Origin of the sequence: Nocardia sp. NPDC051990 (assembly GCF_040680755.1) — a bacterium.
Classification (GTDB): Bacteria; Actinomycetota; Actinomycetes; order Mycobacteriales; family Mycobacteriaceae; genus Nocardia.
Map to the genome: position 1 here is coordinate 1 of NZ_JBFAXH010000030.1, position 48,037 is coordinate 48,037.

Sequence of the window (48,037 nt, forward strand, 5' to 3'; positions counted from 1 at the left end):
CTGCCACTGGCGCCGCCACCACCAACACCACGCCCGACAACTCCGCTATCGACCAAAGCGATTATGAAACAACGAAATACAACTGTCGTGCTAGCCGCCACGGGCGGCACCGACCAGACGGCAGCGCCGCGTTCACTCGCGACGCCAGCTCGGTCAGTTGCCCGCGGACAGCCCTGTCCTCGATGGTCACATCGGTCGCGGCAGCCAGCCCGAGTTGGCGGTAGAGGGAGGCAGCAGCTTCCTGGAAATCTCTCCATTTCGGCGCGACGCCCAGTGTCGCCCACGACGGATCTGGACTTCATGCACGCCCGACTCCGCCCAGGATGGCCCACCGTGAGGCGGGAAGATGTTGCGCAGCAGATGGATCACGCAGATTTGCACCACAGTCTGCGCCCACACGGTGTTGATCGCCTCGGGCAGGCCCTCGAGACCGTCGCAGACCGCGATGCACACGCCGGCCACACCGCGGTTTCTTGATCCTGGTCAGCACTTGCGGCCAATACTTGGTCCCTTCGCCGCCGTCGACTGTCCACAACCCCAGGATGTCGCGCTCACCCGCGGCGAATGCCATCAGGGGTGTTGTCGGATCGGTGTTGGTGATAGGTCGAAGCAGCCACCGCTCCAAGAGATCCGGCTCCGTCAACGCGCGCCACACTGTGTCCGATGGTTGCGGGAATAAGCTACCGAGCTCGGCCGCAGCGGGATTCGACTGAGGATCAGCAATCACCGGTACACCATCGCGACCAGGTCACCGGAACCGCACTGCGTCCGTGCGTGACGCACTCGACGACACCGGCTGGCAGGAGCTCACCGCACAGCTGGCGCCGCTCTTGCGCGCGGCCTACCCACGCCAGCTGGACGGCACCACCTGGCTGCCGTTCCGAAGGGTTTTCGCCGTGGCACACAAGAACCGGCTGAACCTATTCAGGCAGTGCCCGGCACGACGAACATGAAGCTCTTCTCCTCGACGCGCTGCTTGATCCGCCAGCGGCCATCGACGCGGGCGAAGATGTCGTGATACCAGAGCCCGCACAGCATCAGACTCTGCTGACCTTCGCCGGTCGAGACCAGCATCGGGTTGTGGCACATGGTGCGCCCGGTGGCGCTGTCCCCGTCGACCTTGATCGACGAATTGCTGATCAGATGTTGGAACGCAGGGAAGTTCGGCATCACGGTGGCAAGGAACTTCTTGGTGGATTCGAGATCACCGGCCGCGCCACCCATGGCCGAATAGTCGATATATGCATCCGCGGTGAAGATCTCGTCGAGCAGATCCCACTGATGGGTGTCGACCGCATGGGAGTACCGGACCATGAGGTCCTCGATCTCCAGGCGGTCGGAAATCTCCTGCAGGGACAGCATGGTGCCTCCGAATTGCTGACACATCGTTCCGGCGGTGCGCGGAACTGTGGTCAGGGTAGCGGTTGGCCGCGCACGGATGCGGCAAACGGAATATCAGTGATGCACGGCATCACGCACCCATCCGTCCGCGTCCTGCAGCAGCGCGTGGGCCTTCGATGCGTCGACTCCGGCCAGGCGCATGACGATGGCGGTTTTCACGTGGCCGTCCGCCGCGTCCAGTAATGCCGCGGCGGTGGCCGGATCGGCTCCGGTCGCCTCAGCGATGATGCGGCGTGCGCGGTCGACGAGTTTGGCATTGGTGGGCCGTACATCCACCATCAGGTTCCCGTAGACCTTGCCCGCCCGCACCATGGCGGCGGTGGAGAGCATATTGCACACCATCTTCTGTGCGGTGCCCGCTTTCAACCGGGTGGAGCCGGTCAAAACCTCAGGGCCCGTGTCGATTTCGATGCCGACATCGGCGAATGTGCTGGCTTCCGCATTGCGGTTGCAGGAAATGGCGACCGTCGCGGCACCGATCGAGCGGCCATGTCGCAGCGCACCGATGGCATAGGGGGTTCGGCCACTGGCGGCCAGGGCGACGATCACATCGTCGCTGGTGAGCGCGATGGCGGACAGATCAGCGGCGGCCAGCGCTGGGTCGTCCTCGGCACCTTCGACGGCCCGCAGGAAGGCATTGGGTCCGCCCGCGATTATGCCGAGGACTTCGCCGGGGTCGGTGCCGAAGGTCGGCGGGCATTCGACCGCGTCGAGCACACCGAGTCGGCCGCTGGTGCCGGCTCCGACGTAGATCAGTCGACCGCCACGCCGCCGTGCCGCGACGATCAGCTCGACGGCTTGCGATATCTCCGGAATCGCCTGCGCCACAGCGGAAGCCACGCGGCTGTCTTCCGCGTTCATGGTGCGCAACAGCTCATCGATCGGCATCGAATCCAGCGCGGTGGTGCGTGGATTCGACGCTTCGGTGGTCAGCGAACCGATTTCGGTCACCGCGACACCGGGTACTTCATTCGGCCTCCTTGGTTCGACGATCGGCTACCACCTCATAGGTGCGCCGCAGGGCCCTGGCCGCCGACGGCGTGCGTTGCAGGACGCCGACATATAGTGCATCGACGATGAGGAGCTGACTCATGCGACTCGCCATTGCTGCGGAGCGGAATCCGTCCTCGCGTCCCGCCACGAGCACCGTATGCGCGGCGGCATTCGCGAGTCCGGATCGTGCCCCGGCCGTCACGGCGACGGTGGTCACGCCCGCTTCGGCGGCCCGGAGCACGGCTTCGACGACCGCCACGGTTTCACCCGAATGCGAGAACGCGACGGTAACATCACCGGCCTGGAGCAGGCTGGCCTGGACCACCGCGTCATCCTCGGATATGCATGCGCCGCACCACATTCCGATGCGGGTGAACTTCTGCGCCATATCCATCGCGACGAGTCCGGAGGCGCCGATGCCGACCAAGTGCACTCGCCGCGCGCCAACCAGTGCGTCCACGACCGCCTCCATGGTCGCCGGATCGGCGAGTTCGGAGGTCGCCATCATGCCCTCGGTTTCGAAGGCGGTGAGTTTGTGCAGCACCTTCGAGAGCGCATCGTCGGCATCGATATCGGTGGCGAATACCGGCGCGCCCTCCTCGCCGCCGACCGCGGCCATGGCGAGTCGCAGCTGCGGATAACCTTCGTAGCCGAGGGTTTTCGCTAGCCGCACCACCGCGGAGGTGCTGGTCGCCGACCGCTCGGCGAGCTGGCTCACCGTGAGCTGTGCGGCGGCGGCCGGATCGTCCCATATCACATGTGCGACGCGCAGTGCGGTCGGGGTGAGTCGTGGCAGCGCGGCCAGCAGGCGAGTGCGTACGTCTTCGGACTCGGGCATGGTTCAGCCCGCCAACGTGAGTCGTCGGGGCATCGTGGTCGGCGCATCGGGCAGCGCGAAACCGGCTGCACCCGGGGTGATGGAACCGAGTATCGCCGCGCGACTCGCTCCGGTGCAGGCGGGATGGCTGCCCGCGAGGCCGTGTGCGGTCAGGAAGCCGAGCACGGCGAAAGCGGTCGCCTCTTTCGCTGCCGACGGTAGGCCGAGTTCGTCGGATGTGCGCAATCTCGTGGGGCCCAGATATGCGCCGAGCATTGCCATCAGGGTGGGATTGCGTGTTCCGCCGCCCGACGCGATGACCTCGGTCGGGCGCATCGGCGCGAGGGCGTCGGCGATGGTACGGGCGGTCAGCGCGGTCACGGTGGCGAGAATATCGTCGGCGGCGGGTGTCCGGCCGTCCAACACACGCTCCAGGTAGCTGCGGTTGAACAGCTCCTTCCCAGTCGTCTTGGGTGCCGGTGCGCGGTAATAGTCCTCCGCGAGAAGGGTTTCCAGCATATCGGCGTCGATCTTCCCGCGGGCGGCCCGTGCTCCGGAGCGGTCGAAACGCTCGGTGCCGCCGGTGCACAATTCGACAGCCGCATCGATGAGGGCGTTGCCGGGGCCGGTATCGAAGGCGACCGGTCTGTCGCCGGTGACCGTGACATTCGCGATCCCACCGATATTCAGCGTCGCCGCGCGTTCGCGATGTCCTGCCAGCCACAACAAGTCGAACAGTCCCACGAGCGGTGCACCCTGCCCACCTGCGGCGATATCGCGCGAACGAAAATCGCTGACGACGGGCAATCCGGTGCGTTCGGCGATCCATGCGGGCTGTCCCAACTGCAGCGTGCCTTTCACCGCTCCCTCCCGCACCCAGTGGTAGACGGTCTGTCCGTGTGAGGCCACGAGATCGGCTGCGCCACTGAAGAACTCACGCTGTGCCGCAGCTGCGGCATCGGCAAAGGCTTGGCCGATTGCGGTATCCAGACGGCACACGGTCGCCATATCGATGGCACCAGGTGGCAAGGCAGCGATGAGTTCGGACCGTAGTTCATCGGGATAGACCCGACTGAGCTGTCCGACGAGTCGCACCTGAATCGTGTTGTCCCGCAATACAATATCCGCGCCGACAGCATCGATCGCATCGTGCGAGGTCCCCGACATCAACCCGATGACGCGCACTACGCCACCGCCGCAATATGTTCCGGCTCATCCGGCGCCGGCGCCGGATGGAACAGGCTGGCGATGCCACCGACGATCAGCGTGACAAGCACGCCGATCGGCACCAACCACTGTGCCGCTATACCCTTTTCGACGACCTTCCCCGCAACGGTCACATCGATCTTGATCACCCGCACCACGAATGTCATCACGATCACCGTGGCAATGAAGGCAACGATCGCGTCGAACTGGTTGGCGCGCGCGACCAGTCGCCCGAGCAGGAACGCACCGAGCAGTGCACCATAGGTGTACCCCGCGATGGTGAGCGCCGTCAGGTACACATTGCCCGTCGTCGCACTGAACCCCATGGCGAACAGCGCCATCAGCGCCGCCCACACCAGTGTCATCACCCGCGCCAGCCGCAGCAGCGTGTGATCGGCCAGCGTGCGTCGGGAGAAGCTGCGGATGATGTCGGCGACCGTCGAATTGGCCATGGAATTCAGCGCCGAGGACAGTGAACCCATTGCTGCGCCGAGGATTCCGGCGACCAGCAACCCGGAGACCACTACTGGCAGTCCATGCAGAATGAAGTTGGGGTACAGGCTGTCCGCGCTGGCCAATCCGAGTTCCTTGGCCGACTTGCCGCCGTTGTAGGACCACAACAGCACACCGACCAGGGAGAACGCAGCGAATTGGATGGCCACGAAGATACCCGAACCGATTATCGCCTTCTGACTGTCGCGTAGCGACCGCGTCGCCAGAATGCGCTGCACGATCAGCTGATCCGAGCCGTGCGAGGCCATCGCGAAGATCGCGCCACCGATGATCGCGGTCGGGAGGGCAAAGGTACTGGTGAGAATGTGCGCGAGACCGAAATCGGTATCGAAGACGCGGAACTTGCCCGCATGCAACGCATCCGACCAGCCGGCAGCGCCGACGTGGCCGGTGAGCACGCAGATCGCGACAAGCGCACCGGTGAGGTAGAGGCCCATCTGCAGCGCATCGGTCCAGATCACCGCCTTGATGCCGCCCAGGTACGTGTACACGACGGTGACCAGCGTCAGTACCACGATGATCGCGTCGTAGCCGAAGTCGAGCCCGAATTCGCTGAGCAGCAACTTGATCGGAATGGCGGAGGCGAATAGTCGCACGCCCTCGGCGAGCAGTCGGGTGAATACGAAGGTCACCGCGGCCACGCCCTGCAGATAGCGACCGAAGCGCAACTCGAGGTACTGATATGCGCTGACGAACCCGCCGCGCTTGTAGAGCGGTATCAGCACGATCGCGACGACCGTGCGCCCGATGATGTAGCCGATGGCCAGCTCGACATTTCCGAAGGCCTGATCGGTGTACGCTCCGCCCGGAATCGAGATCACGGTGAGCACACTGGTTTCGGTGGCCACCACCGAGAAACACACCGTCCACCAGGGCATTCGGCCCTCACCAACGAAATAGTCGCTGCTGGACTTCTGTTTTCCGGACAGCCGCAGGCCGATCCACGCGACGGTGACGAGATAGATGACGATGACGGCGAGATTGAGTGCGTTCAACGCAGCTCCCCGGGTGACGCGGCGGACTGAGAGTGCAACTAAGTGTCATGGGCCATTAAGAGTCTGTCAATAAGTGTCAGAGATTCGGGTGACCAGTGCTTCGAGTGCGGTGGCCGGGTCGAGGGCAAGCAGCGCCGCACCGTCGATCGGATCGCCGAGCGGGTCGCGGCGGTCGATCGCGTGCCCGATCTGATGGTCGAGCGGGTCCAGCAGAGGTGCACCGAGCTTGGCGAGGCCGCCGGTGATCGCGTAGGGGACCGGTGGGCGGATACCGGATCGTTCGATCGCGGCGAGGACAGTGCGGGCCAGTGCGCGTGCGGCGGCTGTCATGATCGCGGCCGCGGTATCGTCGACGGCTGCGGCAACGACGGGCGCGAAGTCGGCGGCGACCAGGGCCGGGTTATCCTGCTCGCCAAGGTATTTCGGCAGCGCGTCCAGGTCGACGCCGTAGTGTTCGCGGACCTTGTCGACCAGGATGGTGCGTGGACCCCGGCCGTCATGGGCGCGGAGTGCGGCGCGCAGACCTTCTAGGCCGATCCAGCCGCCGCTGCCCTCATCGCCGAGTTGCGGTCCCCAACCGTCGACTCGGGTGAACCGGCCGGCGTCGTCGACCGCGGTCGCGACAGCCCCGGTTCCGATCGCCAGCACGACTCCGGGCGAGCCACCCAGTGCCCCGGCATGTGCGGTGACAGCATCGGACGTCACGGCGACCGCGGTTGCGCCGGGGACCTCGGCCAGCCGGCGGGCGAGTGCAGCGGCCGCGTCCGGTGCCGATGCGGCGCCCGCCGCGCCCACCGAGAGCGTGAACGTTGTTGGTAGCGCGGCGATCTGATCGGTCACGACGCGGATCGCACGCTCCGCCGCAGTGACACCCGTGGCGTGCGCGAGCCCCGGTGCACCCGGTGCTTCCGCATAGCCCACCTGGTTTCCATCCATGCGCAGCGAACCGCGACAGCCGGTCTTGCCGAGATCGATCGCGAGGATATGGTTGGTCATGGGAACATCTTTACCGTCGGTAGACTGGAGTTATGGACGTTCCGTCAAAGCTATTGGCATGACCGAGCGTAAACCTCTCGGTGTCACCTTCGAATCGTGGATCGACAAACAGGTCCGCGAAGCCACCGAACGCGGCGAATTCGGAGAATCTCCGTGGCGCGGGCAAACCGATCCCGAACTCCGTCGACGACGAGAACTGGTGGTTGAAGACAACCGATATCTAGCGGAGGCCGACGACGACACGGCACGCTAGTCGCTGGGACGAGAATGGGTCCCGGTCCGAGAATTGGTTCCGATGGTAATGCGGAGGTTCGGTGCGACTGAATGCGAAGGTAGCGCGAGAACGGTTCCTGGCAGAACCGGTAGCCCGACTGGCCAGCACATCGACCGACCTGCGTCCGCATATTGTGCCGATCGTTTTCGCGGTCGCCGATGACACCATCTACACCGCCGTCGATGCCAAGCCGAAGACGACAACCGCCTTGCGCCGCTTGGCGAATATCGCCGCGAACCCCGCTGTGGCCGTGCTCGCCGATCGCTACAGCGACGACTGGACGCACCTGTGGTGGGCCAGGGCCGACGGCAGCGCGCGAATCGCCGATGACGTCGAAGCTCAGCAGGCCCTGGACCTGCTGACCGCGCGCTATCCGAAATACCGCAGCCAGCCGCCGCCGGGGCCCGTGCTCGCTATCGACGTCACCCGCTGGTCAGGATGGTCCGCGAGCTGACCCACGATTACCGAACGCGCGGTGTGGATCTCGCCGTATATCGGCTGCACCGATGGTGCGGGTCGTGAAATCATGGGATCACCAGTCGAAAGGGGACACAGATGGGGCAGCTGGCGGGCAGGGTGGCAGTGATCACCGGTGGCGCTCGCGGTCAAGGGCGTTCGCATGCGCTGACTTTGGCCGCCGAAGGTGCCGATATCGTGCTGTGCGATATCGCCGAGTCGATCGGCAGCGTGCCGTATCCGCTGAGTTCCGAAGACGATCTCGCCGAGACCGTCAAGCTTGTCGAGGAGACTGGGCGGCGTTGCGTCGCGGTGCAGGCCGATGTGCGCAGCCGCGCAGCGATGGACGGGCTCGCCGAGCGGGCCATCGCCGAGTTCGGCCGGATCGACATCCTGCTCGCCAACGCGGGAATCGCCTCCGGCGCGGCTATCGCCGAGATGGACGAGCAGGTGTGGCAGGACATGATCGATGTCAACCTCACTGGTGTCTTCCACAGCTTCCGCGCCGTGCTGCCGCATATGATCGAACGCCGGTGGGGCAGAATCGTTGCCACCTCGTCCATTGTCGGACGCTTGGGGGCGGCGAACTCCGGTCACTACGCGGCGGCGAAATGGGGCGTCATCGGTTTGGTCAAATCGCTTGCGCACGAAGTAATTCCGCACGGCATCACTGTCAATGCGGTGCTACCGGCCGGTGTGCGCACCGATATGATCATGAATCCGGCAATGTATTCGGCCATGGTGCCCGATATCGAAAATCCCACCCTCGAGGATGTGGAGGCGATGTTCGCCGCGGGTCCGCCGAATGGCGATCTCATTGCACCACAAGAGGTTTCCCAAGCCATCCTGCTTCTCGTCGGCGAATCCGGGCGACACTTCAACGGCGAGACCATCACCATCTCCGGCGGTATGAGCGCGGGCACCACCTGAGGCTCGAACCCGCCCTGAGGACCGCCCGTACAAACGGTGCGGCGACGACGAGCACCCCGATAACCAGCAGGGCCGCAATAACATTCGCTATACGCCAACCGTTCGAGGCGCAGTAGCGGCGCGATAGCCGATGCGCATCCGCCACCGATGCCACCCACGCTATTTCCGCACCGCCGCCCCCGACTCCGCCGAAGTACTCATCCGGCTCCCGCCACCGGTAAAGGGATGAGCACCCCTCGGCGCAGGATGGGGCCAAGGGGGTGGCGTCAGGTCGCGGCACAAACGATGGCCTATGCGTGGGCGGGCCATGCGGCGCGTACGAACATCCGATGAACTGCCACCTGGACTGCGTAGGATCACGGGCATGCGACTATCCACACGTAACCAACTCGATGGAACAGTCGTCTCGGTCACCCGCGGCGAAGCGATGGCCGTCGTGCGCGTCCGGCTGACCGGCGGCGACGAAATCACCTCCTCCATTACCCGCGCCGCGGCCGATGACCTGCAACTCAGCGACGGTTCCCGGGTCACGGTCCTCATCAAATCAACCGAAGTCGCCCTCGGCGTCGACTAGCCCGTCAGTTTTGTGGGCGGGCGATGATGAGTCGGCAGTCGGTGGCGTGGAGGACGGTCTGGCTGACCGAGCCGAGCAGGAGCTCAGGACCGGTGCGCGAGGTAGTCGCGTTCGGTTTGAGCGAGGCGATCCGCCCAGGCCCGCGCACGCTCCAGTTCGCCCGCGGTGAGCGGACCGAGAATACCGTCGACGAGGAAGTCGGTCGGTGCGTCGATCAGCTCATAGCCCAAGCGCCGCAACCGTTTTCCGGCACCGCGGGCGGCCGATCCGGGAAGCCAGGACGGTTTCGCGGCCTTGGTCGCGAAGGCCGCGGCCCGGGAGCCCGGCGGCACCGGTAGCGCCGCATCCAGCCATTCCCGCATGCCGATATCGACCGAGACCGGCGCCTCCGTCCGGGCCGCCGCGTCGCGGCGCGTGCGTGCCCGGCTCATGCCGAGGGCGTGGGTCGGAGCGCCGACCACGAGCAGATCCACGGCCGGCTCGGGACGCTGGGCGGCTGCCGCCACATCCAACACCTCGACCTCGCCGTATGCACTCAGTTCGGCCGCGACGGCCTTGGCGATCGCGGCGGTGTTGCCGAACATGGACTCGTAGACGATCCGGACCCGCATGGTGGTCTCCTCCGCTGGGAACGTTCTCGACCTCGACGCTACGACCGGACAGTGCCCTCGCACAGTGCCGAACCGACGCTTGCCGAGGGACCTTCGGCCACGCGATCTCGGCCATGCCCGTCACAAATCGGCGCGTCTGCGGCAATTCGTCGACTGCGATCGGATTCGGTGACGCGGACGTGAAGCTGTGCCGAGCATCAACAGCGCGGATCGTCCGTTCGATTCCAATACGATCGAGATCACCCTTTCGCGCCGTCCGAGCTATCGGTCAGCGATCATGCCGAGACACCGCGCGAACGCCGCCCCAGCGAATACCGTAACGATCGATTCGGCGAGCACACCATCGTCTGTCGTCGTACTGTCTGATTACGGAAGGTGTAGATCAGCGAATATCCGGACATCGCGTCCGAGAGGAGCATGACCGCCACACGTCGAATCGCATATTCGAGCCCATCTCCGCGGTTTCGCCGGAGCTGGGCATGCTTATCCCCACGACAGCCGCACCGATCGACGTTGGCACGTGTACCAGGCATGAGATCCGGAGTCCGGACAACAGGATGAATGGCAAACGAACGCTTTCGTTACCGGAGGTGGATGATGGCCAGGAAGTTCGAGGGGGAGGTCGCGCTCGATATCCGTGATTCGGTGCCCGACTGGGGGCCTTATGTGGAACCGACAGCGCCGCGCGGCGCGCCGAATGTGCTGTATCTGGTGTGGGACGATATCGGGATCGGAACCTGGGATTGTTACGGCGGTCTGGTCGAGATGCCGAATATGAAGCGCATCGCCGATAGTGGTGTGCAGTTCACGCAGTTCCACACGACCGCCCTGTGTTCACCCACTCGTGCCGCCCTGATGACCGGCCGGAATGCGACCTCGGTCGGTATGGCGACCATCGAGGAGTTCACCGACGGATTCCCGAGTATGTGTGGTCGCATACCGGCCGAAACCGCCCTGTGCTCGGAGGTGCTCGCCGAACGCGGGTGGAATACGTACGCGGTCGGCAAATGGCATATGACACCACTGGAAGAGGAAAATCTGGCGGCGTCCAAGCGGCATTGGCCACTGGGGCGCGGGTTCGAGCGGTTCTACGGTTTCCTGGGCGGCGAGACGGACCAGTGGTATCCGAATCTGGTATATGACAATCACCCGATCTCGCAGCCGTATGCACCGGAAGACGGATATCACCTGTCGAAGGATCTGGCCAACAAGGCGATCGAGTTCATCCGCGACTCGAAAGTGGTCGCCCCCGACAAGCCATGGTTCACCTACTTGTGCCCGGGATGCGGGCATGCGCCGCACCATGTGCCACAGGAATGGACCGACAAGTACCGCGGCCGGTTCGACATGGGCTATGAGAAGTATCGCGAGATCGTGCTGGAGAACCAGAAGCGCATGGGTCTGATGCCGGAGAACACCGAGCTGTCGCCCATGAACCCGTATGTGAATGTCACCAGTGCCGACGGCAAGCCGTGGCCGATGCTGGACACGGTGCGAGCGTGGGATTCGCTGTCGGAGGACGAAAAGCGGCTGTTCCGACGGCAGGCGGAGGTGTTCGCCGGTTTCCTGTCCTACACCGACGCACAGATCGGCCGACTGCTGGACTACCTGGAAGAAAGCGGCCAACTGGACAACACCATCATCGTCACCTTCTCCGACAACGGTGCCAGCGGCGAGGGCGGTCCGAACGGTACCCCCAACGAGATGAAGTTCTTCAACGGCTACCTCGACACGATCGAGGACAGCATGGCCAAGCTCGACGAGCTGGGTTCACCGACCACCTACAACCACTACAGCGTTGGGTGGGCGATGGCGTTCAATACCCCGTACAAGCTGTACAAGCGGTATGCCTCGCACGAAGGCGGCATCGCCGACCCGTGCCTGATGTCGTGGCCCGCCGGGATAGCGGCCCGCGGCGAGGTGCGCCACCAATACCTCAACGTCTGCGATATCACCCCGACCGTCTACGACCTGCTCGGCATCACACCCCCGGAGACGGTGAAGAACGTGGCGCAGCGCCCCTTGGAAGGGGTTAATTTCCGGGCCCTGTTCGATGACGCGAATGCGGAGGTCGGCAAGCACACGCAGTTCTATTCGATGCTCGGCACGCGCGGGATCTGGCATCGCGGGTGGTTCGCCGACACCATTCACGCGGCATGTCCGTCCGGTTGGGGACATTTCGACCAGGACCGCTGGGAACTGTTCCATATCGAGCAGGACCGCAGCCAGGTGCACGACCTCGCCGAAGTGCACCCCGAGAAACTGGAAGAGCTGAAGGCGCTGTGGTTCTCGGAAGCCGAGAAATACAACGGCTTGCCGCTCAACGATCTCGACTTCATCTCTGCCATGACCCGCTACCGCCCGACGTACGGCGCGAAGCGCGACAGTGCTGTCTACTATCCGGGCATCGCGGAAGTGGGCCCCGGTGCGGCACTGGAGATTCAGGGACGGTCGTTCGCGCTGCTCGCGGAGACGACGATCGACAGCGCCGATGCCGAGGGTGTGTTGTTCGCCCACGGCGGTCGGCTCGGTGGACACACCCTGTACGTCAAGGACGGTCACCTGTACTACACGTACAACTTCCTCGGCGAGGAAGAGCAGACCATCGTCTCCGATCGCACGATACCGCTGGGCGACCACATCCTCGGGATCCGGTACGAACGTCGTGGAACCCGCCCCGACAATTTCACACCCACCGGCGAGGCCGTCCTGTACATCGATGAGGACCCGGTCGGCTCATTCGAGGATATGCGGACCCAGCCCACCGTATTCTCCGGCGTAGGGGAGGGCATCCGGGTCGGCCGGGACAACGGTCAGTCGGTTTCCGCGCGCTACCGCGCACCGTTCCCGTTCACCGGGGGAACCGTGCGCCAGGTCATCGAGGATGTGAGCGGCAAGCCCTACCAGGATCTGGAAATGGCCGCGGCTGCGGCCTTTTCGCGGGATTGAGGTGCGATCCGTGGCTACCGCGATCGGTCACGATATCCGGCGAGGCATGGTCCGGATATCCGGCGGCAGCTTCGCGATGGGATCCGAGGACTTCTTCCCCGAGGAGCGGCCGGTGCACCGAGTGCGGGTCGATTCGTTCTGGATCGACGCGCACCCGGTGACCAATGCCGCCTTCCGACGCTTCGCGAAGCAGACCGGATACGTCACGGTCGCCGAACGCACGCCCGCGGCCGAGGACTATCCGGACGCGGAGCCGGAAGACCTGATTCCGGGTGCGCTGGTATTCCGGCCCACCAGGGGGCCGGTGCCATTGGACAACTGGCGCCGCTGGTGGCGGTATGTGCCCGGCGCGTGCTGGCGCCACCCGCGCGGGCCCGGCAGCACACTCGACGGGCTCGACCGCCACCCGGTCACCCAGATCGCCTACGAAGACGCGGCGGCATACGCGGCCTGGGTCGGCAAACAGCTGCCGACGGAGGCCGAATGGGAGTATGCCGCCCGCGGCGGATTGGATGGAGCCGCCTATGCCTGGGGCGATGTGTTCGAACCGACCGGCCGACGCATGGCCAACATCTGGGTCGGTGCGTTTCCATGGCAATTCCACCCCGGTCGAGGGCAGACCGGGACACCTGACACCACAGCGGTCGGCACCTATTCACCGAACGGTTACGGTCTGCACGATATGACCGGCAACGTGTGGGAGTGGACCGTCGACCACTTCCGCCCGCAGCACCCGACGCCGACTTGTTGTACCCCGACCAACCCGCACGTAGACACACCCCAATCAACAGCGCCGCAACGCTTCCCACGCCATGTCATCAAGGGTGGCTCGTATCTCTGCGCGGCGTGCTACTGCCTTCGGTACCGTCCCGCGGCCCGACAAGGTCAAACCGAGGACACCGCTGCCTGCCATCTCGGCTTCCGGTGCGTCGTGCGCGACGCAATTCCGTGAAGTCCGAGCCCAAATCGACCTGCCTGACAAGCGATTCGCCCTGCTGTGCGTGACCTACTTGTTCGCGAGCTCGCCGGATTGCTGCTCAACAGCCTGTTCAGCTGGTCACGGGCCGACCCGCTCGCCGCCGTCGTCATCGCAGCAGTAGCGGTGTAGGAGGGCATCAATGCTCGATGCGGCGAGACCTGCTGTGCCACAAACCAATTCAGCGCCCACGCCGCCGACCGCCCCTCCCTTCATGACTGCGGATGCTGCTAGGGCAAGCTTTTCGATCGGGGGACCGAACCATGACGGTCGCCGGTTCAGCCGCTGTAGGGCGCGATAGGATTGCCCCGCTGAACTCCTGATGCGCCCGAAAGGCGTGATCCGATCCGGAGTTCGACCTGCACCACCTACCGGCAGCTGGTATGACTCTTCCCGGAGGTCCGCGCCAGTACGGCCCAATAGCAAGTAACCGACGCCGAGCGTTCGCACAGTGTCGGGCTGTTATTCGGTTCACGCCGTTAGGTTTGCGGACATCCTCAGCAGCCAGTGATATCAGCCAGTGATGTATCGATAGGACCAACGCGTGACACTGACCGAAACCGACCCGCTCGTCGAGCCCAACCAGGTAGCGGACCGGGGCAGCGATTACGCCAGGCTTTCTCGCCGAGTGCGACAAGCGGGACTGCTGAACAGGCGGCTGCGCTTCTACGGCTGGCGAATCGCGGTCACCGGGGCCGGGCTGGCCGCCGGCTGGACGGCGTTCGCTCTCCTCGGCGACTCGTGGTGGCAGTTGGGCACCGCGGTCTTACTGGCCGTGATGTTCGCTCAGTTCGCCTTCCTGGGCCACGACGCCGGGCATCAGCAGATCTTTCGCACCCGACAGGCCAACCATCTGTTCGGCATGATCTGCGGGAATCTTTGTATCGGAGTGAGCATCGGCTGGTGGGTCGGCAATCACAATCGACATCACGCAAACCCCAATACCGAGGGCGCTGACCCCGACATCATGGGCGTGCTGGCGCATTCCGGTGTGCGAGCGCGGGCCGGCCGTGGCCTCCGGCGGGTGATATTCCGTTACCAGGCATGGCTGTTTTTCCCGATGCTGTTCCTCGAAGCGGGTAGCCTGCACACCGCCAGTGTTCGAGCCGTGGCACGGCGGGCGACGCCGTACTGGGCCCGGGAGGCCGCGCTGCTCGGCGTCCACGCGGCCTTGTATCTATCGGCGGTGTTCCTCGTGCTGTCCCCGGTCAAAGCCATTGCCTTTCTCGTGGTGCAGCAGGGTCTGTTCGGGTTCTATATGGGCTGCACCTTCGCACCCAACCACAAGGGCATGGCCGTACTGCCGAACCCCGGTTCGACCGATTTCCTGCGCCGTCAAGTGCTCACATCTCGAAATGTCCACGGCGGCTGGCTGACCGATGCCGCACTCGGCGGGCTGAACTATCAGATCGAGCACCACTTGTTCCCATCCATGCCCCGGCCCAATCTGCGCCGAGCCCAGCCGCTGGTCGCCGAATTCTGCGCTGAAATCGGTGTTCCCTATTGCCAGACAAGCCTTCTCGGCTCATACGCCCAAGCACTGCGCCACCTGCACGCGGTCGGTCGGCTCGCCCATCCGGTTGCGGACTGACCACATGGTCCGGCTTGTAGAGCCACTACTGGACATCGAAACCGACCCTCGCCCTCTTCGTTCAACGGAAACGACGCCCGGCGCTGCCTGCAGCGAAGGAAGGCTCCGACTGAACATCCGAGAGCTGGCGATATATCGAACATTCGAACGGGTTCAGCGTTCGTGCCATTCGATGACCGCGGCGACGATCTCGTCGGCGGCGTCTTCCTGGATGTAGTGGCCGGCGCCGATCAGTAGAACGGTTCGATGGTCTGCGAACTGTTGCTCCCAGCGGCGACGTTCCGGGGTGCGGAATGCGACGTCCTTCGTACCCCAAACCAGCAACGCCGGGCGGTCGCGCAATACCGCCAGTCCGCGTTCGACTTCAGCGAGAAACGCTCTGCTGCCGAGGATTTCACGAGGGAATATGTGTACCGGCTGACGCGATTCCGGTGTCGGAAACGGACCGCGGTAGGCGTCCATCACTGCTTCGGACAGCTTCTTGCGGCAGACACCCGCGGGGATGATCCGCTCGACGAAGAAGTTGCGACGCAGGATCAGCCAGCCGCCGATCGGGCCGCCCAAGAACCGTGAAAATGCCTGGGTGCCTGGATCAGATTTCGGCCAAGCCCAGGTATTTCCGATTACGAACGCGGCAAATCGGTCAGGGTGCCGCGTGGCGATGGCGAATCCGATCGGGCCACCCCAATCCTGCACCAGCAGTGTCGCAGCACGCAGGTCGAGTCGGACGATCAGTTGCTCGACCACATGGGCATGCTCGGCCGGTGTGAATCCGTAACCGGGAGCCGCCTGTGAGAGCCCGAAGCCAGGATAGTCGACGGCGATACAGCGGAACCGATCTCGTAATCCGATGATCACATCCCGGTAGAGGAACGACCACGTCGGATTACCGTGTAGCAGGATCAGCGGCGGACCACTGCCCTCGTCCAGATAATGCACCCGCGAACCGTCGATCTCTTCGAAATGATCTGCGAACGGATACAGGTCCGTAGGGATCCAGGCCGGCCTGGAAGGTGTACCTGCGTTGCTTTCCATCGCGCACCATCTCCTTCCTACAGTGGTTGGCTCAACCAGAATGTGCTCCGGGGTTTGTCTACTTGCGGCCGGCGTGACCAGCATCTTTGGCATTGCGACGGTTCCACGTACCAAGGTCACCGCGCCGCGGACACACCGAACCGCACTGACGATCGTGTTGGCGATGACTGACGAGTATCGCTGTCCTGTGCGCTGCCGTCCGATGATCGCACACCGCATGGTTCGCATCCGGCGATGAACCGGTCGGCGGCGGCAGACCGACCAGCCTCGTCGTGGCGCTGCGCGGCGATGGCACTGGTCGGGTGGGGCGGTAGTTGTTGCGCTGCAGCCGGATTCGGATCCCGGCACGAGTCATCAGTGTGCCTACCCCGGGCGTATTCCGTGACTACACCGCCGGCAGTATGTGCATTTTTGCAGACCACACCTGCGCATTTCTCTCTTGTCTGAATACAAGTGCAACAGCAATACTCGCCGGGCGAGCCAGTGCGGTGCGTCACATGCACCGATCAGCTTCGTGTGAGAGAAAGATGAGGAACGCACCTATGACGTCCACCAGTGCGGAAACCGGCGCCGAACAGGGTGAAGCAACCAGCCCGGAAAAGGGTCTTGCGCGGGTCGCGCAGTCCCTCGCCAGGTGGACGCAGAATTGGTTCCCGGACGCCTACGTCGTTGCGCTGGCAGGCGTATTGATCGTGGCTGTTGCCGCACTGGCCAATGGCTCGTCGCCGCGAGTAGTCGTGAACGCGTTCGGCGACGGGTTCTGGGATCTGACCGCCTTCACTCTTCAGATGGCAATGGTGGTTCTCACCGGATACGTCATCGCCACATCGCCGCCTGTCGCTCGGCTGATCGACCGCCTGGCCACCGTGCCGCAAAGCGCCAGCGGTGCGGTGAGTTTCGTTGCGTTCCTTTCCATGTCGATATCGTTTCTGAACTGGGGGCTCAGTCTGGTTTTCGGCGGTCTACTTGCGCGTGCGATCGCCCGTCGGACCGACCTGCGTGTGGACTATCGCGCGCTGGGTGCGGCGGCATTCATGGGGTTGGGCGCCGTTTGGGCGCTGGGCATTTCCTCATCGGCCGCGCAGCTGCAGGCCACCGCCGCCTCGTTGCCGCCAGCACTATTGAAAATTACCGGAGTCCTCGACTTCGGGCACACGATCTTCACGTGGCAGTCTGTGCTCATGTGCGCCATCATCATGGCGCTCACCGTGGTGATCGCGCACTTCTCGGCGCCGAAGGACGCGGCGATCAAGACCGCTCAGGATTTGGATGTCGATCTGGATGATCAGCCCGCGGAAGTGGCTCCACGCTCCCGTCCAGGAGAATGGCTCGAGTACAGCCGCATCCTGCCGATCCTGGCCATCCTGATGACAGCGGGCTGGTTGATCTCCCAGCTCACCAGCAAACCGGTGCTCACCGTTGTCAGCAGCCTGAATGGCTATCTGCTCGTCTTCCTCATGTTGGGCCTGGTGCTGCACGGGACTCCACGCAAGTTCTTACAAGCGGTCTCCCTCGCCGTACCCGCGACGGCCGGCATTCTCGTCCAGTTCCCGCTGTATGCCGCCATGGCCGCGATCCTTACCAAGGCAAAGGGTCGGGGCGGTCTCAGCATTTCCGAACACCTCGCGGAGTTCTTCACCAATATCGGCGGCGGCGGAAGTTTCGCCATCGTCATCGCCCTCTACACCGTCGTGCTGGGCGTCTTCGTCCCGTCCGGGGGTGGAAAATGGCTGGTCGAGGCCCCCTACGTCATGCAGGCGTCGACCGAGGTCCACATGAACCTCGGCTGGACGGTCCAGATCTACAACGTGGCCGAGGCACTGCCGAATCTCATCAACCCGTTCTTCATGCTGCCGCTGCTGGCAGTGCTGCGGCTGCGGGCGCGCGACCTCGTCGGATTCACGTTCCTGCAGTTCCTATTCCACCTGCCGGTGGTGCTGCTGCTCGTGTGGTTGCTCGGCATGACGTTCGATTACGTCCCCCCGATCTTGCCCGCCACCCCGTGACCCCATAGAACCGCCGGCGACCATTGATGCCACAAGCACTCTTGTGTCACAACGTATTTCCGCGTGGTGGCAGAGCAGTGTGCGGCCTACCGATCGCCCATGAGGCGGTTCTGTTCGGCATCGACTCCGGCGGGACCATCGCGGCCGCTCCGGATCGGCATCCATCCGACGAAACTGCCTGTGTTACACCGCGACCGGGGTCTTGTTGGAGGTAGCCGGTGGGTGTATGACGCCGGTGAAATTTCCGCTGGAGAGGTCGTAGGTGTGTTGGCGTACGGCATCGCCGGAGTTGCCTTCGATGGTGGTGATGGTGTTGCCGTTGCGGGCCACCACTACGCCGATGTGGTTTTGGCCGCCGAAGACGACGAGATCCCCGGGGCGCGCGCTCGACATACTGCTATCGGCCAAACCCTTACTAGCGGCATCGGACCAGACGCTGGGCACGTAGTTCTTATTGCTCCAATCGACATTGATGCCGGACTGTTGCCAAACCCAGGTGGCGAAGGACGCGCACCATGCGTCGTCAATGTTGTACGGCCGGTTCACATGATTGGTTCCGATCTCGGTGACACCGAGTTCGTTCTCGGCGAATCCTTTGATCTTGTCGATGGTGCTGGCGTCGGCGGGAGGTATGTAGCTGTGGCCGGACCACGGCGTCGTCAACGGCGCGGTGACCCCACCGTAGCCGCTGCTCGTGGGGTTATCGGGGGCGGACTTCCGGATGTGGTCGGCATGCCGCCGAATGTCGGCGTCGGCGTCCAGCATCCGGTGCTCTACCTTTGCGGCGGTGGTGGCGCACGCGGTCCGCAGCGGGCCCTCCACCGATTCCGGCCAGTAGATTTTGTGGGTAACCGGGTCCTCGGTCGGTCCAGGCGTGGTCTTTGCGTCGTTGATCGTACCTTGGAGTTGCTTGACCGCCTTCTCGATGTCTTCATACGCGTCACCCGCCACGGTGTAGGCCCCGTAGGTCGAGCTGTCGACACCTGCGTCGTTCTCTTCCATCGAGGCTTCGATGTTCTTCAGCGTAGCGACGGTTTCGTTGTGGTTGGTGGTGGCGATCGACTGGTTCTGGTCGTCGATAATCTTGTTGTCCCGCAGCAGTTTCACGAATTTCGGAGCCCTGGACGGCGTGCCCGCACCCAGGTTGTCGACATTGGCTTGGACCGCCGCGTGGGTGGCGTCGATGATGCCTTTGAGCATGTCCGATGCGTAGTCGGGATAAGTCAGCGGCGGCAGAGGGAAATAGTGGTCAATGGGCGGGCTCATCGCGGCACTCGATTGTCGCTCGGCTGGAGACTCACGAACAGCGGCATCCGTAATCCTCTACTCATAGGGCCCGATGCGATTCGAGTATCGGCCATTCCCAGAATCGGGAGGCCAGCCTGGCGGTACTCAGGAATGCCGCCAGCTGCGGAGCTCGGCAAGGCGAGAAACCAGGGAGGCGGGCGGACAGCCTTTTGTTTATGGTGGCGGCCATGGTCGATATCGAGGTGCGCAGCCGGGTGCCAGGCATGTCCGGCGATGATCTGCCGGCGGTGCTGGTAGGGCTGGCGGATGATCGCACGACAGTGCGGGAGCTGATCCGGCGCGCGGTCGAGGAGCAGATCCGGGAGCTGCGCGCCGATGCAGCGCGCTGTCGGCGGATCCTCGACCGCCAGTACCTATCGGCGCAGGCCACCACCAGTGCGATCAGGATGCCGCAACAGGCACCGGGGGACCCGGACGTGACCGAGGAGGTGGCCCGGGCGCACCGCGCCTTCGCCCGGGGCACGTTCGTGATCTTCGCCGGTGGACGCCAGGTCGCCGACCTGGACGAGGAAGTCACGCTTCGGCTCGGTGAGCCGGTCCTGTTCCTGCGGTTGGTCGCGCTGGTGGGAGGCTGATTGCGGTGAAGCGTTCCATACCAGAGATCTACATCGAGGCCGTCCGCGAACAGCGCGAGGCATTATGGCGGCTGGTGGACCAAGCGCGAGTCGAAGCGAAGGCCGGCGACCTGGCGGGCCTGCAGGACACCGCCGAAGAGATCCGGCGTCGGATCAGGCAGGGCGACGACCAGACGGTCGGCAACCTGGAACCCCACGTGGGCGACATCGTGGCGGAGCTCGATGCGCTCTACGACGCCAGCTTCCCGGTCGACCGGCCCGACGACATCACCGGCCTGCTGGCCGCGCCGTGGCCGACGGCTCACCGGAAAGCCCTACTCGCCGCCTTCCTCGGGCGCGACGTCCGGCACCTGCTGCAGCTGGACGAGGTGGCGGAGTGGGCCATCGACGCCATCGACACCCACCTGCTCCGGGTGCTCGTCTTCACCCCGCTCGGCGTCCTGCGCCGAGAGACTGTGGCGCGGATTCTCGACACATTGCATCGGGCTGACACCATGGATGCCACCGTGGTCGAACGGGCATTCACCGACGATTCCTACCTCGGCTACACCATCATCGGCCACTCGTCGACCGGCAACGTGACCGTTCCGCCGCTGGCCTGCGCGGACGTCGTGCGGAAGCACGTGGATGCGCTGACCTGGCGGCTCGTGTCCGCACCGGCCCCGGCTGATTGGGACGAGCTCCCCAAGGTGCTGGTACCGCGCGGCTTGCGGTTTGTTCGGGTGGCGCTGACCTGGCACGGTGACCAGCGGGTGGCCGATCACCTCGGGTCGGCGGAACTGACCGACGAGGAACGCACCGCTCTGCTCGACCTGCTGCGGGATCGGCCGGTGCCGGAGCAGCGCCGGGTGTTCGGGTGGCGGCTGCGTGCGGGTGACGCCGACGCGCTACTACCGCTGTTCGGCCTGGAAAGCGCCGCGCCATTGCTGCGCCTGATCCGGGCGATGCCAGTCGACGAAGCCACCCGCCAGGACCGGGCAGTCCTGCTCGCCGCGATCGAGGACGCCGGCGCGGACGCCGCCCGGCGCCTGCTGGAACTCGAACCGAACGAGCTGGTCTCCGCGGTGATGGGGTGGAACCGCGCCGAGGTGGTGAAACGCGTCAAGCACAATGCGCTGCAGGGCATCGCCGCATTCGGGATGCTGCCCCTCGCTCCAGACGAGACGGTCCTCGACCGCTACCTGGCGTTGCGCGAGTCCGCGAAGAAAGGCACCAAGCTCGGCCCCAACCGCAGACACAGCCATGCCGCCGCAATTGCGGTCGCCCTAGACCATTTGGCACAGGTGGCCGGCGTTGCGGAGGCGAGCCGCCTCGAATGGGACTGCGAGGCGCGCATCGCCACCGAGACCCCCACCGAGTGGGAGGTCGGCGACTACCGGATCGCGTTGCGGTTCGACGGCGCCGACCCGACGATGACGGTCAGCCGGGCGAGCAAGGCGCTGAAGTCGGTGCCGGCCACCGTCCGCGCCGACCCCGGCTACCAGGGGCTGCGTGAGCACCAGCAGCGACTGCGGGACCAGGCTCGCCGGATGCGGATCGGGCTGATGGAGCGGCTGGTCGCCACCGCCGGGACGCTCGCGCCGGACGAGCTGTCCCGACTGCTGTCGCTGCCCGCCGGCGCAGCGATGCTGCCCGCGCTGCTGTGGCGAGACCGAGCCGGCGTGATCGACCTGCTCGACCAAGTCGACACCACCGGTCCGGTCACCGTCGTCCACCCCGTCGAACTGCACGAACGGCGGGTGCTCGCCGACTGGCAGGCCGAGATCGTGCGGCGTCGCCTCCAGCAGCCGGTCAAGCAGGCCTTCCGGGAGCTGTATGTACTCACTCCGGCAGAACACGAGGAGGGCGATGTGTCGCGCCGGTTCGCCGGTCAGACAGTCGACGGCAAGGTGGCGGGTCAGCTGCTGTCCGGTCGGGGCTGGTTCACCCACGGTGAGTACGACGACCATCAGGCGACCCGCGCCGTCGGCGACGGCCTCATCGCTGCGCTGCGCTGCGACTTCCACGGTTACTTCGGAATGGGGGAGGTTCTTGTCGGCGAGGTCCGCTTCCTGACCAGCAGCCATCGTGACCCAGGCCGCTACGGCCGCCCGACCGGCGCGGGCTGCTTCGGCGGCACGCCAGTGCCGCTGGTCGACGTATCGCCGGTGGTGTTCTCTGAAGTCATGCGAGACCTGGACCTGGTGGTGTCGGTCGCTGGCACCGAGCCGCAGGCGTACCTGTCGCCCGCGCACGCGGCGAGTCGGGCACACGTGCTCACGGCGCTCATCGCCGACCTGGGAATGGCTCAGGTCACCATCGAAGGCCACTCGGCCGTCGTCCGCGGCACCCGGGCGACCTATCGGGTACACCTGACCAGTGGCAGCATCCACGTCGACCCAGGCGGCTACCTTTGTGTGGTGCCCGCTTCGTTCGGAGCCACCGCACATCGGCGGCTGTTCCTGCCGTTCGCCGACGAGGACCAGATGACGAGCGTCATCCTGAGCAAGGTGCTCCTGCTGGCCGAGGACGAGAAAATCAGCGACCCATCGATCCTGACCCAGCTCGATTCCCTCACCGATAAGGCCGCTACCTGACCTGGCCCAGCAGCAAAATCCGCCAAAGCAAAGTACTAGTCATGGTTGCGGTCACGAAGTACGTCACCGACGAGTGGGCCGATCTCGACATCGGCCCGAGTCGGCTCGCAGCTGTCACTATCCTACGACTCCGGAACCGGCAACGGCCCGTTCGGATTCGGTTGAGGTGCCGTCGATCCCCCGGAAGGGAATCGCGGAGATCTGGAAGGAGCCCAGGCTCCGCTTCAGTTCCGGTTGACAGCCGCAGTCTCGGCATTCTTGATCGGCAGTCTGGATGGCCGTCGAGTCTCTGCCATCATCTCGGCCGCCTCACGTTCGATTGGGCTTGCGGGAGCTGTAGCGTCGCGGGTCGCGGCCGTCACCAACAAAACCCGTTCCGCGATCAGAGTGAGACTGGTCTGTTTATTCTCCTTGGTGCATATGGATGTCAGCGTTCGTTCGGCCCTCTGAATACCCGGAGCTGGTGGTAGCTGATCTGTTAGACGCGCAGCAGGATGTAAGCGGCGGCCCCGGAGCCGATGATGGCGCCGCCGTAGCAGACCAGGATGACCAGCGCGCTGAACTGCCCGAGCCGCAAGCCGTCCTGCAGCATATACCGGAAGCGGTGTGCCCAATGGAACAGAGCCAGCACACAGAGTCCGAAAAGGACCAGCCGGGTGACTGGATGACGCAACACCGAGAAGAGGTATGCGTGGTCCGGCGCGGGAAGCCAGTCCAGCGGGAAGGCGAGGCCGAACAGGAACAGCAGCACCGGTATGAGCAGCGCGGCGGCCATCCCGCCGACGCTGAAAAGCAACCACGCGAACGGTTCCAGCGACTTCCGCTTCGTCATCGCAGCACCACCCACAGCGTGATTGCTGTCAGCAGAGCCCACAGCAGGTAGTGCAGCCCGAGGATCACCACCGGTGCTATACGCCGGTGCCGTACCCGCACCACCATCGCCTTGGGCGCGAGGTCGAACCAGGTGACGGTGTGCAGCAGCACGAACATCAGGGCGATCGTGTTCAGCGCGAGCACCCCTGGGTTGGCGCTCCAGTTCAGAAACCGCTGGTACTGCTCGTTTCCGGAACCGACCGCATGGACCAGAAGCAGGAGATAGACCACGAACCAGGCGACGAATACGCTGCTGAGTTCGCGCAGGACGAAGATCAGGTACGAGCGGCGGTGCATCCACCAGAATGTGGAAACCGGCCTTCGGTACAAGCGGGGTGTGGTGGTCATTGTGCCCGCCAAGGCATGAGGAAATCCCGCAGCGATTGCGTGGCCTCGGTCAGCTTGTAGCGTTGGATCGCGCCCGCTGGGTCTACCCCCTTGGGGCAGGCGGTGGTGCAATCGCCGACATAGGTGCAGGACCATACTCCCTCCGCGGAGGCGAGCACGTCTCGCCGATCTGCGGCGCCCTCATCGCGCGAGTCGAGGTTGTAGCGTTGGGCCAGCGCGATCGCCGCCGGGCCGAGGAACTCGGGCTCGAGCGCGAATACCGGACACGCCGAGTAGCAGAGCATGCAATTGATGCACATGCTGAACTTCTTGTAGTCATCCATTTCGGCTGGTGTTTGCAGGTACTCGCCGTCATCGAGGGGCCGTTGCTCTGCCCTGATCAGCCATGGCTCGACCGCGGTCAGCTTGTGCATGAAGTCGCTGATCTCGATGACGAGATCCCGGATCACCGGGAAGTTGCGCAATGGCTCGACCCGCACCGGCCCCGGCGTGTAGTCGGTCAGGAAGGTGGCACAGCTCAGTTTGGGCTCGCCATTGACGGTCATGCCGCAGCTACCGCAGATGCCCATTCGGCACGACCATCGGTACGACACTGTTCCGTCGAGGTAGTCCTTGATGTAGTTGAGGCCGTCGAGCACCGTCCATTCCTTACGCAACGGAACCTCGTACGACTGCAGTGCCGGTTCGTCATCCAGATCCGGTCGGTAGCGCGCGACCTGCAGGGTTATCCGGTCCGCCATCGCCATCACCTCCCATATACGCGTTCGCCCGGAGGCCAGCGAGTAATCGTTACCGGGAGGTACGAGACGCGGCTCGAACCGTCCGGCTGCCGATGGATCACCGAATGGGCCAGGAACCGCTGGTCGTTCCGGGCGGGGAAATCGGTCCGTTGGTGCGCGCCCCGGGATTCCTCCCGAGCCAGCGCGCAGGCGGCGATGCATTCCGCCACATCGAGCATGCACGACAGCTCCAGCATTGCCACCAGTTCGGTGTTGAAGGCCCGGCCGTGGTCGTCGAGGCGAGCGCTGCCGAACCGATCACGAAGCTCGCGCAGCTTGTCGGCCCCCTCGGTGAGGGAGTCGCCGTCCCGGTAGATCCCGGCACTGGTTTCCAGCGTCTGTTGCATCTCGGTGCGGATGTCGGCGATGCGTTCGGATCCCTCGGTATGTCGCGTGAGGTCTCGTTCCAGCCGGTCCTGTTCGACGCGTCCGCGCGCCAGGACCGTCGACGGCTCGCCGGGCGTGGCCGAGCTCGCGTACTCGGCGGCGGCACGACCGGCTCGTGCACCGAACACCAGCAGCTCCGGCAGGGAATTCGACCCGAGCCGGTTGGCGCCGTTGATACTCACGCAAGCGACCTCTCCGACGGCGTACAGGCCCTCCAGGGGTGTCGCGCCATGGATGTCGGTGTGGATGCCGCCCATCATGTAGTGGACGACGGGGCGTACCGGGATCAGCTCCCGGACCGGGTCGATGTTCTGGTACTTCGAGCACAACTCGCGCACAAATGGCAGTTTCGTGTCGATGAGATCCGCACCGAGATGGCGAAGGTCGAGGTGGACGACGTGTCCATACGGTGTGCCGATGGTCCGGCCCTTGTCGAGTTCGTGCACGAAGGCCTGTGACAGCCGGTCGCGTGGCCCGAGCTCCATGCTTCGCATCACCGGCACCGGTGCCGGCGTCCCGAGGTCGTAGTCCTGCAAGTAGCGGTAACCGTCTTTGTTGAGCAGCCAGCCGCCTTCCGCGCGCGCTGCCTCGGTGATCAAGATGCCCGTGAACGGAAGGCCGGTCGGGTGGTACTGGACGAACTCCATGTCCTTGAGCGGTGCGCCTGCCCGGTAGGCCAGCGCCATCCCGTCGCCGGTGTTGATATTGGCGTTGGTGGTGAACGGGTAAACCCGGCCACAGCCACCGGTGCACACGATGACAGCGCTGGCGAGAATGGTTTCGACGCGTCCGGTGGCCAATTCGATGGCCACGATGCCGCACACCTTGCCGTCGTCGACAAGCAATGTTGTGGCGAACCACTCGTCGTACCTGACGATGTCTCGGTACGACAGTGCGGTCTGGAACAGGGTGTGCAGCATGTGGAAACCAGTCTTGTCGGCCGCGAACCAGGTGCGGTTGTTCGTCATGCCGCCGAAGGCCCGTACCGCGATGTGCCCGTCCGGTCGGCGGCTCCATGGGCAGCCCCAATGCTCCAGTTGCAGCAGCTCCCGCGGTGCTTCCGCGACGAAAGCCTCGACGGCGTCTTGGTCACAGAGCCAATCGCTGCCGGAGACCGTGTCGTACGCATGCTCGTCGAGGCTGTCGCCGGCACCGGCGACCGCGGCCGCGCCGCCCTCGGCGGAGACGGTGTGGCTGCGCATCGGATAGACCTTGGAAACGATCGCGATACTCAACCGCGGGTTGTGTTCCGCGATGGCGATAGCCGCGCGCAGACCTGCGCCGCCCCCGCCGACGATCACGACATCGTGCGAAGCGGTCACGGAGGCACTACCAGGCATCGGTCATCAGACCTCGAAGTCGGCGCTGTGCTCGTCCATCAGCACCTTGCCGTCATGGCGGACGATTTTGATCCGAACGCTCCCGTCGTGGAATTCGTGCCGAATCCGGCGGCAACCACAGTCATAACGCAGATCGTCGATGACCAGACCCGCTTCGTCATCTTCGCGGTGGCGAGCCCCGCCCCGCATCTTCCCGCATGGGGCGCATTCGGTGCTGAACTGCTCGGTGATGCTCAGCATCTCCACCTCCCGGCGAACCGGTGGCACACCTTACTGATCGGTTAGACACATCAGAGTACGCGCATTACGCCCAGGTCGCAGGAGGAGTTTCGGGTCTTACGGACGTGGCCGAGGCGTGGCTGTGGCGTTCATGAAGGATGCCCGAAGATAGCCGTTCGCGGCCACGGCGTATGCCTGAGACTGTGCCCAGAAGTCGTCGATCTCAGTGACCACGGCTACGCGATGGTCTGTTCACTCGACACTGTGGGCGGACGCCGCCAAACGTCGATTCGTCACGCGCAGTTGCTGTTCCGTGCTGTTGACGAGGTCGTCGACTTGCTCTGCCGTCAACCGTTCGCACGGCTGTCCCCAGTGCAGCGCGATAGCGTCCCCCGGCGCCGCGTCCGGGAGCGCGGCGTAGCCGTCGGTCCACACCGGGATGGTTCGCCGCATCGTCTCCGACAGAGATAGCCGTGCGCCGTCCCAGCGCAACCGGCGGGTCCCGATGGTGAGGTCGTCGCGATGGCGATCCAGTACGGTCGCGGCGGTGATGCGGCAGTTATCGAGGATTTCCAAGGGCTGGTCGCCGCCGGTGGCGGCCAGCACCCTGGTCCACGGGTAGACACCGAAGACGTGGAAGCTGTGGTTCGCAGCCGCCTCTGGAGCGAGGTCGGGCCCCAGATGGGACCAATACACACCCGCGACCGGGGCGATGAGTCGCAGCAGCTCGGCGAGGAATTCGGGGCCGTCGAGATCGGCGCCGATGCCCCCACCCAGCCAATAGGACGCCACCAGTCGCTCATCGAGCGGGTCGGTGACGCCGGTCAGGCGCGACATGGCCCGCAGGTAGGGCCATGCGCCGGAGAACCCGTGCGCCAGGACCCGCACTTGTTCGCCATCGCGTTCACGCAGGGCCGCGGTGTGCTCGGGCCCACAGTAGCCGAGGTGGTTGGGCGCGTACGCGTAGCGCGCGAACATCTCCACACCGTCCATCAGGTCGGCTCCTCCGATAGCGTTGCGCTCCAGCGACTTTCGATGCCGCCGTAATGCCAGATCGCGAGTGCGGCGACCCAGGTGAACGCGAACATACCGACGATGATGAAGCCCATGGTGGCGAGGTCGAGGCCGCCGATCCAGGCGAGCACCCCGCTGGTGAGTTCGAGCTTCTCGGTGAGGATGGCGATCAGCTCCTGGACACCGATCAGCAAGGCCACCGCGACCGAGAGCCCGGTGACCACCATGTTGTAGTAGATCTTGCGGATCGGTCCGGCGAATGCCCAGCCATAGGCATAGTTCATGAACGAACCATCCAGCGCGTCGAACAGCGACATGCCCGCCGAGAACAGCACGGGCAGAACAAGAATCGCGTACCAGGGCAGCCCGGTGGCGGCCGCGCCACCAGCGATCACCAGCAGACCGACCTCGGTGACGGTATCGAAACCCAGGCCGAACAACAGCCCTACCGGATACATCTGCCACGGTTTGCGCACCACGCGCATGACCGGTGCCAGGACCCGGTTGAGCACGCCGCGGGTGTTCAGTACGCGCTCGAGTTGCGCTTCGCTGTAGCCGCCACGCCGGATCGCACGGAAGACCTGCCAGATCCCGATCAGCGCGGCCAGGTTCAGCAGACCGATGAGGATCAGGAAAGTGCCCGAGATCGACGTGCCGAACACCCCGGTCCACCGCTGCAACCGCGAGTCCTCGTCTTCTAGGTTCCGCGCCAGCGCGGTAACCCCGAGGGCCAGCAGCGCGACGAGCACGAAGACTACGGTGGAGTGCCCCAGGGAGAACCAGAAGCCGACCGTGAGCGGTTTCTGCTTGTCCGCCACGAGTTTTCGGGTGGTGTTGTCGATCGCCGCGATATGGTCGGCGTCGAAGGCGTGTCTCATACCCAGTGTGTAGGCAGTGACGCCGAGCCCGGTGCCGAATATCGCGCCGTCCACCGTGTACTGGTCGGGCACGACCAGCAACAGCAGCGTCCCCCATCCCACGATGTGCAGAATGACGATCGTTGCCGCCATGCCGAGGATGCTGCGCCGCTGCCCTCCGTCGAATCCGGTCCAGGCATCTCGCCGCCTCGTGGTGACTGTTGCCATCCCGACGGTCCCATCTCACTCGTCGGCGGACCACCGCCGTGTTCAACAGATTCGCGGTAGCTGTTCTCCAGCGGGCAGGTCGACGACGCGAGTACCGCCGAGGGCGGTACGGGCCACCACCATTCCCGGATGTTCGGCAACGCAGTGACCCACGATTGCCGAGCGGGCGCCGAGCGGATGCGCACGCATGGCTTCGAGGACGCGCTCGGCGTCCTCGGGGGGTACGAACGCGACGAGTTTGCCTTCGTTGGCGACATACAGCGGGTCGAGACCGAGCAACCCGCAGGCATCGCGCACGCCGTCGGGCACCGGGATCGCCCGTTCGTCGAGTTCGACGCCGATGCTCGCGGCACGGGCGATCTCGTTGAGGGAGGCGGCCATTCCGCCGCGCGTGGGATCGCGCAGCACGTGCACATCCGAGCCGGTGGCGAGCATGGCCGCGACCAATCCGTGCAGTGGCGCGGTATCGCTGCACAGCGTCGTGCCGAACTCGAGTCCTTCCCGACAGCTCAGTACCGCGATACCGTGCAGTCCGATCTCACCGCTGACCAGTACAATGTCGCCGGGCTTCGCCCGCTGGGGCCGAATATCGACGCCTGCTGGAACCAGTCCGATGCCCGTGGTGTTGATGAAGATGCCATCGCCGTGCCCGGCGTCGACGACCTTGGTGTCGCCGGTGACGAGCCGGACTCCGGCGGCGAGCGCGGCGGTGCCGAGCGCCTCGGCGATGCGGGCGATCTCGGCCAGCGCGGTGCCCTCTTCGAGGATGAACGCGGTCGAAAGCGCCACTGGCCGGGCACCGGCCATCGCCAGATCGTTCACGGTGCCGTTCACGGCGAGGTCACCGATCGAGCCGCCGGGGAAAACCAGCGGCTTGACCACGAACGAGTCGGTGGAGAACGCCAGCCGCACATCGCCGAGGGGGAGTACCGCCGAATCGCCGAGCTCGGTGTCGGCGGCCGCGCCGAACGCGGGCAGGAAGAGGTGCTCGATCAGCTCACCCGACATCGCGCCGCCGCCGCCGTGTCCCATCACGATATTGGGCGCGTCGCGCAGCGGCATGGGGCAGACCCAACCGTCGATGTCGAGCGGGGGCGACGCGGCTGCCCCACCACCGTCGGTCTCAGGCATGGGCGACCTCCGCGGGAAGATCGAGACGCCGGTACAGGTAGTACGCGGCGCAGGCGCCTTCGGAGGAAACCATTGTGGCACCCAACGGGTTTCGCGGGGTGCACTTCGTGCCGAACGCGGCGCACTCGTGCGGTTTGATCAAGCCTTGGAGCACTTCACCGGACCGACATACCGAAGATTCTTCGGTATGCAGATCGCCGACGGAGAAGCGTTGTTCGGCGTCGTAGTCGCGGTATCGCGGCGACAGTCGCCAGCCGCTGCGGGGGATCACGCCGATGCCGCGCCAGGCCCGGTCGGTGACCTCGAAGACGTCCTCGAGCATCGCCTTGGCCGCCGGATTGCCGGCTGCCGCGACCGCGCGGGGGTAGGCGTTCTCGACCTCGTGGCGTCCTTGCTCGAGCTGGAGCACGGTGCGCCGGATGCCTTCGAGGATGTCCAGCGGTTCGAATCCGGTGACCACCATCGGAACCCGGTATTTCTCGGCCAGCGGCGGATATTCGCCGGTACCCATCACCGTGCAGACGTGCCCGGCGGCGAGGAATCCCTGGACTCGGCAGCTCGGCGACTCCATGATCGCCGCGATGGCCGGCGGAACGAGCACATGGGAGACCAGCAGCGAGAAATTCTCGATGCCGAGTCGTTGGGCCTGGTACACCGTCATGGCGTTGGCGGGTGCGGTGGTCTCGAATCCGATGCCGAAGAACACCACCTGGCGATCCGGGTTGTTCTTGGCCAGTTCCAGCGCGTCCAGTGGCGAGTAGACCACCCGCACATCGCCGCCTTCGCTCTTGACCCGGAACAGATCCTTGTGGCTGCCGGGTACCCGCAGCATGTCACCGAAGGAACAGAAGATCACCCCCGGCCGTGCGGCGATCTCCAGGGCCTTGTCGATCACCTCCAGCGGGGTGACGCACACGGGGCAACCGGGCCCGTGGATCATCTCGATCTGATCGGGCAACAGTTGATCGATGCCGTGGCGGATGATCGAATGTGTCTGTCCGCCACACACTTCCATGATCGACCAGCGCTTGCTGGTGGTGGCGCGGATGCGGTCGAGCAGATGCCGCGCCAGCTCGGGATTGCTGAATTCGTCCAGGTATTTCATGACTTCGCCTCCTGGTCGTCGACGGTCGCTCTCGCCGCGGATGCGTCGGAATTGCTCGCCCCGGGCTGAGGGGCATCGGGGTTGTCGACACCGGCCTGTTTCGCCGCGAGCGCGAAACCGTCGCCGAACTCCTCCTTCAGTACGCCGAGATGTTCGAACTCGTCCAGCGTCCGCAACGCGGATTCTTCATCCAGGCGTTGGATCGCGAACCCGACGTGCACCACAACGTAATCGCCGACCGCCACGTCCGGGATGTATTGCAGACACACGTCTTTGTGTACGCCGCCGAAGTCGACCTCCGACATCAGCGTGCCATCGCGTTCGTGGACGCTGAGCACCTTTCCGGGAACCGCAAGACACATCGCTCGTCTCCTTCACTCACACCGCGCCGACTACCAGGAGCTGACCGAATGCGATCCCGCCGTCGTTCGGTGGCAGTCTGCGATGACTGATGACGCGGAATCCGTCGCGTCGCAGCAAACGGGTGCAACTCGACAGCAACAGCGCGTTCTGGAACACACCGCCCGACAGCGCGATCATCGAACGTGGCGCGGCGAATCGCCGTGCCGCGTCGTGCACGAGGTCGGCGACGGCGGCGTGGAATCGGGCGCCGATGACCGCGGGCGGTACGCCGCGCGCGGCGTCGGCGACGACATCGGCGAGCACCGGGGCGGGGCTGACCCGGGCCGGATCGCCGTCGTGCCAAGCGAATTGGTACCGGCCCGCCGCACCGCGCGCTCCGCGAGCCAGACCTTCGAGTTCGATCGCGGCCTGCGCCTCATAGTCTACGACGTGCCGTACCCCGGCCAGGGAGGCGACCGCGTCGAACAACCTGCCCATGCTCGAGGTCGGCGCGCAGCCGAGGCCGGTGCCGAATTGGTGCTCGAGCACGGCCCGCTCGGCTGCCGGGCAGGCGTCGACCGAAGCGATGCCGGGGGACCAGTCGATGCCCGCAGCACGCAGATGCGACAGTGCCATCCGGTAGGGCTTGCGGACGCTGAGGTCGCCGCCCGCCAAGGGCACATAGGACAGATGCGCCATGCGCCGATAGCCCTTGTATCCGGCCACGAGCACCTCGCCGCCCCAGATCGCGCCGTCGGGTCCGTACCCGGTGCCGTCGAAGGCGATACCGAGAACCGTCTCGTTCGCATCGATCCCGTGTTCGCCCAACACCGCGGCCAGATGCGCGTGATGGTGTTGCACAGTGTGCACCGGTCGGTCGGCCGCGTGTGCATGCGCCCACGCGGTCGAACGGTAGCCGGGGTGCGCATCGGCAGCAAGCTGGGCCGGGTGTACACAGGTGAGTTCCTCCAGGTGGGATCGCGCGGTGTCGAATGCCTGCAAAGTGGCCAGATCGTCCATGTCGCCGATGTGTTGACTGAGCCAGGCGTAGCGTCCGTCGGCGACGGCGCAGGTGTTCTTCAGGTCGGCGCCGACCGCCAGGGTCGGCGGAACCGGGATGGGCAGCGCCAGCGGCAGCGGAGCGTAGCCGCGGGAGCGGCGCACCGGCAGTTCGGCGTCGTCCACGACACGCACCACCGAGTCGTCGCACGGGACGAGAATGCGCCGGTTGTGGCCGAGCCAGGCGTCGGCGAGCCCGGCCAGGCGGCTGCAGGCGTCGGCGTCGTCGTAACAGATCGGCTCGCCGCCGAGATTGCCGGAAGTCATCACCAGCACGTCGGGACCCGGTGGGTCGCCGGGCAGGCCGAACAACAGCAGATGCAAGGGCGTGTAGGCCAGCATGACGCCGAGGTCGGGATTGCCGGGAGCGACCGCGTCCGCGATGGGGCGTTCACCGCGTGGCAGCAGGACGATCGGCCGCTGCGGACCGCTCAGCAGGGCCGCGGCGGTGGGATCGATGGTCACGATCCGCGCCGCGGTGTCCAGGTCGGCGACCATGACGGCGAACGGCTTGTCGCCACGGCGCTTGCGGCGACGCAATTCGGCCACGGCCGTTTCGTTGTCGGCGTCACAGGCGAGGTGGTAGCCGCCGATGCCCTTGACTGCGAGAATGCCTCCGGCGCACAGCAATTCGCGCGCCGCGGCGAGCGGATGGGCCGGATCGCCGGGCCCGATGTAGGACAGGGTGGGCCCGCAGTCCGGACAGGCGATGGGCTGGGCGTGAAACCGCCGATCGGCGGGGTCGGCGTATTCGCGGGCGCAGCGCGGGCACATGGTGAAATCGGCCATGGACGTGCACTCGCGGTCGTAGGGCAGCCTGGCGATGATGGTGAATCGCGGGCCGCAGTTGGTGCAGTTGACGAACGGGTGGCGGTAGCGGCGGTCGGCGGGGTCGCGCAGTTCGCGAGCGCAGTCCACACAGATCGCCACGTCGGGGGAGGCCAGGGTGCGTCCGGCGCCGCCGTGCCGGGTGCTCCCGATCAGGAATCCGGTACCGCCGCGGATATCGACCGCGGTCTGCTCGACCGAGGCGACGACGGCCAGCGGCGGCGGGGATTCGTGCAACCGGCGAATGAACTCCTGCACCGATGCCTCAGCGCCCTCGATCTCGATGACCACGCCGTCGGTATCGTTGGCGACGCTGCCGGTCAGCGCGAGCTCGACGGCGGTGGTGTAGACGAACGGCCGGAATCCGACGCCTTGCACCACGCCGCGCACGAGCAGGCGGCGGCGAACGCGGTCGGCGCTCATGACTGCGCCTCGCTCATGGCTGTTCTCCGCTGCCGAGCAGGCGCAGCCCGGCCATCGCTCGCTCGGCGCCGTCGGCGTCGGTCTTCTCCACGGCGAATCCCATGTGGATGATCACCCAATCACCCGGCGTGGCGGGGTGATCCTCGTCGAGCAGACCGATATTGACCTTGCGCTGCTCGCCGGAAACCTCGACCACGGCGATCTGCCCGTGGTAGCCGTCCGGGATTTCCATGACCCGCCCCGGAATGCCCAGGCACATGATCACACCTCCTGTCCAGCGCGCAATTGCGCCGCGATACGCGCGACCTCCGCTGCCGCAGGGGCGACGGCCGCGGCGACAGCAGCGCTGAGACCGATTCCCTCGGCCACCGAGTCGACCTGGCAGCCGACGACGACGGTAGGCGGCACGACACCGCCGAGCGCACGCACCGCGGCGAAGACGGCCTCGGGATTCATCGCGTGCGCGTCCACGGCCGTCGCCGCACCCGAGTCGGGATCGGCGCGCAGGATCTGCACACGGCCGGGTTCGCCGGTGTTCGGCAGGGCGTCCACCAGCACCACCGCATCCCACCCGTCGAGCAGGTCGTAGGCCAGGTGCAACCCGCGGATGCCGTAGTCGACGATCCGCTGGTTCTCCTCCGATGCCGTGGGTAGCCGACGGATCACCTCGGAGCCGAATCCATCGTCGCCGAGGAAGATATTGCCGATCCCGGCAACGAGCACACGGGCGCTCATCTCACATGTGGCGAATCTTCAGATAACGCCGGATGTCGGGGATCGACCGTACGCCGACATAGACACCGACCACGACAATGACTGCCACCACCGCGGTGGCGACCACACCGACTGCTTCCATGACCGTATTCCTTTCACTCGTCGCCATTGACAATCGGTTCGAGCTCGTCGGGGGCGAAATACAGATAGCGCCCATACCATTCGTGCAGATCGGCCGCCGGATCGTCATCGATAACCACGCCGACGTGCGTTTCGCCGTCGACGTCGGCGTGCACCGAGGTGACGTGCGCCGACCTGCCCTCGTAGAACAGGTCGTGTGCGTCGGCGCGCCGAGCTGGGCGCAGCCGAACCCGGCTGCCCTTCCGCACCAGCACCCCAGCGATCGGGACGGCATCGGATTCCGGGCGCACCGCGCCGTCGGCGGCGGAATCCCACCAACTCATGCCCTCGGGCACCTCGGGCACCAGGCGCGGCGCGGGCTCACGCCACAGTCCGTGCAGATCGTGCATGGCGTCCGGGGTCATGCGATCGCAGCGGTCGATGATCTCGGCCGCTCGCGGGTCGGTGGCGCGCGCCCGTTCCTTCTCGTCGTCGGTCATCGTCATCACGCGCAGGGTGAGGATTTCGTCGATCTCGGTGGAGTCGAACAGCTGGCCCGCGCTCTGCTCGGCGATTTCGGGGTGGTCGTAGAGGATGATCGGTGACACCAGGACAATGCCGTTGTTGCCGGGCGGGCCGGCCAACACCGGGAAACAGCGGTGCTGGGTGCAGTGCTCGACGGCCGTCTCGGCACCGGGTTCCGGGTCGAGGAGCGAGACGAACTCACCGCCGTCGAGTTCGGCGATCACGTGGGCGCCGAGCATGGAGCGGGTGGTGGCGTCGTCCGAGCTGGTGGCTACGCTGCCGTTGTTGCGCAGCCGTATTCCGACACGCCGATATTCGCCCTCGGGGGCGACGGTCAGTTCGAGTGTGCCCTCGATCGGTGATCGGGTGCGCACGACAATCCCCGCCGTCGATCCCGGAATCGGTTCGACCGCCTGCCAGCCCGGTACTTCGATGGGCATGGCCATATCCGCCAACGGAGATGGCCCGCAGGGAATTTCGCATTCGGCCGCCTCGTCCCAGCTTACCCATCGGCGCCCGTCGACGATCAGTTCGGCGTGCGCGGCCCCGTCCAATTCGATCGTTCGGCGCTGCAACTGCAGGAACCGCGCGGTGAGCGTGATCCGCGTGGCCGGGGACGCGCGGACGAGGCATTCGGCGGCCAGCGAGTCGTCCTCACCGAATCCGGCCGCGGCAGCGCCGCGCGGGCCTAGCACACCGAACTGCCAGCGGGACTGGTTCTTTCGGGCGTCCGACCGGTATGGGTACAGCAGATACCCCTCGTACAGCACGGCGTCGGCGACGGCGCGGGCACGGGTCATGGCGGCGTTCATGGCGCGGTCTCCTCGGTGAGGAGTTTGGCGACGGCGTCGTCGAATCCGAGCAGCCCGTGCGAAGACTTGTAAGCGGCCAGCGCTTCGACATTCTCCCGGCGCAACCGCACCCAGCCGCAGTTCGGATAGTGGATGTCCATGAGATCGCGCCATACGGCGACCGGCATGTCGAATTTGTCCTCGCGGTCCCATGGCACGTGCTGAACCGCGAAACCTGTATCCCCCCTGATGAATACGGTTCCGCTGAACAGGAAGATCAGCGGCACGGTGCCTTCGCGCAGGGCGTGCAGGTACTTCGAGCCGGTGACCTCGAAATCGTAGGTGCACGGCATCGGCAGTTCCACCTCGGCGGCGCCGGAGAAGCCGGGCACCATGGTGGCGCAATGCATCCAGGTGAACGACTTCTGTGTTTGTTGCCAGCGTTCGCGCGGGCCGAAAAGGTCGACCAGCCCCGCACCTTCAGCGTCCGAGTAGCTGCGCCGGAAAGGTTCGATGCGCACTTGGGCGCGCAGCGCGATCGCGTGCACCGGCTCCTCGACCAGCGCGGCGATGCCGATGCGCGCCGACAGATTCGGGGCGACCGCGTAGGGTTCCGGCCGCACCTCGAGCACCGCGAAGGTCATCGCATAGGCCGGGCTCATGACGCCACCTCCGGCCGGGCCCGAGCCGACATCGTGGTGAAGAATTCCGCGATGAAGTTTCTGGCTTCGTTGCCGCCGTCGAAGCCGCGCCACAGCATCCGCATCCGTCCGACGAACTCGTAGCAGGCATCGATCGGCAACAGCAGCACCGCGCCGGGTCCGCCGCGCTCTGGCATCCGGATGAGCAGCGCCTCGACATCCGGTGCGAGCCGGTCGAGTTCGGGATGGCGATCCAGGATCGTCCGCCAATCTCGCAGCGGCAGTTCGGATTCGGTGGCTCCGGCCGGTCCCGGATAGAACGCGACAGTGCGCTCGAGCGCCGAATTGACGAAGAAGAACGCCAGCCCGACCGGGATGTCGAGGGCATCCCATTCACCCTGACCGATCACACAGTCCGGGAACGAGACGTAGTGGTCGGGCACCGCCCGGTAGCGCAGCTCGGCATGCTGATCGGTGAACAGCAGATAGCAGAGTGCGCACACGCACATCAGTTGCCTGCCTTCGACATCCACCACATGCCGATGCTGCGCACCGACCGGTTCGGCGCACATTTCGCACCGCTCGCCGACCGCTGCGGGCGGGGTGGGGGCGGTGGCGATACGGCGCAGCGCGCGCAGGCCCTGGTTCATCCTCGGACCTCCGCGGGCACCGCCACCGAGATCTCACCGGATCGCACCAGCACCGGGAACGGCTCCAGATGTCCTTCGCCGTCCAGCCGCGCTCCAGCGTGCACCGCGTCGAAATGGGCCTGGCACCCCGGACAACGCAACACCGCCGAGCCTGCCGGGGCCCCCATCCTGCGGTGCAGGGCGGCCCCCGCCATCGACCGCCCACAGACCGCGCAGCGGTCGCGATAGACGAATAGGTCTGTGCCGACCCTGCAGGCCAGCATCGGTACACCGCCCACGGTGAACCCGCCGACCTCGCCCGCCGCCAAGTCCGCGAGCTCCGGGACCGAGATCCAGCTGCCCGCGGGTGGATCGCCGGTGTGCACCCGCGCGAACAGCGCCTCGGCCGGTATCACCCCTGGCTGCTGCGCGGCCGCGGCGGCGACTACCTCGATCGCATGGATTTCCGGTGCGGCCGTTCGCACGGCGTCCTCCACCGCCAGTTCCAACGTCACCGACGACGAAGGGCATGTGCGGCAGCTACCCGACAGCTCGAGCCGCACGACATCGTCGGCGACATCGATGAGCACCACATCGCCGCCGTGCGAGCCGAGGTAGGGGCGGACGCTGTCGAGCGCCGCCGCCACCCTCGTTCGCACATCGTGCGGGTGCAGTCCGTGCACCAGCAGCAGGCTCGCGACCAGATCGTCGCGGGTGAGATCCTCGACCGTCGGGTCGTCGAGCACGGCCACGATCCGGCCGAGTGCCGTGCCATAGAGGTCGACAACCTCACGCACGAGCCGCTCGGCGCGCTCGCGCGCTACCGGGCCGGCTGCCGAACAGGCATCCAGCAGGGTGTCGATCCGATCACCAGCGCCCCGCCACTGGTTGTCGTCGGTCGGTCCGGCTCGCTGCTGCGGGCCACCATCCACGCTGCGCCTCCCGTCGTCGACCCGACCTGTCATTCCGCGGTGAGTGTCTGTGTGGGGGAATGCATCTTGTCCAGGGTTACGCCGTTGCCCAGATACATGTGCACACCGCAGGGCAGGCACGGATCGAAGCTGCGCACTGTGCGCATAATGTCGATGCCCTTGAAGTGCTCCCGATCGTTCTCCTCGAAGATCGGCTGCCCCTGTACCGCGTCCTCGTAGGGCCCCGGCGTACCGAAGGAGTCACGCGGACTGGCATTCCACGGCGTCGGCGGATACGGGTGGTAGTTGGCGATCTTGCCGTCCCGGATGACCATGTGGTGCGACAGCACACCGCGCACCGCCTCGGTGAAACCACAGCCGATGCCCTCGTCGGGCACCTCGAAGTGTTCCCAGGTCTTGGTGTTGCCTGCCCGGATCTCACCGAGTGCTTGCTCGGCGAAGTGCACCGCGCACGCCGCCGCGTAGGCCTGGAAGTAGGTCCGCGCCCGGTTCCGCTCGATCGTGTTGCTGCCGTGCTTCGGAATCTTCCATTCCAAGGTCACCGGGCCCTTCAGCGCGGTCTTGGGTAGGTTGATCTGCACGCTGGATCCGGTGGATTTGACGTAACCGACGTCCACCAGCCCGGCCAGCGCCGTCGTCCACAGGCGAGCGAGCGGTCCACCGCCGGTGTCGAGTGCGAGATGGTCCTTGCCATCGAACCAGCGGGGGGACATCACCCAGCTGTATTTGTCGTCCAAGTCGCGCTTCTGCGGTTTGGGGTTGGAGTGCTGATTCCACGGATGACGCCGGTCGACCGGATTGCCGAGGGGATCGGTTGTGACGAACATTTCCTGATCGGTCCAGTCCTCGTAATACGAACTGCCCAACAGGATCCGGATGCCGAGATTGATATCGACCAGCGAGGTGGTGATCAGCTTCCCGTCCACAACGACGCCGGGGCTGACGAACATCCGCCGACCCCACTGCTCCATGTCCTTGTAGTCGAAGTTGCACACCGCGGGATCCTGGAACGATCCCCAGCAGCCGAGCAGTGTGCGGCGCAGACCCACGCGCTCGTAGCCAGGCAGCGCCTCGTAGAAGAAGTCGAACAGGTCGTCGTGCATCGGCACGACCTTCTTCATAAACTCCACATAACGCATGAGCCGCGACATGTAGTCGGTCATCAGCTGAATTGTCGCGACCGTGCCGACCCCACCGGGATACAGCGTCGACGGGTGCACGTGTCTGCCCTCCATGAGGGAGAACATTTCGCGCGTGTACCGACTGACCTGCAGCGCCTCCCGATAGAACTCACCGCTGAACGGATTGAGCGCCCGCATGATGTCGGCGACGGTGCGATAGCCGTGGTCACCGGCGTGCGGCGCCTCGGTGCGTTCGGCGCGTTCGAGCACGCCCGGATTGGTCTCGGCGACCATCTTCTCGCAGAAGTCCACCCCGACCAGGTTCTCCTGGAAAATATTGTGGTCGAACATGTACTCGGCGGCCTCGCCGAGGTTGATGATCCACTCGCCGACGGGCGGTGGTTTGACCCCGTAGGCCATATTCTGGCAGTAACACGAACAGGTCGCGTGGTTGTCACCGCAGATGCCGCAGATGCGGCTGGTGATGAAATGCGCGTCGCGCGGGTCCTTGCCCTTCATGAAAATCGAATAGCCACGGAAGATCGATGAGGTGCTGTGGCATTCGACCACCTCGCGACCCGAAAAGTCGATCTTGGTGTAGATGCCCAGGCTGCCGACGATCCGGGTGATCGGATCCCAGGCCATCTCTACCAAGGCGTCGGGTTCGATCTTGCGAAGCGACGGATCGGGAATGATCTCTGTCATCGAAATATCTCCCTACCAGGTGCGTGTCGCGCCGGATTCGAGCTTCCCGCCCTTGTGCCGCCAGCGCGGTTCCTTGTCGACGGTGCGGCCGGTGATGTTGCGGAGACTGCGGATCACCGACCCGTACAGCCCGGAAGCGGTCGAGGAGATCTTGCCGCCCGGCGGTTCGTCCATGAACGGCATGAATTTGTCCGGGAATCCCGGCATCGTGCAGCCGATGCAGATGCCGCCCACATTCGGGCATCCGCCAACGCCATTGACCCAGCCGCGCTTGGGCACGTTGCACTTGACGACCGGACCCCAACAGCCCAGCTTCACAATGCATTTCGGCGATCCGTATTCTTCGGCGAAATCGCCTTGCTCGTAGTAGCCCGCCCGGTCGCAACCTTCGTGCACGGTGGCGCCGAACAACCACTTGGGCCGCAGCGCATCGTCGAGCGGGATCATCGGCGCCTGGCCGGTGGCCAGGTAGAGCAGGTAGGTCAGGGTTTCGGACAGATTGTCGGGCTGGATCGGGCAACCGGGCACGCAGACGATCGGAATGCCCGCCTTGCTCTTCCAATCCCAGCCGAGATAGTCCGGGACACCCATCGCGCCGGTCGGGTTTCCCGCCATGGCGTGGATGCCGCCATAAGTCGCGCAGGTGCCGGCGGCGACCACCGCGATCGCCTTGGGCGCCAGCCGATCGAGCCATTCGCTCGTCGTCATCGGCTGACCGGTCGCAGGATTGTTGCCGAAGCCGCACCAGTAACCCTCTTCGTGCAGCTGCTCATTGGGGATCGACCCCTCGACGACCAGCACGAACGGATCGAGTTCGCCCCGATCTCCCTTGAAGAACCACTCCAGGAAATCGTCCGCGCCGCCGGTCGGACCGCATTCGAAATCGATGAGCGGCCAATGCACAGCGATCTTCGGTAAACCGGGGAGCGATCCGAGTGCGATCTCTTCGATGCTCGGCTGGGTGGCGGCGGTGAGGGCCACCGAATCGCCGTCACAGCTGAGTCCCGCGTTGATCCAGAGGACGTGGATGAGCGTGTCTTCGGCTTTTACTGCTTCCTGAGTTGGCATTGGACTGCCACCTTCCGCAGCGGGGGCACGCGGATATCTCTCCGGTCAGCTACAGCGACATGTCCGCGTGTGACTCTGATCACATGAGTCTAGGTCTGAGAGTCAACGGCTTTCAAGACATCGATATGCCGGCAGTTAGCCGGGAGGTGAGCCAGTCGTACCAGTGCGCCAGTCCATCGCCGCTGGTCGCCGATACCGGAAGGATCGTTACGTCGGGATTCACCGACCGCGCGTAGTCCACGCAACGCCCCAGATCGAAGTCCACATAGGGCAGCAGATCGGTTTTGTTGATCAGCACCAGCTCCGCCGCGGCAAACATGTGCGGGTATTTCAACGGCTTATCGGTCCCCTCGGTGACCGAGACGATCACGACCTTGCCCGCCTCGCCGAGATCGAATAATGCCGGACAAACCAGATTGCCCACATTCTCCACGAACAGCAGGCTGCCCGGCACCGTTTCCAGCGCGTCGAGAGCGCGCCGGATCATGTCCGCGTCGAGATGGCAGCCCGCACCGGTATTCACCTGTACAACTTTGCATCCGGTTGCCTCGATGCGCCGCGCGTCCAGCATGGTGGCCTGATCGCCCTCGATGACGGCCACCGGAACCGATTCGAGCTCGCGGATGGTTCGCTCGATCAGGGTCGTTTTCCCGGCACCGGGCGAACTGGTCATATTCAGTGCCAGGATCCCGCGTTGGCGCAATCGCACACGGTTCGCCGCGGCGAGCTCGTCGTTCTTGGCGAGCACCTTCTGTTCAAGGGTCAGCGTGGTCACAGCGTGTTCGTGGGGGTGTTCGTGCTCGGGACCATGCTCATGTGGGTGATCGTGGTCCTGGTAGCCGACGGTGATCACAGCGACCCCGTCGCCCTCGCATCCGCAGGTTGCGCACATCGCTCACTCACCTCCATCGATACGATTCGAAGTTCCCGCCCCGCAGTAACCTCGACATCGGCGCTGCCGCAACGGCACAGCACGATGAGGTCGGGCAGGAGGAATTCCGCCCCGCAGTTCCGGCAACGCGCCGCCCCATCGACAATGCGCAGGTCCAGCCGCGCTCCCTGGACGGTCGTTCCCTCGGTGGCAAGTTCAAAACAGAACTGCATGGACTCGGGCACCACGGCGCACAGCGCGCCGACCTCGACCGTCACGGTATGCACCGCGCGCCCGCGCGCGTGCTCACTGACGGCGTCGACAAGGTACTGGGTTATCGCCATTTCATGCATCCCGACCTCGCCTTTCGACAAGCCCTGGGATGGATCCTACCCGCGGGCGAACTCACCTCGGCAAGGATTTGCCACCTCGCACCCGTCGATCACAACGAGTAATCGCAATTTCGCCCCGCACAACGCTGATGTAACGAAGTCTCCGGCTGGCCGAGGTGTGGCTACTACGGCTGGCCCTGATCGGCCAGATCGGCGTCGGTTTCCGGTTCTCCGGACGCGCTGTCATCTTGTCGGCTGTGTCGGATGCCTCGCCATCCCAGTGGGAATTGGACACGGCCTACCCGGATATCGTCGATGAGGTGCTCGTAGCCGTCACGGACCTCGCCGAGATGGACCCACGCCGAGTGTCGAAGCTCCTCGCAGTCGGCATGCAGCACCGTCCACCAGGCCTCGGCATAGGTCTTTGCGACATGACTGATCACCTCACCGAAGGTGTGGGTGTGGCGGCGGGCGCACCGGCTGTGGCGGACGTAGGACGCAGCCCAATAGTTGATCTTGTCGACGACCTTCGCGATATCCGCATGCAGGGCTGCCTCGGTGACATCGGATGGGTGCCGCCGAGGATTCAAAACCGCCGAAATCAGCGTTGCGTGCAGATCGCCCAGTTCTCTCGCCCACGTGATCAGCGGGAACGGCGCCGCGAGATGCCCGGCGATCGCGGCCAATAGTTGATCCGGCGACAGCAGGGAGGCCGCATCCATTCCCTGTACCTTGCGCGCCGCTACACCAGCATCCATGGAGGGGGCACATGTCCTGGTGTTCACGGCTCGCAAGACCGCCATCTACGGCCGGTGCTGACGTAGTGGTCGCCGCCTCGGGCGATGCGTATCGAGATGGTGCCGCTGTCAGAGAGGCTGGTCATCCGTAGTGCTGGAGGCTCATTGTTCGATGACGGCCTCGGCTGAATAAGCGTGCAATTCATGGCGGTTGGTCGACTATTTCGAGATGAACGGTTGATACAGCGAGCGCGCCGCGGCGACTCGGCGCATAATGCTAATACTGACTGCACACTCAGTCAACAACGGGTTGTGGCAGTCAGTCGATGCTAGAGTGTCCGGAAATTTGGGCGAGGAGGGGCGGGATCGTGAGTGGGCGTGCGACGGGACCAGGCAAGTCGGGCGCGATCCTGGATACCTTCACGCGCCATGTCGCCGAGAAGGGCTACGACGGAACCAGCTTCAGTGATGTCGCGAGTGAGTTGGGCATCTCTCAGGGCTTGATCGTGCACCATTACGGCACGAAGGCGCGGTTGTTGGAAGCCCTGCACATCTCCTACATGCGCCGCCGGATCGATGAGGCAGAGCGCATCGTGTCGGAGTTCGCAACGCCGACCGAGCAGCTCGCCGGGCTGTTGCATGCGGCCGTGCTCTACCAGGTGCACGATCGAAATCGGACCGTCGCATTCCAGCGCGAGGTCGCACGGCTGGCGCAGGAGGATGAGAATTCCGAGGGGCGCAAGCTGCGAAGGGATTACATAGGAATCCTGCACGGCGTGCTCGATGCGGGCATTGCGTCCGGTGAGTTCCGGCCTGTCGATATCAGCATCCGGAGCCTGCTCATCTTCGGTGCCGCACAATGGGCGTGGACGTGGTTCGAGCCGGAAGGGCGTAGTTCGGCCGAGCAAGTCGGTGCTGAACTGGTAGATCTCACTCTTGGATCCCTGTTGCTGGATCGGACATCGTTGCCGCGCCTCAGCGATCCCGACGGCCGACTTATTGCAGCGGTAATCAAGATCATCACTGCCGCCCCGGGCGCGCCGAAATCGGAGCGATGACCGCGCTCCAGGAGATTCATCGATCTGTCGGTGCTGCCAGTAGTCCGTGATCTGCCTCAGGGACGAAGCGAGCGCACCTCGAGTACCTCCTCGAGTGGTCGTCGTGGTGTCGGGGCCGGTTCGCTGTCCTCGGGCGTGATGCCGATGCGGATCACGACCTGGGGTACGTCCGGGTTGGGAATCAGGTCGGCGATTGCCGAACGGCTGGCGACAAGTTCGGTGATATGAGTGAGTGCGCAGGTGGCCAGGCCACGGGCGGTGCATTCGAGCAGCACCTCCGACAGTGCCTCGCCGGTCCGCAGCCACTGCACCGGCGTCTCACCGAGGGTGCTGAGCACTATCAGTCGGGACTGGTCCTCGAGCTGCCCGCGACGCAGCGAATACGGCGCGGGCGGAAAGTCGCGGCCGACATCGACCCTCGCCGCCTCGGCATCCGATGCCAATGCCGCCGCGGGGACACCCTCTTTGACATCTGAATGTCCACTCCACCAATGCAATTCGGTCTGATACGGCATATCATAGCGACGCAACGCGGTGGCATGGTCAGTGGCAGCGGCGACCCGGGGTCGATCGCTTTCGGCGACCTCGTCGACGGCCACATGATGTGGTCTCGCCAGTTCGCGAATGGCGTCGAATGCATCGATCCAGCCGGGCGGAGCCAGCATCGGTAACCGGTCGGTGCGGCGTTGGCGAATGGCGCGGATCCGGGCGGCCGTCGTGTTCAGCGCGCCGGGCCACGGTCGGAATTCGAGCGTGGCCAAATGCTCCGGCAGATTCGGATCGGGTGTCCGGATGACGTCGGCGAACCAGCCCATCGACAGGAAGGCCAGGCGGGCATGGTCGAGCATGGCACCGCAGCTGATCGTCAATTGCCTGCCGAGGGGATCGGCGGAACGCAACAGTCGGTCGATATCGCTGAACAGATGCAATCGTTCGCCATCGAACACCCAGCGCCACGGCTGGGTATTGTGCACCGAGGGGGCACGACAGGCGAGCATCAGCGCCATTCGTACAGTACGCAGCTCGGGAGTGCCAGCACGATCGCTTGCGTTCATTCCTCGAGTCTCGCCCTGGTCCCCCTACCTCACCACGGCCACTGCGCACCCATTCGAGGGCCAATTGTCACCGCATCCCCGTCGCCGAGCGCACCGCCGACGCCGAGATCCGCCACATGATTTCTATGGACGATGTGCGGCGCTGGATCCGGTGCCGAATGAGGCAATCGAGGCCGACGCATTTCCCCCACGGTATGGAGAAGGTGAAAATATTGCGCTTCGAGGGACGACGCGACCATGCATTGGCCCCCGAATGTGCCTGATCGACCGGCAATCTGCCTATTGGTGCTTCATCGTCAGGATATCGGTGAGTGGACGGCGGGGGGTTGGTGGGAAGTCGGGTTCGTCGTCGGGGATGGTGCCGATGCGGATGACTACCTGAGGGATCCCAGGATGGGGAAGCATGTTCGCGATGACCTTTCGGGCCGAGGATATTTCGGTGATGTGGGTCATCGGGCAATTCGCCAGCCCAGCGGTCGTGCATTCGAGCAGCACAGCGGAGAGTGCTTCACCGGTGTGCAGCCACGCCGTGACGGATTCGTGGGGAGAGCTCAGCACCAGCAGGCGGGCGTGGTCCTCGAGGGTACCGCGGCGAGCCGAATGCGGTGTAGATGGGAAGGTGCGGCCGACGCCGACGCGGGCGAATTCGGCATCGGAGACCAGGGATTCGCGGGGCACACCTTCCGAGTCGCCGGAATGTCCCGCCCACCAATGCAATTCGGCCTGGTACTCCATGTCGTACCGGCGGACCGCGGTGTCGTGTTCGGAGGCCACGGTGAGCTTCGCGCGCGCACTGTCGTCGAGGAGATCCAGTTCGAGGTCGTGTGGTGTCACCAGCATGCGCCCGGTGTGCAGGAGTTGCGGTAAGCCGGCGGGGGCGAGCAGGGGCAGTCGGTCGGTGCGCCGCTGATCGATGGCGCGGGCTCGGGCGAGCACGCCGATCGGCGGTTCGGGCCACGGCCGGAATTCGATAACCGCCAGGTAGTCGGTGCGGCCTGTGTCGGGCATGCGGGTGGTGTCGGTGTGCCAGCCTTTGGCGGCGAACACGGTACGCACATGATGCAACATCGCGCCACAGCTGATCACGAGTTGCCGACCCTGCGGGTCCGCCGAGGTCAGGAGGCGGTCGTTGTCGCGGTACAGGTGCAGCCGGAGACCGTCGAATACCCAGCGCCACGGTTGGGAGTTGTGCAGTGATGGCGCTCGGCTGGCCATGCGCATGGCCGCCAGCACCGTCGGATGGTCCGGCACGGAACGTACGGGGGAGGGGCTGGTATCGGTCATATTTCCGAGTCTCGCCGCGCGTTGTGCTGGTCGATATGGGCCTTGCGCCTGTTCTCGAGGGTCCATGGTCACCCGCGGGCGTTCGGTCACGATGTCGCGCTCGCGACCCTAGTCCTCAGGTGCGGCATACCAGGATCGGGCAAGTGGTGTGGTGCAGCAGGTCACGGCTCGTCGATCCGAACAGCAGCGCCTTCGCGGTCGGGTAGCCATGGCTGCCGACGACGAGCAGTTGCACATCCCGCGCCAGCTCGTTCAACACCGAACGGGCCAGGCCGGGGACCGGCATTTCGATCACCTCGACATCCGGATACTCCGTGCGCCAGCCTGCCAGTGACTCGGCCAACACAGTGCGTTCCTCCTCGCCGCGGTCGCGATGGTAGCCCACCGGTTCGATGCGCGACGGCCAGCAGTGCACTGCGGTCAGCGGCACTTCGAGTGCCGCGGCGATTTCGAAGGCGCGGGCGATGGCCGGGACACTGAGCTCGGTTCCGTCGATGCCGACGGCCACCGGCTTACCGCGCGGAATGGGCCTGCCGTTCGCGCCGCGCCACACTCCGACCGGGCAATGCGCTTGCTGGGCGACACGCATGGTGGTCGGCCCGACCCGCCGCTGTCCAAAGGCAGTCCGTGCGCCGACCACAACGATGCGGGCGTGTGTGCTCAACACCACCAGCGCTTTGGCCGGCGGCCCCTCAGGGCGTACCGCGCTGACGGTCAACTCTGGATCGCAGGTGTGCACGAGTGTGCGGACGCGGTTGAGGGCTGCGCAGGCGGCATCCGACGAGTGCGGCGAATGGATACGCGCGGCCAACTGCCGTGCGGGCGTAACTCCATGCGGCAGCGCGAAGGTGAGTAGCAGCGACGTACGCAGGGCGGAGGCCAGATAGGCCGCCCAGCGTGCCGCGTTCATAGCCGTCGGTGTTTCGTCCACGCCGACAACGATCATGTTGTGGTCGGCTCTGATACTCATCGTTGCGCACCCCTTGCCGCGGGTTATGCCATCACGACTAACGCCGCGCGGTCCACTTTCGCCGCCGTGCGGTCGACACGGTAGGGGAATTGGTGCTCGGTAACGAGGTCCTCGGTCAACCGGTCCAGGCGTCTCGGCGCGGGCCGCGCTATGCGCCCCTTCGTTGGTAGATACCGGAAGATATTGTGCGCATACGGCTTCCACGAATTCACCGACGGTGGTATCGGGCAGGCGGCGGACAGGTCGGCTTGGGTGACGATGTCGACCGGATGTCGCTCACCATCGCAGATCGGCAAAGCGCCGACATCGAGCATCCGCTGCGCCGCGGTCGCCATGGTGTCGCGGACCGTAATGCTCGTGCTCGCGCCCATCATCGATATGCCGAAGTGGATTCGCGAGGGCTGAAAGTCGCCCCGGCGGGGAATCGACGGTGGTAGCAGCGGCTACCCGTCGCGTTGATGTGACAAGGCCGGAGTCCTCGATTCATGGGACCTTCGCCCCTGTTCGGCGCTGCTGCGGCATGGTGAGACTGCTTAGGTTGCCTGCTGAAAGGAGTTTGTGTGGTGAGTACATCCGAGCTGTGTTCGACCGGGGGGTGTGCGAGCGTGAGCGAGCTCTCTGCGACCGGCTACCCCCAGCGCGCGGTTGTCGAGCTCGATCGGACGTCGGCGTTAAACCTGCTCGCGTCCATCCCGATCGGTCGAGTGGTGTTCAGCCGCAACGCATTACCAGCAATCCGCCCGGTCAACCATCTCGTCGAAACAGACGG

At 65.1% G+C, this 48,037-nt stretch carries 46 protein-coding genes and 5 pseudogenes; 15 read left to right on the forward strand and 36 right to left on the reverse strand.

Annotation, left to right across the window (positions count from 1 at the left end; all coding sequences use genetic code 11):
* Positions 1 to 342: 342 nt before the first annotated feature.
* Positions 343 to 556: pseudogene (locus AB0L63_RS31605) on the reverse strand (transposase); the annotation flags it as partial.
* A gap of 214 nt (positions 557 to 770) precedes the next feature.
* Between AB0L63_RS31605 and AB0L63_RS31610 the strand changes: the two are divergent.
* Positions 771 to 953 (forward strand): annotated as a pseudogene (locus tag AB0L63_RS31610) (hypothetical protein); the annotation flags it as partial.
* Here the strand turns inward: AB0L63_RS31610 and AB0L63_RS31615 are convergent.
* The 6 genes from AB0L63_RS31615 to AB0L63_RS31640 all read right to left on the reverse strand — a co-directional run bounded on the left by AB0L63_RS31615 (position 925) and on the right by AB0L63_RS31640 (position 6,921).
* On the reverse strand, positions 925 to 1,362 hold the full coding sequence (locus tag AB0L63_RS31615; RefSeq protein WP_364508470.1) for a nuclear transport factor 2 family protein: 438 nt from the start codon (positions 1,360 to 1,362) through the stop codon (positions 925 to 927). The pseudogene AB0L63_RS31610 and the gene AB0L63_RS31615 sit on opposite strands and share 29 nt — an antisense overlap.
* Before the next feature lie 93 nt (positions 1,363 to 1,455).
* The gene (gene murQ / locus AB0L63_RS31620; protein ID WP_364508473.1) at positions 1,456 to 2,352 is read right to left on the reverse strand and encodes an N-acetylmuramic acid 6-phosphate etherase; all 897 of its coding nucleotides are present in this window, start codon (positions 2,350 to 2,352) and stop codon (positions 1,456 to 1,458) included.
* 16 nt (positions 2,353 to 2,368) lie between these two features.
* Complete coding sequence (locus tag AB0L63_RS31625) at positions 2,369 to 3,232, reverse strand: MurR/RpiR family transcriptional regulator (protein ID WP_364508475.1); 864 nt, start codon at positions 3,230 to 3,232, stop codon at positions 2,369 to 2,371.
* 3 nt (positions 3,233 to 3,235) lie between these two features.
* Positions 3,236 to 4,396, reverse strand: coding sequence for an anhydro-N-acetylmuramic acid kinase (locus AB0L63_RS31630; RefSeq protein WP_364508477.1), 1,161 nt, complete (start codon positions 4,394 to 4,396; stop codon positions 3,236 to 3,238).
* Positions 4,396 to 5,925 (reverse strand): sodium:solute symporter, encoded by a 1,530-nt coding sequence (locus AB0L63_RS31635; RefSeq protein ID WP_364508480.1) that lies wholly within the window; start codon positions 5,923 to 5,925, stop codon positions 4,396 to 4,398. Before AB0L63_RS31635 ends, AB0L63_RS31630 begins: the two co-directional genes overlap by 1 nt.
* A 66-nt stretch (positions 5,926 to 5,991) precedes the next feature.
* A complete protein-coding gene (locus AB0L63_RS31640) occupies positions 5,992 to 6,921 on the reverse strand; it encodes a BadF/BadG/BcrA/BcrD ATPase family protein (protein WP_364508482.1) in 930 nt (309 codons plus the stop codon).
* A gap of 58 nt (positions 6,922 to 6,979) precedes the next feature.
* Between AB0L63_RS31640 and AB0L63_RS31645 the strand changes: the two are divergent.
* The 4 genes and pseudogenes from AB0L63_RS31645 to AB0L63_RS31660 form a co-directional block, all read left to right on the forward strand.
* Positions 6,980 to 7,130, forward strand: a pseudogene (locus AB0L63_RS31645) (DnaJ family domain-containing protein); the annotation flags it as partial.
* Positions 7,131 to 7,241: 111 nt separating this feature from the next.
* The gene (locus AB0L63_RS31650; protein WP_364508591.1) at positions 7,242 to 7,649 is read left to right on the forward strand and encodes a TIGR03668 family PPOX class F420-dependent oxidoreductase; all 408 of its coding nucleotides are present in this window, start codon (positions 7,242 to 7,244) and stop codon (positions 7,647 to 7,649) included.
* Between the two features lie 101 nt (positions 7,650 to 7,750).
* Entirely contained in the window at positions 7,751 to 8,581 is an 831-nt protein-coding gene (locus AB0L63_RS31655; RefSeq protein ID WP_364508485.1) for a mycofactocin-coupled SDR family oxidoreductase, read from the forward strand.
* A gap of 364 nt (positions 8,582 to 8,945) precedes the next feature.
* Entirely contained in the window at positions 8,946 to 9,155 is a 210-nt protein-coding gene (locus AB0L63_RS31660; RefSeq protein ID WP_364508487.1) for a TOBE domain-containing protein, read from the forward strand.
* An 83-nt stretch (positions 9,156 to 9,238) separates the two neighbouring features.
* On the opposite strand, the gene AB0L63_RS31665 is transcribed toward AB0L63_RS31660, so the two are convergent.
* Positions 9,239 to 9,766, reverse strand: a complete 528-nt coding sequence (locus AB0L63_RS31665; RefSeq protein WP_364508490.1) for a flavodoxin domain-containing protein — start codon at positions 9,764 to 9,766, stop codon at positions 9,239 to 9,241.
* A gap of 597 nt (positions 9,767 to 10,363) precedes the next feature.
* Here AB0L63_RS31665 and AB0L63_RS31670 point away from each other — a divergent pair.
* The 4 genes and pseudogenes from AB0L63_RS31670 to AB0L63_RS31685 all read left to right on the forward strand — a co-directional run bounded on the left by AB0L63_RS31670 (position 10,364) and on the right by AB0L63_RS31685 (position 15,282).
* Complete coding sequence (locus AB0L63_RS31670) at positions 10,364 to 12,715, forward strand: arylsulfatase (RefSeq protein WP_364508493.1); 2,352 nt, start codon at positions 10,364 to 10,366, stop codon at positions 12,713 to 12,715.
* A 46-nt stretch (positions 12,716 to 12,761) separates the two neighbouring features.
* Positions 12,762 to 13,667 carry a formylglycine-generating enzyme family protein gene (locus AB0L63_RS31675; RefSeq protein WP_364508593.1) on the forward strand — a complete coding sequence of 302 codons (906 nt, stop codon included), beginning with the start codon at positions 12,762 to 12,764 and terminating at the stop codon, positions 13,665 to 13,667.
* Between the two features lie 40 nt (positions 13,668 to 13,707).
* Positions 13,708 to 13,925 (forward strand): annotated as a pseudogene (locus tag AB0L63_RS31680) (hypothetical protein); the annotation flags it as partial.
* A 310-nt stretch (positions 13,926 to 14,235) separates the two neighbouring features.
* A complete protein-coding gene (locus tag AB0L63_RS31685; RefSeq protein WP_364508495.1) occupies positions 14,236 to 15,282 on the forward strand; it encodes an acyl-CoA desaturase in 1,047 nt (348 codons plus the stop codon).
* A gap of 153 nt (positions 15,283 to 15,435) precedes the next feature.
* On the opposite strand, the gene AB0L63_RS31690 is transcribed toward AB0L63_RS31685, so the two are convergent.
* Positions 15,436 to 16,221 (reverse strand): alpha/beta fold hydrolase, encoded by a 786-nt coding sequence (locus AB0L63_RS31690; RefSeq protein WP_364508498.1) that lies wholly within the window; start codon positions 16,219 to 16,221, stop codon positions 15,436 to 15,438.
* A 638-nt stretch (positions 16,222 to 16,859) separates the two neighbouring features.
* Here AB0L63_RS31690 and AB0L63_RS31695 point away from each other — a divergent pair.
* Complete coding sequence (locus tag AB0L63_RS31695) at positions 16,860 to 18,323, forward strand: TIGR00366 family protein (protein ID WP_364508502.1); 1,464 nt, start codon at positions 16,860 to 16,862, stop codon at positions 18,321 to 18,323.
* Positions 18,324 to 18,506: 183 nt separating this feature from the next.
* Here AB0L63_RS31695 and AB0L63_RS31700 read toward each other — a convergent pair whose 3' ends face one another.
* A complete protein-coding gene (locus AB0L63_RS31700; protein ID WP_364508505.1) occupies positions 18,507 to 19,589 on the reverse strand; it encodes a CHAP domain-containing protein in 1,083 nt (360 codons plus the stop codon).
* Between the two features lie 209 nt (positions 19,590 to 19,798).
* Here AB0L63_RS31700 and AB0L63_RS31705 point away from each other — a divergent pair, with 209 nt between their 5' ends.
* Genes AB0L63_RS31705 through AB0L63_RS31715 form a run of 3 tightly spaced genes read left to right on the forward strand, consistent with a single transcriptional unit; the run spans position 19,799 to position 22,947 of the window.
* Positions 19,799 to 20,206: a hypothetical protein gene (locus AB0L63_RS31705; RefSeq protein ID WP_364508508.1), complete on the forward strand. Its 408-nt coding sequence runs from the start codon at positions 19,799 to 19,801 to the stop codon at positions 20,204 to 20,206.
* A 5-nt stretch (positions 20,207 to 20,211) separates the two neighbouring features.
* Positions 20,212 to 22,782 (forward strand): DUF4132 domain-containing protein, encoded by a 2,571-nt coding sequence (locus AB0L63_RS31710; protein WP_364508511.1) that lies wholly within the window; start codon positions 20,212 to 20,214, stop codon positions 22,780 to 22,782.
* 45 nt (positions 22,783 to 22,827) lie between these two features.
* Positions 22,828 to 22,947: a SpvB/TcaC N-terminal domain-containing protein gene (locus AB0L63_RS31715; RefSeq protein ID WP_364508513.1), complete on the forward strand. Its 120-nt coding sequence runs from the start codon at positions 22,828 to 22,830 to the stop codon at positions 22,945 to 22,947.
* Positions 22,948 to 23,260: 313 nt separating this feature from the next.
* Here the strand turns inward: AB0L63_RS31715 and AB0L63_RS31720 are convergent, their stop codons facing one another.
* From AB0L63_RS31720 to AB0L63_RS31825, 22 genes are all read right to left on the reverse strand, one after another.
* Complete coding sequence (locus AB0L63_RS31720) at positions 23,261 to 23,614, reverse strand: fumarate reductase subunit D (RefSeq protein ID WP_364508516.1); 354 nt, start codon at positions 23,612 to 23,614, stop codon at positions 23,261 to 23,263.
* On the reverse strand, positions 23,611 to 24,003 hold the full coding sequence (locus AB0L63_RS31725) for a fumarate reductase subunit C (RefSeq protein WP_364508519.1): 393 nt from the start codon (positions 24,001 to 24,003) through the stop codon (positions 23,611 to 23,613). Before AB0L63_RS31725 ends, AB0L63_RS31720 begins: the two co-directional genes overlap by 4 nt.
* The gene (locus AB0L63_RS31730; protein WP_364508522.1) at positions 24,000 to 24,743 is read right to left on the reverse strand and encodes a succinate dehydrogenase/fumarate reductase iron-sulfur subunit; all 744 of its coding nucleotides are present in this window, start codon (positions 24,741 to 24,743) and stop codon (positions 24,000 to 24,002) included. The genes AB0L63_RS31725 and AB0L63_RS31730 overlap by 4 nt, the downstream gene beginning before the upstream one ends.
* A gap of 5 nt (positions 24,744 to 24,748) precedes the next feature.
* Positions 24,749 to 26,491: a fumarate reductase (quinol) flavoprotein subunit gene (gene frdA, locus AB0L63_RS31735; RefSeq protein ID WP_364508525.1), complete on the reverse strand. Its 1,743-nt coding sequence runs from the start codon at positions 26,489 to 26,491 to the stop codon at positions 24,749 to 24,751.
* Between the two features lie 24 nt (positions 26,492 to 26,515).
* On the reverse strand, positions 26,516 to 26,749 hold the full coding sequence (locus tag AB0L63_RS31740) for a hypothetical protein (protein ID WP_364508528.1): 234 nt from the start codon (positions 26,747 to 26,749) through the stop codon (positions 26,516 to 26,518).
* 231 nt (positions 26,750 to 26,980) lie between these two features.
* The gene (locus tag AB0L63_RS31745; protein WP_364508530.1) at positions 26,981 to 27,721 is read right to left on the reverse strand and encodes a DUF6390 family protein; all 741 of its coding nucleotides are present in this window, start codon (positions 27,719 to 27,721) and stop codon (positions 26,981 to 26,983) included.
* On the reverse strand, positions 27,721 to 28,827 hold the full coding sequence (locus AB0L63_RS31750) for a HoxN/HupN/NixA family nickel/cobalt transporter (protein ID WP_364508533.1): 1,107 nt from the start codon (positions 28,825 to 28,827) through the stop codon (positions 27,721 to 27,723). Before AB0L63_RS31750 ends, AB0L63_RS31745 begins: the two co-directional genes overlap by 1 nt.
* Positions 28,828 to 28,869: 42 nt before the next feature.
* Entirely contained in the window at positions 28,870 to 29,958 is a 1,089-nt protein-coding gene (gene hypE / locus AB0L63_RS31755) for a hydrogenase expression/formation protein HypE (protein ID WP_364508536.1), read from the reverse strand.
* Positions 29,951 to 31,063, reverse strand: coding sequence for a hydrogenase formation protein HypD (hypD, locus tag AB0L63_RS31760; protein ID WP_364508539.1), 1,113 nt, complete (start codon positions 31,061 to 31,063; stop codon positions 29,951 to 29,953). The genes hypE and hypD overlap by 8 nt, the downstream gene beginning before the upstream one ends.
* Positions 31,060 to 31,425: a HypC/HybG/HupF family hydrogenase formation chaperone gene (locus tag AB0L63_RS31765; protein WP_364508543.1), complete on the reverse strand. Its 366-nt coding sequence runs from the start codon at positions 31,423 to 31,425 to the stop codon at positions 31,060 to 31,062. Before AB0L63_RS31765 ends, hypD begins: the two co-directional genes overlap by 4 nt.
* Positions 31,426 to 31,441: 16 nt before the next feature.
* Positions 31,442 to 33,715 carry a carbamoyltransferase HypF gene (gene hypF / locus AB0L63_RS31770; protein WP_364508546.1) on the reverse strand — a complete coding sequence of 758 codons (2,274 nt, stop codon included), beginning with the start codon at positions 33,713 to 33,715 and terminating at the stop codon, positions 31,442 to 31,444.
* 13 nt (positions 33,716 to 33,728) lie between these two features.
* The gene (locus tag AB0L63_RS31775; RefSeq protein WP_364508549.1) at positions 33,729 to 33,974 is read right to left on the reverse strand and encodes a HypC/HybG/HupF family hydrogenase formation chaperone; all 246 of its coding nucleotides are present in this window, start codon (positions 33,972 to 33,974) and stop codon (positions 33,729 to 33,731) included.
* A gap of 2 nt (positions 33,975 to 33,976) precedes the next feature.
* Complete coding sequence (locus AB0L63_RS31780; RefSeq protein ID WP_364508552.1) at positions 33,977 to 34,450, reverse strand: hydrogenase maturation protease; 474 nt, start codon at positions 34,448 to 34,450, stop codon at positions 33,977 to 33,979.
* 134 nt (positions 34,451 to 34,584) lie between these two features.
* Positions 34,585 to 35,886, reverse strand: a complete 1,302-nt coding sequence (locus AB0L63_RS31785; protein ID WP_364508555.1) for a hypothetical protein — start codon at positions 35,884 to 35,886, stop codon at positions 34,585 to 34,587.
* Positions 35,883 to 36,527 carry a DUF6084 family protein gene (locus AB0L63_RS31790; RefSeq protein WP_364508558.1) on the reverse strand — a complete coding sequence of 215 codons (645 nt, stop codon included), beginning with the start codon at positions 36,525 to 36,527 and terminating at the stop codon, positions 35,883 to 35,885. Before AB0L63_RS31790 ends, AB0L63_RS31785 begins: the two co-directional genes overlap by 4 nt.
* Positions 36,524 to 37,156 carry a DUF5947 family protein gene (locus AB0L63_RS31795; RefSeq protein ID WP_364508561.1) on the reverse strand — a complete coding sequence of 211 codons (633 nt, stop codon included), beginning with the start codon at positions 37,154 to 37,156 and terminating at the stop codon, positions 36,524 to 36,526. Before AB0L63_RS31795 ends, AB0L63_RS31790 begins: the two co-directional genes overlap by 4 nt.
* Entirely contained in the window at positions 37,153 to 38,100 is a 948-nt protein-coding gene (locus AB0L63_RS31800; protein WP_364508564.1) for a NifU family protein, read from the reverse strand. The genes AB0L63_RS31795 and AB0L63_RS31800 overlap by 4 nt, the downstream gene beginning before the upstream one ends.
* Positions 38,097 to 39,893, reverse strand: a complete 1,797-nt coding sequence (locus tag AB0L63_RS31805; protein ID WP_364508567.1) for a nickel-dependent hydrogenase large subunit — start codon at positions 39,891 to 39,893, stop codon at positions 38,097 to 38,099. Before AB0L63_RS31805 ends, AB0L63_RS31800 begins: the two co-directional genes overlap by 4 nt.
* A gap of 12 nt (positions 39,894 to 39,905) precedes the next feature.
* A complete protein-coding gene (locus AB0L63_RS31810) occupies positions 39,906 to 40,961 on the reverse strand; it encodes a hydrogenase expression protein HypE (protein ID WP_364508569.1) in 1,056 nt (351 codons plus the stop codon).
* A gap of 112 nt (positions 40,962 to 41,073) precedes the next feature.
* Complete coding sequence (gene hypB, locus AB0L63_RS31815; RefSeq protein WP_364508572.1) at positions 41,074 to 41,853, reverse strand: hydrogenase nickel incorporation protein HypB; 780 nt, start codon at positions 41,851 to 41,853, stop codon at positions 41,074 to 41,076.
* Complete coding sequence (locus AB0L63_RS31820) at positions 41,811 to 42,185, reverse strand: hydrogenase maturation nickel metallochaperone HypA (protein WP_364508596.1); 375 nt, start codon at positions 42,183 to 42,185, stop codon at positions 41,811 to 41,813. Before AB0L63_RS31820 ends, hypB begins: the two co-directional genes overlap by 43 nt.
* Before the next feature lie 164 nt (positions 42,186 to 42,349).
* Entirely contained in the window at positions 42,350 to 42,886 is a 537-nt protein-coding gene (locus AB0L63_RS31825; protein WP_364508574.1) for a hypothetical protein, read from the reverse strand.
* Between the two features lie 383 nt (positions 42,887 to 43,269).
* Between AB0L63_RS31825 and AB0L63_RS31830 the strand changes: the two genes are divergently transcribed.
* Positions 43,270 to 43,959 carry a TetR/AcrR family transcriptional regulator gene (locus tag AB0L63_RS31830; RefSeq protein ID WP_364508577.1) on the forward strand — a complete coding sequence of 230 codons (690 nt, stop codon included), beginning with the start codon at positions 43,270 to 43,272 and terminating at the stop codon, positions 43,957 to 43,959.
* A 56-nt stretch (positions 43,960 to 44,015) separates the two neighbouring features.
* Here the strand turns inward: AB0L63_RS31830 and AB0L63_RS31835 are convergent, their stop codons facing one another.
* The 4 genes from AB0L63_RS31835 to AB0L63_RS31850 form a co-directional block, all read right to left on the reverse strand.
* Complete coding sequence (locus tag AB0L63_RS31835; RefSeq protein WP_364508580.1) at positions 44,016 to 45,014, reverse strand: hypothetical protein; 999 nt, start codon at positions 45,012 to 45,014, stop codon at positions 44,016 to 44,018.
* 279 nt (positions 45,015 to 45,293) lie between these two features.
* Positions 45,294 to 46,298: a hypothetical protein gene (locus tag AB0L63_RS31840; RefSeq protein ID WP_364508582.1), complete on the reverse strand. Its 1,005-nt coding sequence runs from the start codon at positions 46,296 to 46,298 to the stop codon at positions 45,294 to 45,296.
* 115 nt (positions 46,299 to 46,413) lie between these two features.
* The gene (locus tag AB0L63_RS31845; RefSeq protein ID WP_364508585.1) at positions 46,414 to 47,268 is read right to left on the reverse strand and encodes a universal stress protein; all 855 of its coding nucleotides are present in this window, start codon (positions 47,266 to 47,268) and stop codon (positions 46,414 to 46,416) included.
* Between the two features lie 23 nt (positions 47,269 to 47,291).
* Positions 47,292 to 47,639 carry a hypothetical protein gene (locus AB0L63_RS31850; protein WP_364508588.1) on the reverse strand — a complete coding sequence of 116 codons (348 nt, stop codon included), beginning with the start codon at positions 47,637 to 47,639 and terminating at the stop codon, positions 47,292 to 47,294.
* A gap of 234 nt (positions 47,640 to 47,873) precedes the next feature.
* Here AB0L63_RS31850 and AB0L63_RS31855 point away from each other — a divergent pair.
* Positions 47,874 to 48,037: pseudogene (locus tag AB0L63_RS31855) on the forward strand (pyridoxamine 5'-phosphate oxidase family protein); the annotation flags it as partial.

Bases quoted from the DNA above. Each gene is read 5' to 3' on its own strand.
- AB0L63_RS31740 (WP_364508528.1), bottom strand. From the start codon at position 26,749: ATGCTGAGCATCACCGAGCAGTTCAGCACCGAATGCGCCCCATGCGGG.
- AB0L63_RS31785 (WP_364508555.1), bottom strand. From the start codon at position 35,886: ATGAACGCCGCCATGACCCGTGCCCGCGCCGTCGCCGACGCCGTGCTG.
- AB0L63_RS31810 (WP_364508569.1), bottom strand. From the start codon at position 40,961: ATGCCAACTCAGGAAGCAGTAAAAGCCGAAGACACGCTCATCCACGTC.
- AB0L63_RS31775 (WP_364508549.1), bottom strand. From the start codon at position 33,974: ATGTGCCTGGGCATTCCGGGGCGGGTCATGGAAATCCCGGACGGCTAC.
- AB0L63_RS31665 (WP_364508490.1), bottom strand. From the start codon at position 9,766: ATGCGGGTCCGGATCGTCTACGAGTCCATGTTCGGCAACACCGCCGCG.
- AB0L63_RS31820 (WP_364508596.1), bottom strand. From the start codon at position 42,185: ATGCATGAAATGGCGATAACCCAGTACCTTGTCGACGCCGTCAGTGAG.
- AB0L63_RS31795 (WP_364508561.1), bottom strand. From the start codon at position 37,156: ATGAACCAGGGCCTGCGCGCGCTGCGCCGTATCGCCACCGCCCCCACC.
- AB0L63_RS31700 (WP_364508505.1), bottom strand. From the start codon at position 19,589: ATGAGCCCGCCCATTGACCACTATTTCCCTCTGCCGCCGCTGACTTAT.
- AB0L63_RS31780 (WP_364508552.1), bottom strand. From the start codon at position 34,450: ATGAGCGCCCGTGTGCTCGTTGCCGGGATCGGCAATATCTTCCTCGGC.
- AB0L63_RS31765 (WP_364508543.1), bottom strand. From the start codon at position 31,425: ATGTGTCTTGCGGTTCCCGGAAAGGTGCTCAGCGTCCACGAACGCGAT.
- AB0L63_RS31655 (WP_364508485.1), top strand. From the start codon at position 7,751: ATGGGGCAGCTGGCGGGCAGGGTGGCAGTGATCACCGGTGGCGCTCGC.
- AB0L63_RS31705 (WP_364508508.1), top strand. From the start codon at position 19,799: ATGGTCGATATCGAGGTGCGCAGCCGGGTGCCAGGCATGTCCGGCGAT.
- AB0L63_RS31660 (WP_364508487.1), top strand. From the start codon at position 8,946: ATGCGACTATCCACACGTAACCAACTCGATGGAACAGTCGTCTCGGTC.
- AB0L63_RS31800 (WP_364508564.1), bottom strand. From the start codon at position 38,100: ATGACAGGTCGGGTCGACGACGGGAGGCGCAGCGTGGATGGTGGCCCG.
- hypD (WP_364508539.1), bottom strand. From the start codon at position 31,063: ATGAAATACCTGGACGAATTCAGCAATCCCGAGCTGGCGCGGCATCTG.
- AB0L63_RS31615 (WP_364508470.1), bottom strand. From the start codon at position 1,362: ATGCTGTCCCTGCAGGAGATTTCCGACCGCCTGGAGATCGAGGACCTC.
- hypB (WP_364508572.1), bottom strand. From the start codon at position 41,853: ATGTGCGCAACCTGCGGATGCGAGGGCGACGGGGTCGCTGTGATCACC.
- AB0L63_RS31730 (WP_364508522.1), bottom strand. From the start codon at position 24,743: ATGGCGGACCGGATAACCCTGCAGGTCGCGCGCTACCGACCGGATCTG.
- AB0L63_RS31625 (WP_364508475.1), bottom strand. From the start codon at position 3,232: ATGCCCGAGTCCGAAGACGTACGCACTCGCCTGCTGGCCGCGCTGCCA.
- AB0L63_RS31805 (WP_364508567.1), bottom strand. From the start codon at position 39,893: ATGACAGAGATCATTCCCGATCCGTCGCTTCGCAAGATCGAACCCGAC.
- AB0L63_RS31695 (WP_364508502.1), top strand. From the start codon at position 16,860: ATGACGTCCACCAGTGCGGAAACCGGCGCCGAACAGGGTGAAGCAACC.
- AB0L63_RS31825 (WP_364508574.1), bottom strand. From the start codon at position 42,886: ATGGATGCGGCCTCCCTGCTGTCGCCGGATCAACTATTGGCCGCGATC.
- AB0L63_RS31790 (WP_364508558.1), bottom strand. From the start codon at position 36,527: ATGAGCCCGGCCTATGCGATGACCTTCGCGGTGCTCGAGGTGCGGCCG.
- AB0L63_RS31725 (WP_364508519.1), bottom strand. From the start codon at position 24,003: ATGACCACCACACCCCGCTTGTACCGAAGGCCGGTTTCCACATTCTGG.
- AB0L63_RS31845 (WP_364508585.1), bottom strand. From the start codon at position 47,268: ATGAGTATCAGAGCCGACCACAACATGATCGTTGTCGGCGTGGACGAA.
- AB0L63_RS31670 (WP_364508493.1), top strand. From the start codon at position 10,364: ATGGCCAGGAAGTTCGAGGGGGAGGTCGCGCTCGATATCCGTGATTCG.
- AB0L63_RS31850 (WP_364508588.1), bottom strand. From the start codon at position 47,639: ATGGGCGCGAGCACGAGCATTACGGTCCGCGACACCATGGCGACCGCG.
- hypE (WP_364508536.1), bottom strand. From the start codon at position 29,958: ATGCCTGAGACCGACGGTGGTGGGGCAGCCGCGTCGCCCCCGCTCGAC.
- AB0L63_RS31720 (WP_364508516.1), bottom strand. From the start codon at position 23,614: ATGACGAAGCGGAAGTCGCTGGAACCGTTCGCGTGGTTGCTTTTCAGC.
- AB0L63_RS31675 (WP_364508593.1), top strand. From the start codon at position 12,762: ATGGTCCGGATATCCGGCGGCAGCTTCGCGATGGGATCCGAGGACTTC.
- AB0L63_RS31640 (WP_364508482.1), bottom strand. From the start codon at position 6,921: ATGACCAACCATATCCTCGCGATCGATCTCGGCAAGACCGGCTGTCGC.
- AB0L63_RS31840 (WP_364508582.1), bottom strand. From the start codon at position 46,298: ATGACCGATACCAGCCCCTCCCCCGTACGTTCCGTGCCGGACCATCCG.
- hypF (WP_364508546.1), bottom strand. From the start codon at position 33,715: ATGAGCGCCGACCGCGTTCGCCGCCGCCTGCTCGTGCGCGGCGTGGTG.
- AB0L63_RS31750 (WP_364508533.1), bottom strand. From the start codon at position 28,827: ATGGCAACAGTCACCACGAGGCGGCGAGATGCCTGGACCGGATTCGAC.
- AB0L63_RS31835 (WP_364508580.1), bottom strand. From the start codon at position 45,014: ATGAACGCAAGCGATCGTGCTGGCACTCCCGAGCTGCGTACTGTACGA.
- AB0L63_RS31745 (WP_364508530.1), bottom strand. From the start codon at position 27,721: ATGGACGGTGTGGAGATGTTCGCGCGCTACGCGTACGCGCCCAACCAC.